The organism is Lacticaseibacillus sp. 866-1 (assembly GCF_016861825.1).
Classification (GTDB): domain Bacteria; phylum Bacillota; class Bacilli; order Lactobacillales; family Lactobacillaceae; genus Lacticaseibacillus.
Genome location: NZ_BOLU01000022.1, coordinates 1 through 46,566 on the forward strand (window position 1 = coordinate 1; position 46,566 = coordinate 46,566).

Here is a 46,566-nt window from a genome sequence, read left to right on the forward strand (position 1 = left end):
CGGCGTTGATTCTCTTCCAATTTGATGCGAACAATCTCTGGCTTCTCATCCAATAAAAATCACCTCACCATATTTGATGAGGCAATCATATCGCCCAGAAGCTGGCATTCATATCCGGTCTGTTATTAGGTGCTTACCGCGCGTCTCCGCGCGAGCCCGGCTAAAGCCTCTATAAAAAAAAGTCACGCGGCTGACGTTGCCGCATGACTGCCCCCGTGTCCCCAGACACGAAGTGAGGTTTTGGTTGCTCAAGCTTCTACAATTAGCGCTTTGTGCTTAGGCATTAAGCCAGGAAAAAACAAACACTCCCTAAACATGTTCGAAGGAGCGGCCCTATCAACCCATAAATTTGATTATAATCCTAACGGAAATAAATGGCTGAGTAAATCGCTCAGCCCCACGATTTTTTCCAAAATAAAAGCGGCAAAACCCTGTCAGGTTCTTCCGCACCAGTCACTTACTCTTCTTTGTGGTCCAGCTTTTCGGCGTCGCGTTCCTTCATCTTCGACTCCGGGTCGATGATGACGTCGCCGGCTGCAATTTCCTCAAGCGCCTGGCCGACCTTTTTCAAGGACTTGTAATTCGGCAGCATCTTGATGCCGCCTTGCTCCAATTCGTGGGCCCGCTTGGCGGCCAGAACTGCCAGCGAATAACGGGATGGAATCTTGTCGAGCAACGTATCAATCGATGGGTAAATAATCATGTTTGTCTTCTCCTTAATTACGTCAGGGATGAATCTGGGAATTTTGGCGGGTGCGTCGTAAACGTGCTTCGCCAGCTATGCACTGTCTGCTAAACGTGCTCCGCTGGCCAACGCCCGAACGCTTAGCTGCTCCGCATGCACCATAAACGTACTCCGCTGGCCAACGCCTGAGCGCTTAGCTACGCTGCCAGCCTCGCCGCCAAAACCAGCGGCAATGCTGGCAGCTAGGCTAATCGTCGGGCTAAAACCGGCCAGCTCCGCACTTTCCTCTCTACTGTACCATATTCCGGTACTTATCGATAACGCGTGGGACGCGCAAATGCTCGCTTTCGATGATGCGCTCGATGCGCTTGCAGGCCTTCGGGACCTCGTCGTTGACCACCGCGTAGTCGTAGCTTTCCATCATTTTGATTTCTTCAGCAGCCTGTTTGACCCGCTTGTTGATGACGTCGGCGGAATCGGTGCCGCGCCCGATCAAGCGGTGCTTCAGCTCCATCAGATCCGGCGGGGTGAGAAAAATGAACACGCCATCTGGGCACTTTTCGCGGACTTGCATCGCGCCTTTGACCTCGATTTCAAGCAGCACATCGCGGCCGCTGTCCAAGGTTTTATTCACATACTTTAACGGGGTGCCGTAGTAGTTGTCGACGTATTTCGCGTACTCGAGCATTTGGCCGGCCGCGATCTCGGCCTCAAATTGTTCCTTCGTGCGAAAATAATAATCGACCCCGTCTTGTTCGCCAGGCCGCGGTTTTCTGGTCGTCATCGAGACCGAGTACTGAAAATCGCGGAAATCATCAGCGAGCATGGCCTGCCGAACCGTCCCCTTGCCGACCCCACTTGGTCCCGACAAAACGATCAGCATTCCCCGTTCATGCATGATTTAACCTCTTTCATCATTAGTGTTAAAAACATTATGCAGTTTGCCCTGTGAAATATCAAGCCCGACTGGCGGTCAAAGCCTTAAATTCAGGCGTTTTCATCACTTGCTGCGCCATTTGCCAGCCGGCCTGCATCAGACGCGGCCGGGGCTTTTGCCGAAAATCCAAAATGTGCGGGGCCCACTTGGGGACATCCAGGTCCAGCCGAGTCGCGACTTTCGGCTTGGGGCCGAGCCCGCCGGCGCCGATGCTGATGATATGCGTCGCGCCCAGATCATGCGCCACGTCGACGGGCAGGTCATTGACCATGCCGCCATCGACGTAATGCGTGTCTGCGATGTTCACCTTGGGATAAACGCGCGGGATCGCCGAGCTGGCAAGCAGCCACTGCAGCTGCGTTGCGGCGGGCTTGCCTGTGATGGTCACCACGTGCTGGCGCATTTTCGGCAGTGCCGCAGTCAAAATGAGCACCGGCCAAGGGTGAATAGTCGGCCGTGCCACCAGCTCGCGCAGCAGCGTCGCGTAAGGCACCTCGCCTTGCCGCCGAAAAAACATGTTCCGCGGGATTTTCGTCAGCCACCACTGCACCAGCTCCGCCGGGGGCAGCTTGGTCGTCCCCAGCGCGTTGATCGCGCCAATCGACGTCCCCAGCACAAAGTCGGGCACGAGCCCGCCGGCCCCAAGCGCGGCCAAAGCCCCCGCCTGAAACGCCCCGCGCGCGCCGCCGCCACCAAGCACTAAGCCTACTGTCATGATCATTACCCCTTTCCGCGAAAAAGTTTTTTGCCAAACCAGTTGACAAGCCGAACGATTGTTTGCATAATGAAGTCATCAAATAGAACGAGTGTTCGGAGGCGCCATTATGGAAAATAAAACGAGTGCACTGCAGTCTGTTTCTCACCAGTTAATCAAATCAACGCGCGAGTTCTTCGCGCTGACAGAGCCAGCCGTAGTGATGCCGGCGGCCCAAGTCAGTCAGTTTGCAGACCAGGCGTTCTCCCGGCACTACCGCGTCGCCTTGAACTTTGAAGGCGAAGAAGACGCGCTGGTCGGCCACCTCACCCGCCGGCTCAGCAATGATCGGTATCTACTTCAAGCATACCGCAGTAACCTCTACCGTGTCGTCGATCTCGCCCAGGTGACTTACCTGCAGCGGGCCTGACCCAAGCAGCAGCGCCGCCATCAGTATTGATGGCGGCGCTTTTTTTGTTCTATGATTACTTTGCCTTCGCAGCATCTGCCAGTTTAAGCATCTCTGAGGCGTGTGCCACCGAGAGCTTGGTGACCTGCTCGCCGGCCAGCATCCGCGCGATTTCCTGCACCCGGCCAGCGTGGTCAAGCTTGGTGACGCTGGTCGTGGTGCGGCCCTTCGCGACCTGCTTTTGAATCAGAAATTCGTGGTCGGACATTGCGGCGACTTGCGGCAGGTGGCTGATGCACAGCACCTGCGAGTGCCGGGCGATGGCCGAGATCTTATTGGCGATGGCCTGCGCAACGCGGCCGGAGACGCCGGTGTCGACTTCATCGAAAATGATCGAGGTGACGCCATCAGTCTCGGCAAAAATGGTCTTCAGCGCCAACATGATCCGCGACAGCTCCCCGCCACTGGCAATTTTCGCCAGCGGCTTGGCGGCTTCACCGGGGTTGGTTTGAATGTAGAACTCCACATTGTCAATGCCATCCGGCCGCAAGGTGTCCGCCGGCAACTTGCTGAAGCGCACCGAGAAGACCGTTTTTTCCATGTACAGGGCTTTGAGCTGCCCGTGAATGGCATCGATCAGCTTCGTGGCCGCGTGCTTGCGGGCCGTGCGCAGCTGCGCCCCCAGTTTAAGCAGCGCCTGATGCTCGGTCGCCACGCGCTTTTCCAAGCCCTCTTCGTCCGCGTCGTTCGCAGTCATCGAGGCCAGTTCATCCGCGGCCTTTTCCCCATAGGCAATAACCGCTTTCAGGTCGGCGCCGTACTTGCGTTCCAGCTGGGAAATGAGCTCCAGGCGCTTTTCGACCTCGTCCAGCCTGCCGTCATCGTACTCAAGGGTGTCCACCTGCCGCGACAAATCGCCTTGCACATCCTGCAGCCCGTAGTAAACCGACTGAATCGAATCCGCCAGCTTGGCGTAGGCCGGGTCGAGGTCGGCGATGCTTTGCAGGTTGCCCATGATCTCCCCGATTTGATCCAGCGGACTGACTTCCGATTCCGTCAGCAGCTCGTAGCTTTGCTTCAAGGCGTCAGAAATCTTTTGAAAATTGGCCAACCGGTCGCGCTCGGCGATCAGCTCATCTTCTTCGGTCGGTTTGAGCTCGGCGCTTTGAATCTCGTTGACCTGAAATTTCAACATGTCCAGGCGCTGAGCCCACTCCCGCTCATTTTGATGCTTCTTGGTGAGCGCCGCCTGATCCTTTTGATAGGTCGCGTACTGCGTTTGATAGTCGGCCAGCAAGTCTCCCACCGAAGCGCCGGCAAACTGATCCAGCAGCCCCAGGTGGGTATCTGGATGGACCAGCTGCTGGTGCTCGTTCTGGCCGTGAATGTCGACCAGCGTCTCGCCAATTGCGCGCAGCGTGGCCGTGTTGACCAGCTCACCGTTGACGCGGCATAAGTTGCGCCCAGAGGCGTAAAGTTCGCGCTGCAGCAGCACCATGCCATCGTCTGGCGCCAGGCCAAACTGCGCCATCACCTCTGGGGTCTTCGGGTTGGCCGTCGCGTCAAATAAGCCTTGCAGCGTGGCCTTATTGGCGCCGGTGCGCACAAAATCAGCCGAGCCGCGGCTGCCTGCCAGCAGGCCCACCGCGTCGATGATGATCGACTTGCCGGCCCCGGTTTCGCCGGTCAAAGTCGTCATGCCGGCCTCAAAGCTCAGCTCAAGGTCTTCGATAATGGCAAAGTCATGAATCACTAATTCTTGTAGCATCCGCTCACACCATTTCGTCCAGCATCCGCAGCACCTGATTGGCTTCTTCCGCCCCACGGCAGACTAACAGGATCGAGGCATCCCCAGCCACCGTGGCAAAAATGCGCTGATCGTCCAGGTGCTCAATCAAATTACCAACGGCCGGGGCCGTGCCGGGTGACATCACCAGGTACACAAACTGATCCATCACGTCCCCGCGCAGGTACGCGGCCTGCAAGGTGCGCCGCAGCTTATCTTGCGGAGCCAGCTGGCGCTCCGGCGGCAGCGAATAGCGGTAATGGCCATTGACCATTGGCACCTTGACCAGCTGCATCTCCTTGATGTCCCGCGAAATCGTCGCTTGCGTCACGGTGATGCCGCGCGCGGCCAGCGCAGCGACAAAATCTCCCTGCCGCTCGATCGGCGTGCTTTCTACAAGCGCTCTGATCTGCGCCTGACGCTCATTTTTTTGCATCTGCTCACCTGCTTTCACCGTTAATTATACAACAGCTTGCATAAAATCTAAAACAAGTGAATAGATATTCACTAAGCCTTCGGGTGGCCTGGCTTAAGCTCGGCGTATGCGGCAGCTAAAGTGTTGTCCACATCAACGTCTGGCGCTTTAGTGCCCGGAACGGTCGAATTTTGCAGGTGGATCAAAAACTCGATGTTGCCTTCGCCGCCAGTGATCGGGGAAAAGTCCAGCCCCAGCACGTTGTAGCCGGCGCTCAGTGAAAAGTCGACAATCGTTTGAAGCACGGCCTTGTGAACCGCCGGATCGCGGATGATGCCTTTTTTGCCGACGTGCTCCCGACCCGCCTCAAACTGGGGCTTGATCAGCGCGACGGCGTGGCCGCCTGGCTGCAAAATCGCGTGCAGCGGCGGCAGGATCAGCTTCAACGAGATGAAGGACACATCGGTCATCGCAAACTCGACCGGGCCGCGCGTGAAGTCCTCGGGCTTGCTGTAACGGAAGTTGGTTTGTTCCATCACCACGACCCGGGGGTCTTCCCGAATTTTCCAGGCCAGCTGGTTGGTGCCGACGTCCAAGGCGTACCCGAGCTTGGCGCCATTTTGCAGGGCCACGTCAGTAAAGCCGCCAGTGGACGAGCCGATGTCGAGCACCGTCTTGCCTTTGAGATCAATGTCGAAGACCTTGAGCGCCTTGGCCAGCTTCAGGCCGCCGCGGCTGACGTAAGGCATCTTCTTGCCTTTCACGTGCAGCACCGAATCGCCGGCGATTTTCACCCCCGGCTTGTCCAGTCGCTCGTTATTTTGATCATAGACTTCCCCCGCCATGACGGCGCGTTTAGCCTGCTCACGTGACTCAAACAGCCCTTGCTCGACCAGCAGGACATCGACTCGTTCTTTACTCATTGCTTCTCCGTTTCAAAGTAATCCAGCAGGGCTAACAGTTGCGGCGCCGGCACACTCAACTGGCTCGCCGCGCGCTTGGCTTTGGCGACCTCGTCACCTAACGCCTTGCGGGCACCGGCCAGCCCGACCAGACTGGGATAGGTGGCCTTGCCTTCCGCCACGTCCTTGTTAGGCGTTTTGCCCAGCTGGGCCGCGGTTTCCGTGACGTCATTGATGTCGTCTTGAATCTGAAAAGCGCGGCCAAACGCGGTGGCAAACGCATGCACCTGAGCCGCATCGTCGGCGCTGGCCTGGGCCAACACGGCGCCCATGTCAGCCGCGGCAGCCAGCAGCGCCCCGGTTTTCTCCGCCTGCAGCTGCTGCAAAGTGCTCAGGTCGATTTGGTGCCCCTGCGCATCCATGTCCATCACCTGACCGCCGACCATGCCGTTCGGGCCGACCGCACGGGCAAACAGCTGCACCAGGCGGACGATCGTCTCAGGCCTCACGTTGGTTTGCGCCAGCAGGTCAAACGCGGCACTTTGCAGCGCATCCCCGGCAAGAATCGCCGTGGCTTCATCGAACTGCTTGTGACTGGTTTTCTTGCCGCGGCGCAGGTCATCGTTGTCCATGGCCGGCAGGTCGTCGTGAATCAAGGAGTACGTGTGAAGCAGCTCCAGTGCGGCCGCCGCGGGTAACGCCTGCTGCCCGTCGCCGCCAAACGTCGTCACCACCGCCAAGAGCAGCAGTGGCCGCAGCCGTTTGCCGCCGGCATCCACCGAGTACGCCATGGCGGCCTCAAGGTGCGGATTTTTCACCGTGGCCAAGTATTGATCCAGCGTCTGCTGAACCGGTTGCCGCCACGCCGCCGTTTCCTCAAGCATTCTTGTCTGCTGCCTTTGGGTCAAACGCTTCAACGGTCCCGTCGTCCTTGACCATCTGAGTAACTGTCTGCTCAGCGTTCTTGAGGGTCGCCTCCAGCTCACTGGAAAGCTTGATGCCGGCCTTGTACTGCTTCAGCGCTTCTTCGAGCGGGACTTGGCCCTGCTCCAGCTGATTAACGATGGTTTCCAGCTGCTGCAACTTTTCCTCAAATGTCGGTTCCTGTGATTCAGCCATTGGTTTGCTTCCTTTCTTCGACCACCACTGGTACGGTGCCGTCTTCAACGTGAATCAGCGCCTTGGCGCCGGGTTTGAAATCTTTGACCTTGGTCAGCGCTTTGCCGCGCGGCCCGGTGACATAGCTGTACCCGCGGCCCAGGATTTGGTCCGGTCCGAGGTGATCCAGCGCCTCATTGGCCAGCGCGAACGCCTGCCGCTTGCTTTGGACAATCGCCTGCGCGGCGCTTTGCAGACGCCGCCGGTCGTTAGCCACGGTTTGCCGCGTATTTTCAACGCGCACGGTCAGCTGGCGAGGGTTCAAACTCGTCCGGGCCAGCCGAACGCGCTGAGCAAGCGCCGTGACCTGTACCTGCGTCGCACTGGTCAGCCGGTTAGTCAGCTGATCGACCTGCTGCAGATACTGATCGTAAAGCCGTCCGGGTTGGGTCAAAACCACTGACTGCGCTGAGCGGTTCAGCCGCTCACGCGCCGCCTGAATCCGATTCTGCATCGCTTGCCGGATACGGAGCTGATCCTCCTGAATGCGAGTGAGGCCATCAGTCAGCTTGACCGGCGTCACCAGCTCAGCCGCGGCCGTCGGGGTCGCGGCGCGATGATCCGCCACAAAGTCTGTGATGGTGGTGTCGGTTTCGTGCCCGACCGAGCTGACGATCGGCATCGGCATGTCAGCCAAGGCGCGGGCGACACTTTCCTCGTTGAACGGCCACAGGTCTTCGATCGACCCGCCGCCGCGCCCGATGATCAGCGCGTCAAAGCCGCCCATCGCCTTCACCCGGCGCAGCTGTGTGACGATGGTCGGCGCGGCCTGGTCACCTTGAACTTGGGCCGGAAACAGAACAATCTGCAGGATCGGGTAGCGTCGGGCCACCGTGGTCATGATGTCTTGAATCACGGCGCCGCTGGGGCTGGTGATCACCGCAACGCGCCGCGGGAACTGCCGCAGCGGCCGCTGGTTCTTGGCGAACAGGCCTTCCGCCTCGAGCTTCTTTTTCAGCTGCTCGTATTGCAGGTAAAGTTCGCCGATGCCCTCAGGCGCCATTTGCTCAATGACGATTTGGTACTGACCGCTGGCCGGATACAGCGTCACGCGCCCGACCACCCGGACGGTGTCGCCTTCCTTGGGCTCAAACTTGAGCCGCGCAAACGCACTTTTGAACATCACAACGTTGATCTTGGCGTGCTCGTCCTTGAGCGAAAAATACTGATGGCCGGGCCGCTTGCGAAAATTCGTGATTTCGCCCGTCAAATAGACCTTGCTCAGGTACGGGTCAAGGTCGAATTTGCGGCGCAGGTATTCGGTCAGCAAACTGACCGTGAGATAATCGGGTTCAGCCATGATGATGCCTCTTTGCTAGTTCTACCGTCTGAATCATCAGCGCGGCGATGGTCATGGGACCCACGCCCCCGGGCACCGGCGTGATCGCCGATGCCACTTTGGCCACACTGTCAAAATCCACGTCGCCGACCAGCTTGCCAGCGGCATTGCGATCCATCCCCACGTCGATCACCACGGCGCCGGGTTTAACGGCTTCCGCAGTGACAAACTGCGCCCGGCCAATCGCGACGACCAGAATATCGGCTTCGCGGGTGACCGCAAATAAGTCCGGGGTCTTGCTGTGCGTGACCGTCACCGTCGCATCGGCGTTCAACAGCAGTGCCGCCATCGGCCGCCCGACAATGTTGGAGCGGCCAATGATCACGGCGCGCTTGCCGGCAACGGTGATGCCGTAATGCTTCAGCAGCGCCATGATGCCAAACGGCGTCGAGGCGACCACGCCCGGATTATTTTCCCACAACCGGCCGACGTTGTAGGCATGGAACCCGTCAACGTCCTTGTCCGGGTCGATTGCCGCGATCACCGCGTCCGGGTCGACCTGTTCAGGCAGCGGCAGCTGGACCAAAATCCCGTCGATGGTGGCATCGTGATTCAACTCGTCCACTACTGCAAGGACCTCAGCCTGGGTCGCCGTTTTCGGCAGGTTCCGCATGATCGAGTGAATGCCAAGCTGGTCGGCGCGGCGCTGCTTATTGCGCACGTAAATGGCGCTGGCCGGATCATCGCCGACGAGGACCACCGCCAGGCCCGGCACGATGCCACGGGCCTTCAGTGCCGTCACTTCAGTTTGCAGGTCAGCCATTAAAGCGTTAGATGTTTGTTTGCCGTCAAGAATCGTTGTCATGGTTGTTCCCCCTTGTGTATCGTGCCAGTGCTCGTCGAACTTCATTACATTCTACCTAGATTACGCAAGGGCCGTCCATGGTTCTCATCAGAATGACGCCTGATTACTAAAAAAGGCCACCGCGGTCGCGGCAGCCAGCGTTCATTCAGGCCTGCACAAAATGGCCCAAGATGCCGTTGATAAACTTGGCGTCTGTTTCGTCGCTGTAGGTTTTAGCGAGCTCGAGCGCCTCGTTCACCGCGACCTTGTCCGGGACGTCTGGGACCTGTTGAATCTCAAACAGCCCAAGGCGCAACAAAATGAGGTCCGTTTTGCTCAACCGCTGCAGGGTCCAACCCTTTTTTAACTTGGCGCTAATTTGCGCGTCCAGTTCGTCCTGGTGAGCAAGCACGCCGTCAACCAGCGTGGTGAGGTAAGCGGGCGCTTCTTCATCCTTGGGCAGAGCCTCTTCGTAAACCGCGCTGCGGTCGGCATCAGCGTTGCTCGCAATGGCAAACAGCGCCTTAAACGCTGCTGCTCGGGTATCATGTCTATCTAGCATTACTTGTCTTCCTCTGGATTGGCATCATCCGCGTCATCCGCGAATAAGTTGTCAGGATCGAGCTTCGGGGCCTTTTCCGGCACCACGCCGACCACGTGAACGTTGACCTCATCCAGCGTCAAATCGGTCATGTAAAGCAGCTGCTCGCGTAATGTCGACTGCATCGCCATCGCAACCTTCGGCACTGAAACGCCGTAGTCGAGATAGACATACACGTCGGCGGTCAACCGCTTGCCGTCCACGGTCAGGTCAACCCCTTTGCCGTGGTTGGCCCGGCCGAACCAGGAATTGATCGTGCTGGCCATCGTGCCGCGCATTTGATAGACGCCGTCCACCGAAACCGCCGCGATTCCCAGAATCACTTCAAGGACTTCCGGCACGATTTCGATCGTGCCTTGCGCATCAGTGCGATTTGCCAGAATGATATTCGAATCTTCAGCCATGAGCTGCCTCCTAAAAATTACGCGCGGGAGATGTATGTCCCATCTTGCGTGTTGATAGTCAAAACGTCGCCTTCATTGATAAAGAACGGCACCTGAACAACCAAGCCAGTTTCCAGCGTCGCCGGCTTCGAGCCGCCTGAACTGGTGTTGCCGCGGACGCCAGGCTCGGTGGCTGTGACGGTCAGATCAACGGTGTTCGGCACTTCAACGCCCAGCGTTTCGTTGCCGTGCATCATGATCTTGACTTCCATGTTTTCCTTCATGTACTTCAGCGCATCCGTCAGCTCTTCGGCGGGCAGTGTCAGCTGTTCGTACGTGGTGGTGTCCATGAAGACGTAAGAATCCCCGTCGGCATACAAGTACTGCATGGTTTTCGTATCGATCTGCGCCTTCTCGACTTTTTCGGTCGAACGGAAGGTCTTTTCTTGAACGGCACCGGTGCGCAGGTTCTTCAAAGTCGAGCGCACGAACGCGGAGCCCTTACCAGGCTTAACGTGCTGGAACTCGACGATGCGCCAGAGGTCACCATCGACTTCGATGGTCAGACCGTTTTTAAAATCGTTAACAGAAATCATGTAATTCCTCCACTTATCTTCTTTAGCTAACACTAACTATATCAATCGCCAAAAGCCCTTGCAAGGAAAAGGCGGCCGCTTACTTGCGGACCGGGACCACCAGCAGCTCGCTTGGCGCCGGCGTCGTCAGGTACTTGGCCCCGCTCTTGGTGATCAAGAGGTCGTCTTCGACCCGCACGCCGCCGAGGTCAGGAATATAGATGCCAGGCTCATCGGTTTCGACGTTGCCTTCTGCCTGCGGCGTGTTGGCGTATGGGCCCCAGGCCCCTGGGCCTTCATGAATCGACAGGCCGATGCCGTGCCCGGTGCCGTGGCCGAAGTACTGGCCATAACCCTTGTCTTCGATGTACTGGTGCGCAAAGCCGTTGATGGCCTTGCCCAAAACGCCTGGTGCCATCATAGCCGCGGTCGCCTTGTTGCAATCATAAACAATCTTGTAAACCGCTTTGAGCTTCTCGTCTGGCTCACCCACCGCAAAGGTCCGCGTGATGTCGGAGACATAGCCTTGGTAGATGCAGCCCCAGTCCAGGGTGATCACGTCGCCGTCTTCGATTTTTTTGTCGGTAGCGGCACCGTGCGGCATCGCGGCGCGCTTGCCGGAAGCCACAATCGTTTCAAATGACGTGCCACTGGCACCCAGCGAGCGCATGTAAAAGTCCAAGTCGGTGGCCACCTGCAGCTCGGTCATGCCAGGCTTGATGGTGTCCAGAACGTGCTGATAGCCGGCCTCAGCGATTTGAATCGCCTTTTCGATCAGCTTTAGCTCATCTTCGTCCTTGACCTCGCGCAGCGCAGGCACCACGTTGGTCGTCGCTTGCCAGGTCACATTGGCCGGCAGCTTCTGGAAGTCTGCGTAAGTCATCACGTCGGCTTCAAAACCCAATGTCTTCAAACCGTTGGCGTCGGCAATCACGCCCGCTTCGCCCAACAGGCCGTGCGAGTGAAGCACCAATTCCGCATTGTGGACCTCGACTTTGACCTGCTCAGTGAACCGCGAATCGGTAATAAACCAGGCGTAGTCCTGGGCGACCAGCAGTGCACTTTCGTTGCCGGTAAAACCGGTCAGGTACGTGACGTTGACCGGATCCGTAACCAGCAGTGCGTCAACTTTCAGTGCAGGCAGCTCGGCCTGCAGGTTTTGTAAACGGGACATGTGATGAACCTCCTTGGAAGAAATGAAGTGCGGGTGGGGACTTGTAATCGGGCTACGTGCGCCGTTTCTCGCACCTTGACTAATCGGGCTACGGGTTCGCAACGGGGAAGTGGGTAGCTACGCTCGAGGCCTCGCCGCCAAAGAACGGCGGCAATGCCTCGAGCTAGGCTACCCATTCCCCTAAGTGCGCGAACCCTTCGCACCTTGGGTATAAAAAAGCACCCCGTCACCGGAGCGCTCTTGATTATTCAGCTTTTGCTTCTGCTGGATAAACGGATACTTGCTTCTTGTCGCGGCCAAGGCGTTCGAACTTAACAACGCCATCAGCTGTTGCAAAGAGCGTATCGTCGCCGCCACGGCCGACGTTTACACCTGGGTGGATCTTGGTGCCGCGCTGGCGGTACAAGATGTTCCCAGCCAAAACGAATTGGCCATCAGCGCGCTTGCTGCCAAGACGCCGACCTGCAGAGTTACGGCCGTTAGAAGTCGAGCCGCCCCCCTTATGGTGAGAGAAGAACTGAAGATTCATTTTCAACATTGTGTACACCTCCGAAATTGAATTAGGCTGTTTTGGTTGAAATCGAGAGATAATCGCCGTAGCTTTCTTGGATGCTTTGCAGGGACAGCAGCAAATTCTCTAGGAGAATCTGTGCGATGTGCGCCTGCTCCCCATCCTGGGGTTGATCCAAGGTCAGTTCCAAGTGGCCGCCGTTGACTTCATCAGCCTTGACGTTGGGTTCAAACCCAGCCAAGGCCTCAATGCCGTTGACGGCGCCGATCGAGACTGCAGAGACCGCTGCGCAGACAATGTCATGGCCATATTCCCCTGAGTCGGCATGGCCGGTCAGGTTAAAATGAACAATGTCACCACTGGCATCCCGCTGAAAGCGTGCTTTGATCATGCGTTCACCTCATTAGGCGTTAATCGCGTCGATAACAACCTTTGTGTATGGCTGACGGTGACCCTTTTTCTGGTGTTGATGCTTCTTAGGCTTGTACTTGTAGGTAACAACCTTCTTTTCGCGCCCTTGCTTCTCAACTTTACCAGTAACGGTGGCACCAGCAATCGTTGGCGTGCCGATTTTGGCATCGCCCTCACCGCCGACCAAGATCACCTGGTCAAACGTGACAGTTGCGCCTTCTTCAACATCGAGCTTTTCGACGTAAAGTGCTTCCCCGACTTCGGCTTTGTACTGCTTGCCGCCGGTTTTGATAATTGCGTACATCTTGTGCACCTCCTGTTGCCCGTAGGCTTTTTCCCCTGAGGACTCGCCAAGCCAGGTGCTAGGCTTTGATACCTGACGTTGTGCGGTTGCAGATGAGGGGTGACAAATACAACGTAACGAGTTTATCAGATTAAACCCCTTGACGCAAGCAGAATCTGCGGCTTTGTCAAGGAAAAATCCTTGCCACTTGCGATGAAAGATGATTGTTGCCGACTGGCCGCTCGACTATACTGGTCTCAAGGAGTGTGGCGCTATGACGATTACCCTGAACATCCTCATTTTTCTCATCACCGGCGGGCTGCTCGCGACCACCCTCGCGCGGCTGAAGCAGCCGGTTGACTACGTGGTGACCGGGCTGGTCGCCCTGATCCTGCTGCTTCTCGCCAGCAAGTTCTTCGGCTGGGGCTGGTTTACCATTCTCTACCTGCTCTGGATGGTCGCCATCGTTGCCGGCTTGCTGGTATTGCGAACCTACCTGCGGGCAGAGAAAAAGGCCCGCTAAATGCGCGGACCCGCCCCTGCCAAGGACCTTAAGTATAGCATGATCCCGCAGGCAAAAAAATAACCCGAGACAATTTTGTCTCAGGTTAAGCTTGATTACCGATTAAGTTGCGCAACGGCTTGCTCGATCGTGGCACCGCGGCCAATGTGGTTTTGGTTGCTTGGGTCGATGGCAATGAACTGCTGCGTCTGGGTATCTAACTGAATCCGATATTTCATATATATTACCTCCATTCGTATCGCACATGAATGGGTTGTTTCAATTGCGACTGTCTATTACTTTACTATATTTATGTAAGCATGTCAAGCGCTGTCATTTTTAGTACGACAAAATCAGTCTTAAGTCTGAGAAGAGAATACTTTGGTGAAAACGCGTGTCTATCACCCATCGTTGTGCGAAGATATAATTATCATACCGAAACCGAGGTTGACTATGGAAACAAAACGCACTGCTAAAAAATTTGTCGATGTTCGCGGCGCCATCATCACCGGTGTCGTCGTCTTGATCCTCGGCGGGCTGTTGTTTGTCGCCCACCAGTGGCTCTGGGGGGCCCTCACCCTGGTGCTCGGCGGGTGGGTTAGCTGGCACATCCTGACGCACATCCCCACCAAGGACGGTCACCCCACCAACCGCTCGGACATCTCCCGGGCAGAAACAGATAACCACTTCCAGCCGCTGGACTGGGAACCGGTCAAGTCCGCACAGGACGCTGAAGCGCTGCTGACCAGCAAGCTGGGCGACCAGGACTGGCATACAGTCAGCGGCACCGTCGCGATTTCGGCGCCGATCCAGTTCGTCGTGGCAGCTTCTGACGGCACCACGAAAATCGTGACGGCGGCCGGGCAGATCATCGCCGATGACGGGAGTGATACCAATGAAGAAGGAAAATAAATTGGGCTGCGGCGGCGCCATCGTCCTGATTATTCTGTTCTCGTTTCTGGTTACCTACTGGTACGTGTTCGTGGCCATCGGCCTGATCGGGTTTGCCGTGTGGTACTACTATCACCGCAAGCAAACCGAAGCAAAGGCGGCGGCCGAGGCTAAGGCCAAGCAAGAACAAGCCGAGGCAGACGTCGCCGATCGGATCAGGCAGTTCAAGCAGCTGCTGGACGAAGGCGCCATCACCCAAGAAGAATTTGACCGCCAAAAAGCCAAGATCCTGGGCGAGCACGACGATTTGAACTTTTAGCGCATGACCTGTCGCCTACTGGGCGGCTTTTTTCTTTTCAAAGCTTCAAGGAGGCTTTTGACAATGGCACGTCATCCGGAAACGCCACAAGAAATGGCAAATAAGGCAATCATCAGCAAGCACCTCAACGCCTTGCTGCTGGCCCGAGGCACGACCCAGGCCAAGGTCAGCGACGCGACGCACATCCCTCGCAGCACCCTGACCGGCTACTTCAAAGGCACCACGACCCCGAGCGCGGTCAACGCCAGCAAGCTCGCCGCCTTTTTCGACGTGTCTCGCGACCAGATCGATCCGCGCTACGGTACGCCGGCCGGCGTTGGCGTCGTCGATTTGGCGGCTGACACCAACACCATTTTGTATCAAGGCAAGCCCTTGTCGCACCGCGAGCTGCTCCTGATCCGCCATACGCTAGACATAGCCAGACACAGCCAACCACATTAAAATAGCCGCATTCCTCGTTTGGAATGCAGCTTTGCTGTGCCAGCCGGGATTCGAACCCGGGACAAATGGTTTAGAAGACCATTGCTCTATCCAACTGAGCTACTGGCACATTGAACCTGTTTATTATACGGATGCGCCGCTGGCCCTGTCAACGCGCCCCGGCTTGAATGACAGGCGCCGCTCGGCTACACTGGTGCTATTAATGAAAAAGAAATGAGGAATCAATTTGAAACTCAACCAAAACGGCCGGATTCAAGCCGACCATGCCACTCAGCTCAAGGAACTGCAGGCCATCGGCTTTGCCCCTGACCTGGTGCAATCGCTGGCAGACGCTGCCAACGGCGCCTTTCGCAAACTTTTCCCAGAAGCTTTTAGTGAAACTGCCAAACAGCAAGCCTTAGCCGCCATCGCGGTAACCGACTCCCAGGACCTGGCACAGCTGCTGGCCAGCAAACCAAACCAGATTTCTCGCACCGACTTTTACGCTGTCGCCCTTCAGCTCCTGGGCTTTGAGGCAGGCACTGATTACCAGCTGAAAGATAGCCTCGCATTCATGGCTGAGACCAAACTGCCCGTAGTCGCCAGTGACATCACCACCACCGCTGACTTCTGGGCTGCCTTGTACCTGCTGCTGTGCACCCGCACCAAACACCTGGTGACGCTGATCGACGCGCTGGCCGCACGGGGCTTTTACCGCGATTTTCAGACTGGCAAGGCCACGCCCGAGTTCCTGTTCTTCAATGGTAAAGCGCAGGACGTATTTGACGCCCGCAAAGTATACCGCGAGGTGGTCTGGGTCGAATCCGACATGGACACCGACCACGACGGCAAGCGCGACATGCTGGAAACCACGATTTTTCGGCCGAAGGAAACTGACCAAGGGGTCAAAATGCCTGTATTATTTACCGCTAACCCCTACTTTCACGGCACCAACGATGTCGACTGGATCACCCACAAACCGGATCCTAAGCTGGCGGTGAAGACGCATTCCTACACCAAGGATGAAGTCACGTACCAGCCGGTGGCCCTCGCCGAGCTGCCGCACCAGCAAGTGAACGGTGAAAGCAAAACCGCCGAGGTCTACTCCGACCAAGGCGGCAGTTACATGTTCAATGACTACATGCTGGGCCGCGGCTTTGTCACTGTTTACTCTGGCGGGGTCGGTACGCGCGGCTCCGACGGCATGCGGTCGACCGGTGGCACCAGCGAGACCGACTCAGCCGTGGCCGTCATCCAGTGGCTCACCGGCAAGCGCCGTGCCTTCACGAACCGCACCGACGGTATCGAGATCAAGGCCTGGTGGTGCAATGGCAAAGTCGCGATGACCGGCAAGTCCTACCTGGGCACCCTGTCGATTGCGGCCGCGACCAGCGGCGTTGAGGGGCTCAAGACGGTCATCTCCGAATCCGCCATTTCCAGCTGGTACGACTACTACCGCGAAAATGGCCTGGTGGTCGCGCCCGGAGGGTTCCAAGGCGAAGATGCCGATGTTTTGGCCGTGGACACCTTTTCCCGGCAAAAGCAGGCCGGCGATCTGCTTAAAATCAAGGCAGAGTGGGACAAGACCCTGGCGGCCATCACGAAGGATCAGGACCGTGAATTCGGCGACTACACCAAATGGTGGGACGAACGCAACTACCGCAACAATCTGAAAAACATCAAGGCTGACGTCATCATCGAACACGGCCTGAACGACTGGAACGTCAAGCCAGCCAACGCGATTCGGTACTGGAACGGCATCCAGGACCTGCCCATCAACAAGAAGCTGTTTCTTCATCAAGGTCAGCACACTTACCTCGACAACATTCGCTCGCTGGATTTTGCCGACCAGCTGAACCTGTGGCTGTCCTACGAGCTGCTTGACGTTGATAACGGCGCCCCTTCAGCCCTGCCAAACGTCACGGTTCAAGACAACGTGGCACCCGAGACCTGGCACACCTACGACGAATTCGGCACCGCAGATGCGAAGCACGAAGACAAAACTTACAACCTGCAAGACAACATGGCCAGCAAGCGCGCCGGGTTCCCGGACAACGCCACCGCGATTTTCAATGAGGATAAGGAAGACTCAGACGGCTTTGAGGCTGAGATCATTAAGCCAGACTCTAAGTACAACGGTGCGCGGCTCTGGCTGGACCTGCCGGCCGACACTCACGATGTCACGCTTGAAGGCGTCCCGCATCTGAAACTGCGCCTGTGGATCGATCAGCCGACCGCGATTTTGTCCGCGCGGCTGGTCGACGTCGGTGAAGCCAAGCGCTTCGCCCCTGTAGCCGGGGTCGTTGATCCCGCTGGTTGGGACCTGGGCTACGACTACAAGGCCGTCAGCATCCAGGAGTTCAAGCCGGCCAAGGAAACGGATAGCAAACTGGTCTCCTTCGGCCACGTCAACGTTCAAAACCAACAGAACGCTTACGAGAACGTCCCGGTTAAGCCGGGTGAACCATTCACCGTAGACTTCGATTTGCAGCCGACTCACCTGCATCTGCCAGCCGGCCGCCACCTCGCCCTGATCATCCATGGTGCCGATATGGCCCAGACCCAGCGCACGGAAACGGTGGTCAACTTCCACATCGATCTGGCAAACAGCACGCTGACACTGCGGTACCGGAAGTAATACAAAAGCAGACCCAGCTGAGAATTTTCTCAGCTGGGTCTGTTTTTATTCATGGAAAGATTTTGGGCGGGGTACCTAATCGGGCCCCGGGTTCGCAGCTAACGCATGTCAGCCTGTAACTCGCTGCGCTCGGACAGGCTGATCAACGGGGGAGCAGCTAGCTACGCTGAAGGCCTCCCCGCCAAAAACCAGCGGTAATGCCTTCAGCTAGGCTACCTGTCCCCCTAAAGCCGCGAACCCTGCGCACCTTTTAGTACAGCTCCAAATATTGATCCCGTTCCCATTCGGAAACGCTCTGGCGGTAAGCTGCCCATTCGAGATCCTTGGAATCCACGAAGCTGTGGTACAAGTGGTCGCCTAAAGCACCACTGACGATTGGGTCGGCTTCCAGCGCCTTCAGTGCGTTGTGCAAGGTAGACGGCAAGTCTTGGATGTGGTTGGCCTTGCGCTCGGTGTCCTGCATCTTGTAGATGTTGCGATCGACCGCTTCCTCTGGATCAAGCTGGTTGCGCACGCCGTCGAGGCCGGCCTCGAGGACCGCCGCGATGGCCAAGTATGGGTTGGCAGTCGCATCAACCGAGCGCATCTCCAGGCGCGTCCCGAGCTTGCGGGACTGTGGCACGCGGATCAGCGGGCTGCGGTTGGTGCCGGACCAGGCGATGTAAACCGGGGCTTCAAAGCCTGGGACCAAACGCTTGTAGGAGTTGACCGTCGGGTTGTTGATGGCGGTCAAGCCGCGGGCATGGGCCAAGAGACCCGCCAAGAAGTGCATCGCGGTGCTTGAAAGCTGATCATCCGTGCTGGCGTCGTAAAAGGCGTTGCCGTCCTTGTCGAACAGGGACATGTTGATATGCATCCCCGACCCGTTGATGCCGTGGATTGGTTTTGGCATGAAGGTCGCGTACAGGCCGTGCTTGCGGGCAATGGTCTTCACGACCAGCTTGAAGGTTTGGATGTTATCGGCGGCGTCCACCGCATCGGCGTACTTGAAGTCGATTTCGTGCTGGCCAGGCGCAACTTCGTGGTGAGAGGCCTCAACTTCAAAGTTCATCTTTTCCAGTTCGAGCACAATGTCGCGGCGGCAATTTTCGCCCATGTCCAGCGGCGCAAAGTCGAAGTAGGACCCCTTGTCGTTAAGCTTCAGGGACGGGTCCCCGTTTTCATCCAGCTTGAAGAGGAAAAATTCCGGCTCTGGGCCGATGTTGAAGGCGGTGTAGCCGGCCTTGTGGGCGTCTTCCATCACGCGAATCAAGTTGTTGCGCGGATCGCCCATGAACGGCTTGCCGTCCGGCGTGTGGACACTGCAGATCAGCCGGGCGATCTTGCCGCCGTCGTTTTCCCACGGAAAAAGCAGCCAGGTGTCCAGGTCCGGGTACAGCAGCATATCCGATTCCTCGATGCGGACAAAGCCGTCGATCGAGCTGCCGTCGAAGGTGATTTTGTTGGCCAAGACCTTCTCCAGCTGGGAGACCGGCACTTCGACATTCTTGTTGATGCCGTTAATGTCGGTAAACATCAGGCGCAAAAATTCAACGTTTTGATCCTTAACACTCTGCCGGATCATGTCGGCAGTAATCGGTTCTTTAGCCATGAGCCACTCCTTTGCGTTTATCCTACAGTCTGAACCCAAATCCCTGCGTTGGACTATCCCCACGCGGGTTCAGCCGTCCCTGATTCAACAACTCCGAGCGAAGCGCCGCCCGGACTTCCTCGTCGGAAAGCTTTGTCTTCGGCTTTGGCTGCTTTTGGGCATCCCTCAGCTCGGCCAACGAAAACCCTGCCGCCAGCTGACTGTGGATCTCAACCAAGTCGTCAACGTCCTTCAAGGAGTACATGCGGTGATTACCAGGCGTGCGAAGCGGATGCAGCAACCCCTGCGCCTCGTAATAACGGATCTGCCGCGCCGTGAGGTCGGTGAGCGCGATCACTGTGCTGATCGGCAGCACCGCCCGCGTGCGAATATCACTGAGTTCCGGCATGGCAGTCCCTCCTTCACGCAGACAACCATACCAATAGACGAAAAAGGCGTCAACTGTTGATGTCAGATAACCTGACAAACAAATAAATTTTTATCTTCAAAGGCCTAGCTTAACCAGTTTGCGACCAAGGTATCGGCCTCCCGCAGCCCCTGGTCGGGCTCTGCAATCAGGTCCAACCAGTGCGTCGGCAGCTGGTGGCGAAAATACGTCAACTGGCGCTTGGCGTAATGCCGCGAATTCTTTTTGATCAGCGCGATTGTGTCTGCTAGGCTCGCCGCCCCGGCAAAATACGGCAGCCACTCCTTATAGCCAATGGCTTTGAGCGCCTGCGCATCCGACGCGCTGGTTTGAAGCACCCGCCGCACCTCGGCTTCAAGCCCTTCTGCCACCATCTGGTCGACCCGCTGATCGATGCGAGCGTAAAGCACGGCGCGGTCGGTCGTCAGGCCAAGCACCAGCGCGTCAAAAGCAGGCTCTGGAATAATCTGCGCAGAAAACTTGTGCCCGGTGGTTTCGATCACCTCGAGCGCCCGGATCACCCGCCGGCTGTTGCCCACCGGGATTTTTCGCGCGGCCTCAGGGTCTTGCGCGTTCAGCTGCGCCCACAGCCAGTCCTCGCCGCGGTCAGCCAAGGCCTGCTGCCACTTGCTGCGGGCGGGGCTTTCGGCGTGCTCCCCCAGCGGCAGCGCCAGGCGCAGCGCATTGAGGTAAAAGCCGGTGCCGCCAACGATGATCGGCAGCTTGCCGCGCCCTTTGATGTCGGCAATCGCCGCCTCTGCCCTTTTTTGAAATTGCGCGGCGGAAAACGGCTCGCCAGGCGCCACGATGTCAATGAGGTGATGCGGCACGCCTTCCATATCTTCCGGCGTGACCTTGGCGGTGCCAATGTCCATCCCTCGATAAATCTGAAAGGCGTCCCCGTTGATCACTTCGCCGTTAAACTGTTGGGCCAGTCTCACGCCGAGTGCACTTTTACCGGTGGCAGTCGGGCCGCCGATCATCAACACTTGAGTTTTCAATGGATTTTGCTCACTTTCTGTCATGTCATCTAGTATAATGAAATTAGCACCTAAAGTTCCAGAGAGGGAGGGATTTTCGTGAAGCACAAATTTTTGAAGGGGTTCCTGGTTGGCGTCGTCGCTTCGGCCGGCGCAGTGGCCAGCTCCGTGTTTGCATTCAAGAAGTCTTACATCGAGCCCGTAGAAACCAAAGTCGACGAGATCAATGAGAATCGGCGCAAGGCCAACCGCAAGCAGCACGCATCACACCAAGGCTAAGCACAATAAAACCCCTGCCAAAGCGCAGGGGTTTTATTTAGTCTTCAAATTCTTTGGCTTTTTTCGTTTTACCAGACCAGTTATCGTAGCCGCCCTTGAGGAAGTACAGGTGCTCGAACCCGGCCTTTTTCATGCGGCGCGCCGCCTTGACGGAAACGGCGCCAGTCAGATCGTACATGTAAACCGGCAGGTCCTTGCGCAGCTCGATCATCCGCTGCTTCAGCTGGGTGTACGGCAGGTCCCGTGCGCCCAGAATGTGGCCGGCGTCAAAGTCCTTTTTTTCACGCAGGTCAATGATCTGCGCCTTGCGCATGTTCTGCTCAAACTCTTCCGGCGTGATCTCGCCGCCGACTGACTTCAGGCGCGATTTCTGCCACTGTGTCAGCAGCCAATTTGCCGCCCAGACCAAAAGGCCCAGACCAATCAACACCAGCAAAAAATTCCCCATAACCAAAAACGTCCTTTCAATCGCCGTCTGCAGGCGGCACAAGTTAATTCTAGTGTATCACAAAAGCCTCAGGTATAGACCCGAGGCCGAAGGTTTTGCGTAAATTGTCCTATGGGCGCGCCAGACTGGCCGCACCGACCACGCCGGCCGTGTTGCCCAGCGTTGCCAGGCGCAGGTGGGTCGTGTTGCGGACGTTCGGGAACGTGAACTGGTCGAAGTACTTCTGCACCCGCGTGAGCAGGAAGTCGCCGGCTGCGGAAACGCCGCCGCCGATCAGCAGGTACTCTGGGTTCAGCACGTTGCCCAGGTTGCCCAGGCCAAGCCCCAGGTAGTAGCAAACCTTGTCAACAATCATCAGCGCCAGCTTGTCACCGGCCTGTGCGCAGTCGAAGACGATCTTGGAGGAAATGTCATCCCCGTCGTCGAGAATCTGCTTCAGCTTGGAGTCCCCGGCGTATTCTTCTGCCATGTCGCGGGCCACGTGCACGATACCCGTGGCCGACGCAACGGTTTCCAGGCAGCCGCGCTTGCCGCAGGTGCACATGTAGCCGTTCGGCTCAACGGTGACGTGGCCGACCTCACCGGCCGACCCCGCCACGCCGTGCAGCAGAATGCCGTCAGAGACAATGCCGGCGCCGATTCCGGTGCCCAAAGCAACCAGCGTGACGTTATCCGACTTGTCGCCGGCGCCCTTCCACTGCTCGCCCATCGCGGCGACGTTGACGTCGTTGTCGATGGCAAACGGGATGCCAGTGGCGGCTTCAATCTCGCGCTTCGGGTACTGCATGGTCTTCCAGTTCAGGTTGTAGGCGCCAATGACGGTGCCCTGGACCGAGTCGACTGTGCCCGGGGTCCCCATGCCGATGCCAACAAAATCATCGGCTGTCATATTGTACAGTTTCAGGTGATCTTGAATCGAGGCAATAATGTCCGGGATAATGTGACTACCCTCGTCCAGAATGTTGGTGTCAATGCTCCAGCGCTGCTGGATCTCGCCGTCCTCGGTGAGAATTGCGAACTTGCAGGTCGTACCGCCAAGGTCGACCCCCATCAATTTTTTGTCAGCCATTGCTTTTTCCTCCATCATCATTAATCAAGGGATGCTTTTCTTCCTGTTCGTGCTCGTGGCGCAAAATGATCTTGGCCGACGCATAGGTGCGGTCATCGATCAGGCTTGATTCGTGCAGGCGGTCCACTTCCACGGCGGCCAGCTCAATGTCCCAGAGCCGCTTACCGACGTGAATGTAAGTCCCGTAACGCTTAAGCAGTTGCAGTACATCGTAGAAAGTCTTCATAGCGCACTTCCAAAGGCGAAAATCAGCAGTGCCGCGCTGGCCGCGACCAGTGCGAACAGCGACCCGACTCGGCGCGGCATCGAGGTTTCCCCAAGGTTCGGGGCCCCCAGCGCGTAGGCGATCAGGAAGCCGCCGATGAAGCCGCCGATGTGACCGTAAATATCGACGCCGGTCATAAACAGATCGAAGACAATGTTCAGCGCCGCCAGCATCACGAACTGCCGCGAAATCGCGCGGATCCCGGCATTGTCGCGGTACCCGTCGTAAAGCATCAGATAGGCGCCCATCATGCCAAACAGCGCCGTCGACGCCCCTGCCGCCAGCCCCGTGGGGTTGAACGCCGCACTGGCGAGGTTACCGGTGAAGCCGGACACCAGATACAGCACTAAGAACCGCCAGTGCCCAAAAATCCGCTCGGTCAGACTGCCCAGGTAAAACAGCGTGACGCCGTTGACCAGAATGTGCATGAGCCCGATGTGAACAAAAATCGGCGTGATCAGCCGCCACCATTGGCCGGCCTCGATCAGCGGATTCCACCGCGCACCAAAGCGCACCAGCACGTAATTGTTCGTGGACCCGCCGTTCACGGTTTCAAGCAGGAACACCAACACCGTCAGGGCAAACAGTACGTACGTCATATACGGCTGATTCTTCAATCGTCTAAGTGAATATTGCAACCGCTTGGCTCCTTCCTGAGACTTCAGACAACAAACCGGCACCGGGTGGACCCGCTGCCGGCTGCCACAAGTGACCAGGGAAAAACGCTCCCAAGCTCACTAAATAGTTTAGCATCTTTGCCTGGCTTTTCCTAGCCAAGGCGCGGTGAACCCGGTCATTAACCGGGATTGGCGGCCTTTTGGTTATAGTTCTTCTCCGCCGGCACCTTGTACAGATCGTAGTAGTCCTGGAACATCAGCTTGGCGATGTCGTACGCGTAACTGGACATCTTCCCCAGGTTAGGGACGACGACCGCGACGGCGACTTGCGGATTCTTCGCGGGCGCGTAGCCGATGAAGCTCTGCGTGATGGCCTCGATCGGCTCACCATTGGGATTGGTCGGATTCGGCGTGAAGGTCTGCGCGGTCCCGGTCTTGCCGGCAACGCCCGGATTCAGGGAGCCCAGCGCCGTCCCGGTCGCGTAACCGGAGGTCCCATGAACGACCTGCCACATGCCCTGCTTGACCAAATTGATCTGGTCCTGGGTGTTCTTGACCTTAGACAGGACAGTCGGGGTGGTGGTGTCGAGCACTGGGCCTTCGCTGCCGTTGCTGAGGGTCTGGCTGACGCTCTTGACGATGTACGGCTTCATCCGGTACCCGTTGTTGGCCAGCGTGCTGACGTACTGAATCGCCTGGATCAGCGTGTAAGTATCAAAGTTCCCGTAGGATAAGTCCAGTGCCGAACCCACTTGGAACAGCCCGTCCATGGTCGTGGGCCCTTCCTGGCCGCTGATCTCTCCTGGCAGGTCGATGCCGGTTTTCTGACCAAGGCCGAACTGATTAAAGTACCCACGCATCTTGGTGAAGATGTCCTTGTCCATGAACAAATGAGAATTAGGTGCGTAATTAGCGTGCCCCTCCTTCATCGCCAAGTGCATCATGTACGTGTTTGAGGACACCTCAAGGGCCTTGGTCGCGTTCAGGGAACTAAAGGTGTTGATCCCATAGTCGGATTTTTTGACCGGGGTGTTCTTCAGGTAAATGGCGGTGTCGGCCTGGGTGTTGTTGTTGACCGTGATGACGCCGTCTTGTAGCGCCCCCAGCACCATGGCCGGCTTGACGATGGACCCCATCGCAAACGAGCGGTTCAACACGCCCAGCGAGTCGCTGGTGACTTCATGCGTCTTAGCGTCTTGGTGCAGCCCCGAAATGGCGAGAATTGCGCCGGTTTTGGGATTCATCGCGACGGCGTAAGCCCCGTCGGAGACGCTGGTCATACCGGCCGACTTCGCCTGGTTGAAGACGTTTTGGACGTCGGCATCCACCTTTTGCTGGTAGGCCGAGTTGATGGTGAGGTTCAGGTTGGCGCCTTGCTCGCCCTTGAACTCGGTGGTTTGGCTGACAATGTTGTTATTGCTGCCGATGCCGACCTCAGTCCGCGACTTGGCACCCTTCAACACGTTTTCGTATTCTTTTTCCAGGTAGGACGTGCCGACGCGGTCGTTGCGCGCGTACCCGTTGGCCAAATACTCGTTGACGGTTTCGGCAGGCAAGCCGGTTTTTTCCGAGGACACGGTGCCGATGATACTCAGCATGGACTTGCCGTTCGGATACGAGCGGTCCCAGTCGGTGCCCAGGTTAATGCCCGGCATGGCCGTCAGGTGCTCGCCGACTTGCGCGACCTCGTCCTGGGTCACGTCACGGTCCTTCAGGTAAACGGTCGTCAGCTGGGCAGCACCGTTCATCTTCTTATAAAACGCCGCGGCCGTTTTCTCCCGGTCGGAGTAGTCTGGCAGGTGCTTCATCGCGTAGGCCACTTCCGCCTTGTACTGCTTGCTGGTGTCGGTCGTAGTTTGAAGCGCCTTGGGCAGCTGGGCGATCACCGCTTTTTCGTTGGTCTTATCCGCCAGGTAGTAGTCCGCGTAGTCGCGCTTGCGCATACCAGATTCATCAATGGTCACGTACTTGGCCAGCTCATCGGCGGTTTGACGCATTTTTTCCGCCGCGACGCCGACGCTTTTGGTGTAGACGATGGCGCTGTTGGCCGCATTTGCCACCAGCAGCCGCCCTTCGGAGTCATAGATCTGACCGCGCGGCACGGCAGAGGTGACCACGGCGGAATCCGTCGAGTCTACATCCGCGCGAAACTTCGACCCGTTCATGATCTGCAGGTACGCTAACTGCGCCACCAGCGCGGCCAGCAGCAGAAACACGAAGAAGAATAAAATGTTGAGCCGAGCGGGAATGTGCGAGCGCTCGCGCTTCGGCTTGGGGGTACGAATGTATTTCACGGTCTCTCTCCTTTTGTAACCCTTCAAGTGTAGCAAAAACCGACCGGCTCCGCCACGCCTTGCTGGCTTTCATGTTACTATGGAACAAGCAAATTCGTGCGCTGGAAGCCTGAATGTTTACTCTTTTGTAAGCGCGCTGGAAAGGAGCCTGCCATGCGGTTGGTTCACTGGCTCAAACACCATCCCCTCGTCTTGGCCGCGTGCGTCCCGGCCCTGATCATGGCCGGCTACTACATCGCCACCAAAGTCTGGCCATTCGGGAACAATTCGATCATGACCGTCGACATGGGGCAGCAGTACATCGATTACTACAGCTACTACCGGCAAACCCTCTTCGGTCATCCGGGGCAGTTTTTCTACGCCTTCAACAAAGCCCTGGGCGGGGATGCCCTGGGGATCTGGGCCTACTATCTGATGAGCCCCTTCAACCTGATCCTGCTGCTGTTTCCGCAAAGCGCGCTGGATCTCGCCATCACGGTGATGACCCTCGCCAAGTATGCGGCCGCCGGGGCGGCCATGGGCCTGTACGTCAAGCGCCACGGCGGCGACTGGCCATGGGTCGTGGGGTTTGCCACCGCCTACGCCCTCTCCGGCTGGGCGCTGGCCAATCAGCTCAACTTGATGTGGCTGGACGCCGCAGTGTTCCTGCCAATGATTGCACTGGGCGTGGACACTTTGATCAAAAGGCTGCGGCCGTGGCCGTTTCTGGGCTGGCTGACTTTGGCCATCATCACCAATTACTACATGGCCTACATGACCGTGCTGTTCATTGTGGGCTACTTCGGCCTGCGTCTGATTGAAGCGCGACTGTCATTGCGCCAAAGCCTGCGGGCATGCGGCCGCTTCGCTGGCGCCGGGCTCTTAGCCGGCGGGCTGTCAGCGTGGCTGCTGCTGCCGACCGTTTTCCAGCTCGGCCAAAGCAAAGGCACCTACACCGAGACCCACATTCGCTGGACGCACTTTGACACCACGCCGCTGCAACAGCTGGGCAAGTTTTTCGCCGGCTCGTTTTCCTACGGCCAAATGCCGTCGGGGCAGGCCAACATTTTCATCGGCAGCATTGCGCTAATCGGCTTTTTGCTTTACTTCTTCACCAAGGAGATCCGCTGGCAGGAAAAAGTCTACGCGTTCCTGTTCACCGCCTTCCTCGCCGTGTCGCTCAGCTGGTCGCCGCTTGACCTGCTGTGGCACGGGATGCAGTATCCGGTCTGGTACCCATACCGCTTCTCGTTCGTGGTGTGCTTCTGGATGATGGCGCTGGCCTGGCGTGCGCTGCGCCTGCGGCCAAACGGGATCACCGTGCCCCAGCTGCTGCTCAGCCTAGTGGTCTTCACCGCACTTGACCTGACGGTGTTCCTGCGCCGGGCCCAGTACCCTTACCTCACCACTAATACCATCTGGCTGACCATCATTTTGGACGCGCTGGCCCTGGTGGGGCTGGCCATGCTGTCGGACCGGCGGCCGGCTTTTGCCATTGGCGTCTGCTTGCTGATGCTGGTCGATGCCGGCAGCAATGCGGTGCTCACCTTGAACCAGCTGTCTTATATCAGCCACTCGGATTATCACACCTACACTGAAGCGCTACGCAGCGGCATCGCGGCCGCGAAGGCGCATGTCGGCGATGACGATCGCATTGGCAAAACCACCTTGCGCTCGAAAAATGACCCGATGCAGGTGGGTTACCTGGGGACCGATCAGTTCACGTCCATGATGGAACCGGCCGCCCCTAAGTTCTTCGGGGCCATCGGTCAAAGCGCCGGCGATGGGTTTGTCGCTTACACCGACGGCACAGTGATCACGGATGCTTTACTGGACCTCAAAGGGTTTATCACCCCGCGCCTCGACGCACCGCTAAGCATCTTTCTCCCCCAGGTCTCTGCCCGGCCTGACCTGTTCGACTACAATCAGGTCGCCCAAACCACCGCCTTCACGGTTTACGAGAACCCGTACGCGCCAGGGCTGGGGTTTGTCGCTTCAAACCGGATCCTGAAGACCACCCTCATGGCGTCTGAACCGGTGATCAATCAGGAGCGCATTTTGGCCGCGCTGAGCGGCGGCCAAACGGTTCCTGATTTGTTCACCGCTCAACCCCTCAGTCCGATGGCAGTCCATGGCGGCACCGTCAGTGCTAACAACGTCACCAAAAAGCCGGTGGCCAAGCAGACCACCGTCACGTACACCTTCACCGCCAGCACCACCGACCCTTACTACTTGCAAATTGGGGCTAACTTCACCGACAACTTGGTGAGCCTGACGCAAAACGGCCGCAGCGTGCCGATTTACGACACCTTCCGCGACCGCGAGCTGCTGAATGTGACCCCGAGTGCCCCAGGCAAGAAGCAGACCCTGGTCTTTACGCTGAGCAAAGACAGCGCGGACTTCGGCGATCTCCGCCTGTTCAGCTTAGACATGTCAAAAACGGCAGTGCAACTGAACGCCCTGAAAGACCAGGCCTGGCAGCTCACAAACCGCACCGACCGCGGTCTGACCGCAACGGCCACCGCCACTTCAAAGCACCAGGTCCTCATGACCTCGATTCCTTACGCGGCCGGCTGGCGAGTCAAAGTCGATGGTCAGCCGGTCAAGGTGAAAAAAGTCCTCGGCTATTTGATGGCGATCCCGCTGACCAAGGGCCAACATGACATCACCATGACCTACACCCCGCCGTACTTCTGGCCAGGGGTCCTGATCAGTTTGGTGGCGATTGGGCTGCTGCTGCTCTGGCTGCGGTTCCCGCCGCGCGGTACGCCAGTCGCCCCAGGTCGGCTCCGCTCACGCCATTAAAAATGCGTTGCTCTTCGTTTGAGCAACGCATTTTTTATCTGGTGACCCGGACTGCCCAAATCACTGATTGGCTTCCCCGTTCTGCTTGACCAGCCCGTGCTTGAACGCATAAATCGCCGCCTGGGTGCGGTCTTCAACTTCCAGCTTGGCCAGGATGTTTGACACGTGGGTCTTCACCGTTTTAAGCGTAATGAACAGCTCATCGGCAATTTCCTGATTCGACTTGCCCTGCGCGATCAGCATCAGGACCTCGCGTTCGCGGTTGGTTAGCTCATCGGCCAGCTCCGGCGCCTGCTTTTTGGTCAGGCGGTTCATCATCTTGGTGGTGACCTGCGGATCAAGCGCGGAATCCCCGGCCGCGGTCTTACGGATCGCGGCGGCGATTTCCTCCGCGGTGGCGGTTTTCAGGATGTAACTGGCCGCCCCGGCTTCGATGGCCGGATAGACTTTTTCGTCATCGATAAACGAAGTCAGGATGATGATTCGCGCCTCGGGCCAAGCCGCCAGGATCCGCTTGGTCGACTCGATGCCATCCATGTTCGGCATCACCAGGTCCATCAAAATCACGTCAGGCCGCAGCGCCAACGCCTTGTCGAGGCCCTCTTTGCCATCGGCCGCTTCGCCGACAACGGTGATGTCATCTTGCACCCCCAGGTACGTCGACACGCCCAAGCGCACCATTTCGTGGTCATCAACGATCAATACTTTAATCATGTGCTTCTTCCTTTGTTAACGGCACGCGGATCTCGACGCTCGTCCCTTGCTTGGGAAAGCTGATCACCTTCGCGGTGCCACCAATGGCCGCCGCACGCTCCGAGATGTTCGACAGCCCGTAGCTGCCGGTGGTATTTTCTGTTTTGGGATCAAAGCCGACCCCATCATCGACCACGCGCAGCACCACCGTGGCCTCGACCTGTTTCAGGTAAACCTCCAAGTGTTTGGCCTTAGCGTGGCGCAGGGTGTTCGAGAGCAGCTCCTGAACGATGCGAAACAGGTTGTCCTCACTGCCATGGGACAGGTGGATATCCTGCAAGTCCCAGGAAATCGCGATTTTGATTTTGGTCTGCAACTCCTGAAGCAGGCTGATAATGCCGTCTTTCAGGGACTTGCCGGCCAGATTGGTCGGCCGCAGGTGGAGCAGCAACGCCCGCATCTCCGACTGGGCCTCGTTGATCACGCCTTCGATGGTTTCAATCTGCTTGGCCTCTGGCGCGTCTGGGTTATCCCGGTCGACCACGCTGCGCAGCGCCGACAGCATCATCATCGCCGCAAACAACTGCTGCGAAACGGAATCGTGCAACTCGCGGGCCAGGCGGTGGCGCTCCTCGGTGAGGATCTGCTCTTTGGTCTGGCCATCCAGGACCACCGGGGTGTTGGAATACCGCTCGATTTCCTGCTGCAAGCGTATCATTTTTTGCCGCAGGGCTTCAAGCTCCGCCGCCACGTCCTGGCCGAGCGCGGCCTTCGCCTGACTTTGCCTGGCGAGTACCAGTGCGTCGGTTTGGCCGGCGACCAGCTGCGTCAAGCGGCGAGTCAGCTGCCGGTGCTGGTACTGGTCAAACGCCGACTGCAGGGTGGTGGCGATTAGGCCGATCAACACTGCGCCGGTGATCAAGTACGCAGCCAGTGGCATCCCCAGCACTTGCGTCATCAGCAGCGCCAAGAACTGTCCCCCCGCTGCGACACTCACCAGGAACACCAGCCCAAGTTCCAGCGCGGCCGTCGCCAGCGTGACCGTCGCGAAAGTCCAACTTATTTGCTTCAGCCTCATACCGACAGCACCTCCAAATCACCAATCAACACGTTGGTGAGGATGTGCACGCGGCGCTTGGCCGTGTCGTAATCATCGCTGTATTGCCGCACGGTTTGGTTATGCAGGCCACATTCGGCGCCGTCGACCGACAAGGTGCCGGCCAGCGCGGAGTGATCGACCATGACGCCGACACCGACTGGCACTAAGATGCGCGTCTTACCGATGCCTTTGCGGACCACGATTGTGGCATCGCCCTGTGGCACCAAGGTGTTGCCCAAGTCAATAATGGTATCACCAGCCGCCACGGTGATGTTGATGTCATCCCATTCATACGTTGAGCTGCCAATCGTTTCATCACCAAACCAGGGATGGCGCGTGGTGGTGCCGCCCTTGGCAGTCGGCGCCACCACGTGAACGGCCGCGTAGTGTTTCTGCTGCCAAGGCAGCCGTCTGCCATGCTTGCCAGACAAGCCGAACAAGGCGCCGACCAGCCCCACAAACAGAATGACCCAAATCATCGGGTTGATAAAAATACCCACCGCCAGGAGGACGCCGCCAAGCAGCAGCCAGAACGTGCGCCAGAAATGACCCTTGATGCCGATCACCAAGGCAATCAGCCCGCTGGCGACGCCGATCCAACTGGCGGGATTGGTGACGATCTGGTAGCCGAGTACCATGGTCAGTGCGATTTCAATGATCCAAAATAGTTGCCATCGCCGCTTCACGCTGCCGCCTCCTCCGTTTCCTCCAGTATACCCAAAAATCGGCATGGGACCGTCCGCCCAGAGGCCGATTTTGGGAATAAAGCTTGGTTGCACCTAATTGGCCTAAAACCGTCGGTCCTGCGCACCTTGAGTAATCGGGCTCGGAACGGCAACGCCCGAGCGTCTAGCTACGCATACGCCCTCACCGGCAAAAAACGCCGGCAATGACGTATGCTAGGCTAGCCGTCGGGCTAAGTGCGCCGTTCCTCGCACCTTTGTTTAATCGGGCTACGGGTTCGCATCGGGGAAGTGGTTAGCTACGCTCGAGGCCTCGCCGCCAAAGACCAGCGGCAATGCCTCGAGCTAGGCTACCCATTCCCCTAAGTGCGCGAACCCTGCGCACCATACAAAAAAAGTGCGTCACCGCACTTGGTTTGATGATTAAGCTTCGACTTTGACGATTTTAACGTTCATCGCGCCACCCGGCGTTGCGATCGAGACGTTTTCGCCAACTTTCTTGCCAATCAGGGCCTTGGCAATTGGGCTGTCGTTTGAGATTTTGCCATTGAATGCGTCCGCCTCAGCCGCACCGACGATTTCGTAAGTTTCTTCCTCGTCGTCGCCGTCCTCCACAAAGGTGACCTTCTTGCCAAGTGAAACCTCGTCCTGAGGCACTTCGTTGGAGTCGATGATCTCGGCGTAGTGGAGCATGGTCTGAACCTGCACAATGCGGGTCTCGAGCGTCGCCTGTTCGTCCTTGGCGGCGCTGTATTCAGAGTTTTCAGACAAGTCGCCAAAGCCGCGGGCAACCTTGATGCGCTCAACCACCTTGGGGCGCTCGACGGTCTTTAACCGTTCCAGTTCGTCCTCAAGCTTTTTTTTACCTTCTGCGGTCATTGGATATGTTTTATCTGCCATAATTTTTCCTCAATTCTTTTGTCTAAGCTGATAGTAACGGATTTAGCGAATTTGTCAATTCACTCGCTCAGCCCGCGGGCCGCTAAAATCGCCCGGATCTTGGTCGTGAGCAAATCGATGGCGACCATGTTGTGGCCCCCTTCTGGCACCACGATGTCGGCGTAGCGCTTCGTCGGCTCAATAAACTGATGGTACGACGGCTTCACCGTTTTCAGGTACTGGTCGATGATGTCGTCCAAAGACCGCCCGCGCTCGCGCATGTCGCGGCGAATGCGACGGATGACCCGAATGTCGTCATCGGTGTCAACGTAAACCTTGATGTCCATCAGGTTGCGCAGCTCCTCATCGGCGAGGATCAAGATGCCCTCGACGATGATCACGTCTTTTGGTTCCATGTGCACGACCTCGGTCGATCGGTTGTGAATGGTGTAGTCGTACACCGGCCGGTCGATCGCGCGGCCAGCGATAAGCGCCTCGAGCTGGTCATGCAGGAGCGGTGTGTCGAAGGCTAGCGGGTTGTCGTAGTTGATCTTGCGGCGCTCTTCAAACGGCAGGTCGCTTTTCTTATAGTAAGCGTCCTGCGCCAAAAGCAGCAGCGAGTGGCCTGAGAACTGGTTGAAAATGGCGCGAGACACACTGGTTTTGCCGCTGGCGGAGCCGCCGGTGACGCCGATCACGATCGGTTTTTGTTTCATCAGTTAGCCCCCTGACCGTTGTCGGCGGCAAACGCTGCTGTGTTCACATTCTGCTCGGCCAGCGTGTGAGCGTAGCGGATCTCACCCGTCTTCAGGTTGGCCACGAAGTACAAGTACCCGGCGGAACGCTGCAGCGGTGTCAGAACGGCTTTAATGGCCGACTCTGACGGCGAGTTAAATGGTCCCGGCCCGTATCCCTTGTTGCGATACAAGTTATAAGGAGAATCAACGCTCGTGTCCTTGTTCGTCAGGTGGGTCGAATGTTTGTTCAATGCGTACATCACTGCCACGTCTGACTGAAGCGGCATCCCCGCGTCAAGGCGGTTGAAGAAGACGCCGGCAATCTTGCCACGGTCCAAGTCATTGACACCTTCACGCTCAACCAGGCTGGCCAGGGTGAGCACTTCTTGCACACTCAGCTTTTGTTTTTGGATGTTGGCCATGTACGGCGTCAGCACCGCGTTAGTCTTGTTGACCATCTGAGCGATCAGGGCCTGCGCGGATTCATTTTCCGTCACGGTGTAAGTCGCCGGGAACAGGTAGCCCTCGAGTCGGTAGCGCACGCCCTTGGCCTTGCCGGCACTTTCCAGCAGCTGCGGATAGGCTTTTTGCAGGCGCTTGAAGAAAGCCTCATCCTTCAGCGCAGCGATGAAGTTGGCGCGCGTCAGCTTGGGGTCTTTCTTGTGCAGCTTGGCCGCCGCGTCCGCGATGGTCTCCGCGTCCACCCCTTCTTTGACCAGCACCGTGCCGATGCCGGTCGTGCTGCTGCCGCCGCGCAGCGTGTCCAGCATTTCCTGCATGGTATTGGCCTTGGTGAAGCTGTACTGGCCGGCCTCATAGCTGGGCACATTATGGAATTTGACGTAGAACTTAAACACCAGCGCCGACTTGATCAGCCCTTTTTGCTGAAGCTTGGTCCCGATCTCGTCGGTCGACTCGCCGGTTTTGACCGTCACGAGGATTGGTGCCTTCGCCGCTTTATCCGCCGGCTGAAGCGCCGAGTGGACAAAGACCCCGGCCATCAGCACGACCAGCACCAGCACCGTCAGTCCGATCCCGATCACCCAGCGAACCACGTGCCTTGACGCTTGGTCGACTTGGTGGTCGCGCCTGCGTCTCTGATTGGAACTTGGTTGTTGCTCCACGTTTCTCCTCCCATCCCGGCGCAATGTACAAAAAGGCAGCCCAGAAGCGGGCTGCCTCATGCAGCGGATTACGCCCGAAAACCTACGTGAATTATACAAAAGCCCGCCGCAAAATGCGACAGGTTTTCGCCACCACCACGCGATTGTAACCGGGATTTAACGAATGACTGCGCCTAACTCTGACTTCAAGGCGGCCTCGACCCGGTCGTTCGCCTTGGTGACCTCATCGTCAGTCAAGGTCGCATCCTTGCGGCGGTAGGTCAGCGTGTACGCCAGACTCTTCAGCCCTGGTGCCAGCTTCTTGCCGCTGTAGACATCAAACAGGTGCGCATCCTGCAGGAACTTGCCGCCATTTTTGGCGATCACGGCCTGGATCTCCGCATTGGTGATATTCGCGGTGACCTGCACGGCGATGTCGCGGGTGACCGACGGGAACTTCGGTGCCGCAACAGCGGTCATCTCCGTGCGACTAGCCGCCAGCAGCGCATCCAGATTCAACTCGAACACATAGGTCTCGTTGATCTTTTGCGCGCGCTCAAACTGCGGGTGGAGCCGGCCAATCAGCCCAATCACTTCACCATCCAGCACCAGCTTGGCACTTTGCCCTGGGTGCAGCGACGGGTCGTCAACCAGCGCCTGGTACTCGACTGGCCCGGCGAGCCGGTAGTCTGCCAGCAGACTGTCGACAATCCCCTTCACATAGTAAAAATCAACTGGCTTAGCGGCCTGATGCCACCCCGCCTGAATCACATTACCGCTGAGTGCCCCGGCGATGTACTCGACCTCTTGCGGCCGGGTATGCCCGGCACTGCGAGGGAAGATCCGGCCTTGCTCATAAAGGGCCAAGTCGGTTTGCTTGCGGGCGACATTATAAGCCACCGCATCGATCAACCCGGAGACCAGGTTGCACCGCAGCGTCTGGTGGTCTTCGGTCATCGGGAAGGCCACATGGGTCTCCTCACTGTCGTCGATGGCAAAGGCGGCGGCCTTTGCCGGCGTCGTCAGCGCGTAAGAAATGATTTGGGTGAGGCCGAGGCCTTCCAGCAGCTTGCGGCTGCGCTTGCGGCGGGCCTGACTGGCCGTGAACTCGCCGACGGTCATGGTCGTCGTCGGCAGTGTGCTCGGCAGGTTGTCAAAGCCGTACAAGCGCGCCACTTCCTCAATCAGGTCAGCTTCGATGTGAATGTCCCAGCGGCGCGTGGGCACCAGCACGGAGAACAAGCCGTCTGCTTCGGTCACCTCAAAGCCCAGGCGGTCGAACAAGCCCGTCACGGTCTTGGCATCCAGCTGCGTGCCTAAAATGTGGTTGATGCGATCCAGCGAAATGTCCACTTCGACCGGCTCTGGGTCCACATGGCTGGCGCTGATGGTGCCAGTCGCCACTTCCCCGTCGCCGAGCGCGGCCATCAGCCGGGCCGCCTCGTCCAAAGCCTTGTTGATGCTGCCCACATCGATGCCTTTTTCAAAGCGCGACGAGGCTTCAGAGCGCAGGTTGTACCGCAGCGCCGTTTTGCGGATCGGCGTGCCGGCAAACATGGCTGCCTCGATGGTGACGGTGGTTGTTCCTGCGGTGATTTCCGAGTTCAGCCCGCCCATGACCCCGGCCAGCGCGATGGGCTTTTCGCCGTTAGTGATGACGATGTCGTCTGGGGTTAGCTCATGATCATTGCCATCAAGCGTGGTGAGCGGCTCGCCTGGCGTTGCCCGACGGACCAAGATCTGTTTGCTGCCGAGTTTATCGTAGTCAAACGCGTGAAGCGGCTGGCCATAGCCGAGCATGATCAGGTTGGTCACGTCAACGATGTTGCTGATCGGCCGAATGCCCGCGTTCCAAAGGCGGCGCTGCAGCCACAGCGGGCTGTCTTTGATCGTGATATTGTCGACCACGCGCATCTGATAGGAAGGCGCATCCTTTTCATCAGCGACTTTGACGCTCAGGTAGTCGGCCACTGGCTTGCCGGTTTCAACGACCGGCTTGTCCTCGAAGTGCGGCTTGTTGCCGTAAGTGGCGCCGACTTCCCAGGCCACCCCGCGCATGCCCAAAGCATCAGCGCGGTTCGGCGTGATTTCAAAGTCCAGCACGGCATCTTCCATCCCCAGGGCCTTGAGGGCATCGCTGCCGGGTTCAAGCGGCTCGTCAAAGACATAGATGCCGGCATCGTAGGCTTTAGGTGCAATGTCGTTGGAAAAACCGAGCTCCTGCAAGGCGCAGATCATGCCGTCAGATTCAACGCCGCGCATTTTGCCGCGCTTGATCTTGACGTTATCACCGATACGGGCGCCTGGCAGCGCCACAATGACCGTCTGGCCTTCCTCGATGTTTGGCGCACCGCACACGATCTGGCGCGGCTCGTCTTCACCGGTGTCGACCATGGCCACATGCAAATGGTCGGAATCAGGGTGCATTTTCAAGCTGACCACGCGGCCGACCACAACCTTCTTCAGACCGTCAGCCATGCGCGACACCGAATCGACCTCAATGCCGGTACGCGAGACCTTGTCCAGCAGTTCTTCGGGAGTGGCAGGAAAATCGACCAGTTCTTTTAACCAATCATATGAAACCTTCATCGCTTAACCCTCCTCCTTGAACTGTGACAGGAACCGCACGTCCCCTTGGTAAAAGCTGCGGATGTCGTCAATGCCGTATTTCAGCATGGCAAACCGGTCTGGGCCCAGGCCAAACGCAAAACCGCCGTACACGTCGGCGTCCACGCCGGCGTTGGTCAGCACGTTCGGGTGGACCATGCCGGCCCCGAGAACCTCGATCCAGCCGCTGTACTTGCAAATCGCGCAGCCCTTGCCGTTGCAGTGGAAACAGGACACATCGACCTCAACGCTTGGTTCAGTGAACGGGAAGTAACTTGGCCGCAACCGAATCTGCCGGTCCTTGCCGAAGACATGCTGCGCCAGGGCCAGCAGGGTCCCCTTTAAATCAGCCATCGTGATATGTTTATCAATCACCAGGCCTTCGATTTGGTGGAACTGGTGAGAATGAGTCGCATCATCGGTGTCACGGCGGTACACGCGCCCGGGGCTAATCATTTTCAGCGGGCCTTTGCTAAAGTCGTGCACTTCCAGCGTGCGCGCCTGAACTGGGCTGGTCTGGGACCGCATCAGCAGCTGATCATCGATGTAAAAAGTATCCTGCATGTCGCGGGCCGGGTGGTCCTTGGGGATGTTCATCATCTCAAAGTTGTAGTGATCCTCTTCAACTTCAGGGCCGTCAACGACTTGGTAGCCCTGGCCAATGAAGAACTCCTCGATGTCATCCATGATCTGGTCGATGATGTGCGGGGTTCCTTGGACCACCTGGTCGCCAGGCAGCGTGACATCGATGGTCTCCGTCGCCAGCTTGGCCGTCAGTGCGGCCTGTTCAAGGGCCTCCTTGCGGTTTTGCAGATTCTCCTGCAAATCAGCCTTAATCTGGTTGGCAAACGCGCCCACCTTTGGCCGCTCTTCCGGCTGCAGATCCTTCATGCCGCGCAACACTTCTGTGATCGGGCCTTTTTTCCCGAGCAGATTGACGCGGATCTGGTTCAGCGCATCGAGATCTTCGGTTTCCTTGATGCGTTTCTTGTTTTCTTCCCGAAGCTGTTCCAGCTTGGTTTTAAGATCCATGATTGTCCTCCTTTTAGGGCTGAAAAACTGGATTAGTGATGCTTTGAAAGGCGCAGTCGTGCTAAGGCGGGCAACGGGTGAGCATCCAGCTAGGCTCAAAGCCTCGCCGGCAAAAAACGCCGGCAATGCCTTGAGCTAGGCTAGCCGTCGAGCTAAGTGCGCCTCGCTTCGCAGCCTGCACAAAAAAAACGCCCCGCCCCTCTAAAAGGGACGAAGCGTCGCGGTACCACCCTTGTTCACGCCAAATAGGCATGCACTCAACTTCATAACGGCAGGACCGGAGCAGCCTTTCGACTGTCTACTCAAGAAGTGAAAACAGATACTTGAATATATAGGCGGTTCCCAGTCTATGGCCGCCATTCCCTAACTAATTCGCCTATCTGAGCTTCTATCACTGTATTTAAGAGATATATAACTGTCTGGTAGTAGACTATCACAACACCTATGAAAATGCCAAGGGTCAACTTTTTGGCTCATGTTTTCTCTATGTTTTCTCGCCTTGTTCTGAGCCTTACAGCGCCAAGGTATACCACGCCTCACTTTTTCAAGTTTTTGGACAGAGTAAAAATTATTTAATTGGCTTATTTTTGTCGTCGTCATCCTTAAGGTAGTCAGCTAGGGTCTTAGCGGCGTCTACTTCCTGTTCCTGATGGACCTGAGCATATATCCTAAGGGTAATTGTTGGGTCAGCATGCCCTACTAGCTTCTGTACAACTGAGACAGGCACCCCAGCTATAAGTAAGTTAGAGACATATGACTTACGTAGCTTGTGCAGACTAATAGAAGGTGTAAGACCATTATGCTGAATAATCTCTCTCAGCCAATTAGCGGGAACCTTAGAGCGTATTCGTTCGTTAGTCCTTGTGGTAAATAGCAACTGATGGGAAGGCTTGAGATAGTACCCAACGCCTAAATATAAGTGCTGTTCCTCACGCCACCGCTTCAATATCGCTACTGTGCCATCATCAATAGGAACAATACGCCTACTGGTCTTTGTCTTTGGTGGATTAACTGTAGTGCGGCCATTAAGCCCCTGAGATTGAGTCTTATTGACGTTTATAGTTTGCTTGCTTAAGTCCACATCCTCCCACTCTAAGGCTATGCACTCGCCAGAGCGTAGCCCCGCATAAGCTAATATCCGAAAGTATGCCAGCTTCTTTAGGTTTCGGTCAGGATTGAAGCATGCAAAGAATTTATTTAGCTGGTCCTTATCCCAAAACTCAGCATGACTACCGGGCCGGTCTTGTGGGGTTGGCAATATGATATTCTCACACGGCACCTCAGACAGATAGCCCTTCATCTTTGCATATTTCAGCACCCGCTTAGCATGCCTGTAATAGCGCTTATAGAAGGTTGTCTGACCATACCAAGCTTCTACAGCCTTCTGCATATCGTCCTCAGTTATCTCATCTACTAGCATGTCTCCTAGGATGGGTAATATGTGCAGATTGAAACAGTTCAATGTGTTTTGTAGTGAGGAAGTGCGAACAGTAAATTTGTAATGAGTTAGCCAATCCTCATAGACAGCCTTAAATGTTGGAGCCTTAGGTTTTGGCGGCTTAATCGTGATAGAGCCATTAGCTACTTGCTTTTCCAGCTCTCTACCAGCTCTAACCGCCGCTGTCTTTGTCTTATTGCCACCCTTGACTGTATATCGCTTCTTACCCGTTTTAGGGTCCTCGCCTATGTATACCTGAGCTTTCCAGCGGATACCTGAACCTGTCTTGTAACTGCTAATACTTGCCATTGATTTTCCTTCCCACACCGACAGGAAAGAAAGTTAATGCTTCTTACGTTGTTCCACCATAGTCTTAGCAAGGACCTGTAATAGCTCAACTTCTGTAGGTCTTAGGTGTGTTCCTTGCCATTGCAGAGTGGTGTTAGTGTCTGACAATTCAGCTAAGTGTGTTGGTAATGGTCCCTGTTCACTTAGGGGCTTAATACGCTTAAAAGCTAGAGATAGTTTAGTCTCAGCTTCCTTTGTGATACTTCTGATACCATGCTCATAGGAATTTATAGAGCCTACAGATAGCCCTACCTCTGTTGCCAGCTCTCTTTGAGTCAGCCCCCGCGCTATTCGGCCCTCATGTACTTCACGCGCCGTCATACTCATGTGTCTCACCTTCTTTCTAGCCTTGTTGTGAACATCGCAAACAAAATGTTGTTGACATCAGCACACAGAAGAGACTATACTCTGTCTGTAGTTAAATAATAACACTTTGTTTGTTGTCAATCCACACAATTGAGGAAGTGAGAACAATGGCCGAAATAGTCTCTTGGGTAATCACTCATGAAGTTACAATAGTTGTCCTATGTATGGTTGGTCTTATCAGCTTTATAGCTGGTGAAGCTTGCCAGTTCTGTGAAGACGACAAAAAAGCCACTAAGCGCGCCAACGCCTAGTAGCTCCCAGATAAACATCTGTAAGCAACCAACAACACGCCAATGCTGTTAGTCACCTAGCCTTCCCCGGCCGGTGACTATTGTACCATGGTTGCTATGTTTCCTACCAATGCACTGAGTAGGAGTTAAATAAAGTCAGTTGGGCCGCCTACCCGTCGCAAAACTTAGGCCGTCACTCATTACTAGTCATGGTGAGGGCGTGACCTTGGTGGTGACCACCAGCCAGACTAAAAAGGCAAAGGGTCAGGGTGGACCGACTTGGGGGCAATACCTCAGGAACATTCAGCCATACACATTACAGCGGTGTTTACACGGGTTAGACCGCAATGCCCAAAGCTAAATAAATCTCAAACCTATCTGTATGGTCTCTTGGGCAAGTCTGAGAGCGGAAGTGAGTGCCATAGGCCAGTGAGCTTAGCGCCACTAGTCAGATTGGGCTGTGTATGCAATAGGCAAATAGCCTTACAGAGCAGTTTCTTAGCTTTGCTAGGGAAGCTATCAGCAATTTACAACAGCCCAGAGCATTAGTTCTTAATCCTATAGCTTCTTGAGAATCTTCATTCGGCGCTTAAGAACATCTATGTAATCTATAACGTCTTCACTTGGTGAAAAGACTTGTAATGCTTCATCAGCAAGAGCTAGTTCCTTCTTGTATTCCCCCAGCTTGTGATAAATCTTGAAATAACTATTATATAGCCTTACATACAGCATTCCAGCGGCGCGAGCTTGGTCCAATAGCTTAAGGGCTGTGTCATAGTCACCAGTTCTGCTTGCTTTATTGGCCTCTTGAATTACCTTATCTTGCTCCCAATATTCATCATCACTTGTCGAAAGTCGTGTAATGCCTGCAAGTGGTACTCGTGTATTGTCAACAACAGGAACACTTGTACTATCTGATAACTGTATGCCATTGTCTTTAGCCCAGTTCAGTAGAAAATGGTGCACATCCACTAAGTGATATGCAGGTATGGTACGCCCTAAATCATTCTGTGCCTTGTCTTTGCGATATTGGACATTAATTAGCTGTTGGCTCTCCATGAATATCCAGCCAGTCACTGACTTTGCATATCTTGAGGACACGACTTTAGTGCCAAAAGCATCCAGCAATTCTAGTGTCTCCTGAATAACCTGACCAAAGTTATCACCATATACAGCTTTTAACTCTTTTTGGTCTACCGGGGTCTCTAATGTGACACCTCTCAGACCATCAGCAGTTACAGGGTCAAAAGGTTTAGCCGCGTCATGAAAATAATGCTCAGAGTTTTCGTCAACCCAAAGCATAGGTGCTGTGTCAAGCTTGAATGGTGGTGTATCTGGCGCTCTGTCATAGCCATTAAAGCGGTCAGTACCAAATGGAATTTGTCTGTTGGTCAACCTGTAATTGGTTTCGTTGAGAATGCGCGTCATCTCTTCACTCTCAAGCTCAACAGCTTCTTGCTCAGTCAACCCTTTCTTAACAAACCTATTAGCTGTCTTATACTGCTTCTTAATGTCCTCTGCCACATAGGCACTATCATGGAAGGCTTTATAACGGTTTCCCCGTCCCTTACCGACATAGAATATCTCTCCTGTATCTACGATATACCACTCGTATACATAGAAGTCATTGCCACTCTTCCCTGTATTATCGCCAACTGGTGCACTCTTAATCCCGTCCAGCCCAATACTGAACATAGCTTTAAAATCATTATCTTCAGCCATTAAATTTCCCCCTTAAATTTCAGGGTGATTATATCATAGAAGCGCTGTCATTCTGGCACAAAAAAAGGACCCCAGCAATTGAGCCAAGGTCCATAAGGTTAATAGACTGTACGGGTGCCATAAGACTGGCCGCCCATCTTTCCCATAGCTACATAGCGTAAGCCGGAGTATGAGTGATACTGAGCCCAGACTAAGCCACCTTTGATATAGACATGGACATAGAGCACCTGAGCGCCATAGCCAATGTGTCCAGTGATACGGTAATTAGTACCCATACCAGTTCTAACGTTGACAGTATAGCGGGGCTTGAATACACCTCTCTGAGCGTAGTTAGTGACGTAAGAGACAGTTACCGGGGTCTTAACGCCTAATAGCTCTACATCAGACTTATTAGCCCAGCTCATGACACCAGAGAGCAATACTCTATTCCCTGATACTTGCTTAATGGTGTAGGTGTGACCCTTAACAAAGCTAGGCATAGCCTGACCAGTAGCCCACTTCTTAGCTGACAGATTGACCTTAACAGTCATACCAGCCTTAAGTGCTGATTTAGGCGTGCTGTTGGCCTTCTGACCAGCCTTAATTGAGCTGGTAGAAGTCTTAGGCTTAACTACTACCTTGCCTGTAGCAGTCTTATAAGAGCCGTCATAGCCCTTGTGAGTGATACCAGTAAGGTCTACAGAGCCATCTAGGCCAGTAGTGCCATAGTTGTCTGTAAATTGCCACAGAGCTACCCCATCCATGCTAGGAAAGTACCGGAATGGTGCCAGAGTTTGGATACCTCGCATAGGATAGCCAGCTAGCCAAAGACTAGTAGGATAGGCTGAGTTAATCTGATTATAGTAAGTGTGCTCAGCCAGATAGTACTTACCAGAGTATAGGACTGGTGTATAGCCAGCGGCCTTAATCCGGTTCATACCATACAGAATAGCATTGGTATTAGCTTGCTTAGAGCTAGAAGCACCCGCCTCATAGTCCAGCGCTACAATACTACCTTTAGGAGTCTGTACCCTAGGAAGGAACCTGCTCAGAGCCGCATTAGCTAGGCTAGTTGAGCCCCCTACCTGATACCAGATATAGGTATGAGCCCGCTTACCAGCCGCAATAGCTGAAGCTACCTGAGTCCTATAGGTTGGCTGGTCCACATAATATCCGCCATAGGTCCCGCCTACCTGAGCAATGACAAACTGGTCTTTACTAGTGCCATACTTGCCATAGCTTCCTTGATACTTAGACCAGTCAGGACCATAGCTCTGAGTGGAAGCGCTTACATAAGTGCCTACACTAAAGGACAGAGCCATTACAGCGCCTGCTAGTACCGTCAATAGTTTACTTACTGTCTTCATTCTTGCTCCCTTCTGTCGTGGTCGTGGTAGAAGTAGGCTGATAGACTGCATGTAACTGGTCCTTAGAGTCGGCAAAGGCTTTCTCTACTGCATCAGCTACAGTCTGCTCATCAGTCTTGTTAAAGCCTAGCTTCTTAAGGCCACTCACAACGCTCTGGACAGCCTTAGACTTCTTAGCCGCACCATCTAACCCCTTAGTAACTCCAAGGGCCTCAGCCGCCGCTACAGCCGCCTTAGCTAGTGGTCCAATAGTCTGAATCAAAGCCATAGCGTTCTTATTGGCTACAATCTCCTTAGAGACATAAGCGGCAATAATCGGAATCACAGCCACCGCAATACTGACAATCAAATTACTCAGATTGTTCATCATTTTCAACTCCCTTAACGGCCTTAGTCAGTTGAGTCATACGCTTATTCAATTCCTCAATCTGTGAAGTCTGTTCTTCAACCTTGGCCTGTAGTTCTATCACCTGAGCCTTAAGGTCATCACGCTCTGTAGTGATTTTATCCAGCCGCTTAAATAAGTCGTCCGTATGCTCTGCATATACATCTTCATGGTCGTTGTGCTTAATCTGCTCTACAAAAATAGTGCTAACAGCCCCAGCCGCCGCACTAATCGCCGCTATTAGTCCTGTCATCTTGTCCCCCGCCTTTGAGTATTTCTGCTACTTCTGCCCTAATCAGCTCAGGGACTCCATCAATAGTTCTTTCTCCATCCTTAACAGAATCGGCATAAATCTCAGCCAGCGCTGGTAGTTGTGGTCGTGCTTGTGGCATCCGTGTCACCTCCTAAGCTAATATCTGCCAGCTCCATAATGGCCGCTTGAGCCTCCTGAAGTTGGCTCTCTAGGTCAGCAACCTTAGCAGACAGGTCAGGCTGAGTAGTTTCCTGAGTCTGTGCATCAGCTAATGCTTTTTGCTTAGCTGTATCCAAGACTAGCTTGCCATCAGTGTACTTAGTCGCTCCTAGCACAATCGTCTGGACATCAGCCGGGGCTAGGTCCACTGCCTTACTAGTATCAAAGGGTGCTTGCCACTGCCGGCCGTCCCAGAACTCTTGCTGGTAGCCGGTGATGTACCCGTCCGCGTCAGTCTCGAACAGCACCTTGATTTTATCCTTATCCATATCGCACCCCCTATATCGCGACAACTTCAACAAGTGCAGACCCGCCATTGTTTTGTGCCGTGCCCCCAATTTGCTGCGTAGACACGTAAAAGAACTTATCGCCGTTGACTAGCCTGATCTTGTGCTGGTGGCCGGGATGAGCTGTGACGAATGCGCGCGAGATCAACGTGTAGTTGAAAAAGTCATTTAGCGGCGTACCCGCATTAGCCCAGCACAGTAGCCACCCGGAGAAGCAGTCAGTGATTGGAATGGTAGGTGTAATCGTCGTCGTGTTAAGTAGGTATGTGCTCCCGGTCCAAATCACCGTTCCACTGTTGTCTATCTGTGACGCAATCTGAGCATTTATAAACCCAAACAATAATTCGTTGTTGCTGGTATCGTAGCCGGATAAAGCTAATTCACCTTCAGTTAATCCGGCCTCACTGTCCATCAACCCATTAATTAAAACACGGCTGAGTATACCAGATGGACTAATTTCGGTTTGTAGTGACTCCTTCGTTATTTGGTCTACACTGGCATCCACAAGGTAGTTACCATTCTTTATATCGACGGTACCGGAGCCCGTCAGATTGCTTCCGCCAGCCTCAAAATGCAGTGGTACCTTAGAAAACGTGGACTTAATTTCAGAACCAGATATTGATGCCCCTGTGATGTTCCCACCAGTATCAATGCTAAAGGTCCCCGAGGCGTTGCCAAAAGTGGAGCCAGTAATATTTTTGCCGACAATGTTCTCCGCGATTAGGCTTGACTCGATTGCCGTGTCTTGCCAAGCTGTTCCGTCCCAAGTCTTTGCAGATGCGGCTATCGCTTTGCCATTGCTGTCAGTCGTTGCTGGTTTAACCCACACTGCATTTACGGGCAAATTAGTTGTGGAAGGCGGAGTTGCAGACTTGGTGAAGGTTCTAGAGCCAGAGTCACCTTTTGTTCCCTGTGGTCCCTGTGGTCCTTGAGCGCCTTGAGGTCCTTTTGGCCCTTGTACACCTTGTGCGCCGGTTGCACCTGTACTACCTGTTTCCCCTTTTTCACCGATTTTGCCAACGGAATAACCAGTCTCTGTTGTGTTATCGGTGTAAGTCCAGATTGTCCGAGTCCAGATAAATTGACCGGCTGTAGCGATTGGTGGCGTAGACACCCAGCCGCTCGTGGGTGCTGACGTGCCTGATGTGGAGGTTGCATACGTGATAGTAGTCGAACGGATGCTGACACCATCTTTACCAGCAATACCATCCTTACCAGTGTTACCATCTTTAGCATTGTAGCTGACAGTGTAACCAGCTTCACCGGTATTATCCGTATAAACCCAAGTAGTCTGCGTCCACAGATACTGTCCCTTGATTAGTGTTGGAACTTGTGCAGTCCAACCAGTGGTAGGTGCTGTGGTACCAGAAGTGCTCTGCGCATACATAATCTGCGTGGACTTAATGCCGACGCCGTCCTTACCTGCTACACCATCCTTACCGTCAGCACCTTTAATTTGTGACCATTGGTAAGCTGTTGGGTCTAAACTATCGGCTTGTGTGTAATCAGTGTAGGTCCCCATATAGGATTTATTTGCACTTTTCTCAACAGAAAAATCACTAACTACTTCAGCAACTTTAACTACCCCTTGATAAGGGTCCCTGCCAAACGTAGCACTATTGGCTGTATAAGTACCAGCATCAAATGTCTTATATACCCAGTTATCATCTTTCCCAAAACGGACAACAGCCCTTCCCGACAATGTAAAGCTAGTATTTTCATTGGCAACATGCGTCATATTTGCATAGGCAATGTGGAGATATGGTGTTCTACCATCAGCACCAGCTTTACCCGGTGTACCATCATTACCATTTGCACCTTTAATCAACGTCCACTTGTACCTAGTGGGGTCATTAGAATCAGTTACTGTTTGGTCAACGTACATGCCAATGTAGGTAGTAGAAGCACTTGGTGTCTGTGTAAATCCTGCACCTGTGTTTGAACTGCCATAGGCGATATGAGTATATGAACTCTTACCGTCTACGCCTTTTGGTCCTTGAATACCGTCCTTGCCGTTAGCACCTTGCAACCCTTGAAGTCCTTGGTCGCCTTTATCGCCTTTGTCGCCTTTTTCACCGGCTTTAGCAACAGAATAGCCAGTTTCGCTACTCCCATCTGTATAACTCCAGACGGTTCGCGTCCACAAATAGTTGCCAGCATCAACGCTAGGAATAGATGTCGACCATGTGCCTGTTGGTGGTGTCACGCCAGATGTTGACGATTGATAAGTAACTGCTGTTGACTTAATGCCGACGCCATCCTTGCCTTTATTCTGCTTGGCGAGTTCTTGTGCCAGTTTCACCGCAGATGATTTGAGGGCTGCTGAAACCTTATCTGCTTCTATTTTGTAATCGCCTAGTGTAGCAGTGCTTGAACTTGGCAAGGAATAGCAGCGAGAAAGCTCAAGCACTCGTGCTGAAACATACAAATTTCGCTTTTCATCTACCACATGAATCGTATCGCCAATGCTTATGTTGTCCGGAATGAATGCGAAGTCTACTGTATAGTTGGTAACTGGTGCTGCATAATGCTTTAAGTCGCTCAGTGCCGACTGTAATAGGTCTGCTTGCGTAGTAGCTTCATAATCAC

The 46,566-nt window shown here is 55.5% G+C and carries 50 protein-coding genes, 1 tRNA gene and 1 pseudogene; 8 read left to right on the top strand and 44 right to left on the bottom strand.

Annotation, left to right across the window (positions count from 1 at the left end):
- Positions 1-457: 457 nt before the first annotated feature.
- From rpoZ to JUE30_RS07785, 3 genes are all read right to left on the bottom strand, one after another.
- A complete protein-coding gene (gene rpoZ, locus JUE30_RS07775; protein ID WP_203624369.1) occupies positions 458-703 on the bottom strand; it encodes a DNA-directed RNA polymerase subunit omega in 246 nt (81 codons plus the stop codon).
- Between the two features lie 271 nt (positions 704-974).
- Positions 975-1,583 carry a guanylate kinase gene (gene gmk, locus JUE30_RS07780; protein ID WP_203624370.1) on the bottom strand — a complete coding sequence of 203 codons (609 nt, stop codon included), beginning with the start codon at positions 1,581-1,583 and terminating at the stop codon, positions 975-977.
- 58 nt (positions 1,584-1,641) lie between these two features.
- Positions 1,642-2,337 (bottom strand): patatin-like phospholipase family protein, encoded by a 696-nt coding sequence (locus JUE30_RS07785; RefSeq protein WP_203624371.1) that lies wholly within the window; start codon positions 2,335-2,337, stop codon positions 1,642-1,644.
- Positions 2,338-2,446: 109 nt separating this feature from the next.
- On the opposite strand from JUE30_RS07785, the gene JUE30_RS07790 reads away from it, so the two are divergent.
- The gene (locus tag JUE30_RS07790; RefSeq protein WP_239061383.1) at positions 2,447-2,746 is read left to right on the top strand and encodes a hypothetical protein; all 300 of its coding nucleotides are present in this window, start codon (positions 2,447-2,449) and stop codon (positions 2,744-2,746) included.
- 55 nt (positions 2,747-2,801) lie between these two features.
- On the opposite strand, the gene recN is transcribed toward JUE30_RS07790, so the two are convergent.
- The 14 genes from recN to rplU form a co-directional block, all read right to left on the bottom strand.
- Positions 2,802-4,493, bottom strand: coding sequence for a DNA repair protein RecN (recN, locus tag JUE30_RS07795; protein ID WP_203624373.1), 1,692 nt, complete (start codon positions 4,491-4,493; stop codon positions 2,802-2,804).
- Between the two features lie 4 nt (positions 4,494-4,497).
- Positions 4,498-4,947: an arginine repressor gene (locus JUE30_RS07800; RefSeq protein ID WP_125756305.1), complete on the bottom strand. Its 450-nt coding sequence runs from the start codon at positions 4,945-4,947 to the stop codon at positions 4,498-4,500.
- A gap of 71 nt (positions 4,948-5,018) precedes the next feature.
- The gene (locus JUE30_RS07805) at positions 5,019-5,849 is read right to left on the bottom strand and encodes a TlyA family RNA methyltransferase (RefSeq protein WP_203624374.1); all 831 of its coding nucleotides are present in this window, start codon (positions 5,847-5,849) and stop codon (positions 5,019-5,021) included.
- Positions 5,846-6,712 carry a polyprenyl synthetase family protein gene (locus JUE30_RS07810; protein ID WP_203624375.1) on the bottom strand — a complete coding sequence of 289 codons (867 nt, stop codon included), beginning with the start codon at positions 6,710-6,712 and terminating at the stop codon, positions 5,846-5,848. The genes JUE30_RS07805 and JUE30_RS07810 overlap by 4 nt, the downstream gene beginning before the upstream one ends.
- The gene (locus JUE30_RS07815) at positions 6,705-6,947 is read right to left on the bottom strand and encodes an exodeoxyribonuclease VII small subunit (protein ID WP_203624376.1); all 243 of its coding nucleotides are present in this window, start codon (positions 6,945-6,947) and stop codon (positions 6,705-6,707) included. Before JUE30_RS07815 ends, JUE30_RS07810 begins: the two co-directional genes overlap by 8 nt.
- The gene (xseA, locus tag JUE30_RS07820; RefSeq protein WP_374706449.1) at positions 6,940-8,289 is read right to left on the bottom strand and encodes an exodeoxyribonuclease VII large subunit; all 1,350 of its coding nucleotides are present in this window, start codon (positions 8,287-8,289) and stop codon (positions 6,940-6,942) included. The genes JUE30_RS07815 and xseA overlap by 8 nt, the downstream gene beginning before the upstream one ends.
- Complete coding sequence (folD, locus tag JUE30_RS07825; protein ID WP_203624378.1) at positions 8,279-9,130, bottom strand: bifunctional methylenetetrahydrofolate dehydrogenase/methenyltetrahydrofolate cyclohydrolase FolD; 852 nt, start codon at positions 9,128-9,130, stop codon at positions 8,279-8,281. The genes xseA and folD overlap by 11 nt, the downstream gene beginning before the upstream one ends.
- A 145-nt stretch (positions 9,131-9,275) precedes the next feature.
- The gene (nusB, locus tag JUE30_RS07830) at positions 9,276-9,671 is read right to left on the bottom strand and encodes a transcription antitermination factor NusB (protein WP_203624379.1); all 396 of its coding nucleotides are present in this window, start codon (positions 9,669-9,671) and stop codon (positions 9,276-9,278) included.
- Positions 9,671-10,114 (bottom strand): Asp23/Gls24 family envelope stress response protein, encoded by a 444-nt coding sequence (locus JUE30_RS07835; RefSeq protein WP_125756319.1) that lies wholly within the window; start codon positions 10,112-10,114, stop codon positions 9,671-9,673. The genes nusB and JUE30_RS07835 overlap by 1 nt, the downstream gene beginning before the upstream one ends.
- A 17-nt stretch (positions 10,115-10,131) precedes the next feature.
- Positions 10,132-10,689, bottom strand: a complete 558-nt coding sequence (gene efp, locus JUE30_RS07840) for an elongation factor P (protein WP_125756321.1) — start codon at positions 10,687-10,689, stop codon at positions 10,132-10,134.
- Between the two features lie 79 nt (positions 10,690-10,768).
- Positions 10,769-11,842, bottom strand: coding sequence for a Xaa-Pro peptidase family protein (locus tag JUE30_RS07845; protein WP_203624380.1), 1,074 nt, complete (start codon positions 11,840-11,842; stop codon positions 10,769-10,771).
- A gap of 244 nt (positions 11,843-12,086) precedes the next feature.
- Entirely contained in the window at positions 12,087-12,380 is a 294-nt protein-coding gene (gene rpmA / locus JUE30_RS07850) for a 50S ribosomal protein L27 (RefSeq protein WP_054663471.1), read from the bottom strand.
- A gap of 22 nt (positions 12,381-12,402) precedes the next feature.
- Positions 12,403-12,744 carry a ribosomal-processing cysteine protease Prp gene (locus tag JUE30_RS07855; RefSeq protein WP_125756325.1) on the bottom strand — a complete coding sequence of 114 codons (342 nt, stop codon included), beginning with the start codon at positions 12,742-12,744 and terminating at the stop codon, positions 12,403-12,405.
- Between the two features lie 12 nt (positions 12,745-12,756).
- Positions 12,757-13,068: a 50S ribosomal protein L21 gene (gene rplU / locus JUE30_RS07860; RefSeq protein WP_203624381.1), complete on the bottom strand. Its 312-nt coding sequence runs from the start codon at positions 13,066-13,068 to the stop codon at positions 12,757-12,759.
- 253 nt (positions 13,069-13,321) lie between these two features.
- Between rplU and JUE30_RS07865 the strand changes: the two genes are divergently transcribed.
- Positions 13,322-13,570, top strand: coding sequence for a hypothetical protein (locus JUE30_RS07865; RefSeq protein WP_203624382.1), 249 nt, complete (start codon positions 13,322-13,324; stop codon positions 13,568-13,570).
- A 95-nt stretch (positions 13,571-13,665) separates the two neighbouring features.
- Here JUE30_RS07865 and JUE30_RS11320 read toward each other — a convergent pair whose 3' ends face one another.
- Positions 13,666-13,788, bottom strand: a complete 123-nt coding sequence (locus tag JUE30_RS11320; RefSeq protein WP_255533311.1) for a hypothetical protein — start codon at positions 13,786-13,788, stop codon at positions 13,666-13,668.
- Between the two features lie 214 nt (positions 13,789-14,002).
- Here JUE30_RS11320 and JUE30_RS07870 point away from each other — a divergent pair, with 214 nt between their 5' ends.
- From JUE30_RS07870 to JUE30_RS07880, 3 genes are all read left to right on the top strand, one after another.
- A complete protein-coding gene (locus tag JUE30_RS07870) occupies positions 14,003-14,461 on the top strand; it encodes a hypothetical protein (protein WP_203624383.1) in 459 nt (152 codons plus the stop codon).
- Complete coding sequence (locus JUE30_RS07875; protein WP_239061384.1) at positions 14,445-14,759, top strand: SHOCT domain-containing protein; 315 nt, start codon at positions 14,445-14,447, stop codon at positions 14,757-14,759. Before JUE30_RS07870 ends, JUE30_RS07875 begins: the two co-directional genes overlap by 17 nt.
- Positions 14,760-14,822: 63 nt before the next feature.
- Positions 14,823-15,200 (top strand): helix-turn-helix transcriptional regulator, encoded by a 378-nt coding sequence (locus JUE30_RS07880; RefSeq protein ID WP_203624385.1) that lies wholly within the window; start codon positions 14,823-14,825, stop codon positions 15,198-15,200.
- Positions 15,201-15,235: 35 nt separating this feature from the next.
- Here the strand turns inward: JUE30_RS07880 and JUE30_RS07885 are convergent.
- A tRNA-Arg gene (locus JUE30_RS07885) sits at positions 15,236-15,309 on the bottom strand.
- A 117-nt stretch (positions 15,310-15,426) separates the two neighbouring features.
- Here JUE30_RS07885 and JUE30_RS07890 point away from each other — a divergent pair.
- On the top strand, positions 15,427-17,817 hold the full coding sequence (locus tag JUE30_RS07890) for a Xaa-Pro dipeptidyl-peptidase (RefSeq protein WP_203624386.1): 2,391 nt from the start codon (positions 15,427-15,429) through the stop codon (positions 17,815-17,817).
- Between the two features lie 250 nt (positions 17,818-18,067).
- On the opposite strand, the gene glnA is transcribed toward JUE30_RS07890, so the two are convergent.
- From glnA to miaA, 3 genes are all read right to left on the bottom strand, one after another.
- Positions 18,068-19,408: a type I glutamate--ammonia ligase gene (glnA, locus tag JUE30_RS07895; RefSeq protein WP_125756338.1), complete on the bottom strand. Its 1,341-nt coding sequence runs from the start codon at positions 19,406-19,408 to the stop codon at positions 18,068-18,070.
- 22 nt (positions 19,409-19,430) lie between these two features.
- Complete coding sequence (locus JUE30_RS07900; RefSeq protein ID WP_203624387.1) at positions 19,431-19,796, bottom strand: MerR family transcriptional regulator; 366 nt, start codon at positions 19,794-19,796, stop codon at positions 19,431-19,433.
- A 104-nt stretch (positions 19,797-19,900) separates the two neighbouring features.
- Positions 19,901-20,839, bottom strand: coding sequence for a tRNA (adenosine(37)-N6)-dimethylallyltransferase MiaA (miaA, locus tag JUE30_RS07905; RefSeq protein WP_203624388.1), 939 nt, complete (start codon positions 20,837-20,839; stop codon positions 19,901-19,903).
- Positions 20,840-20,893: 54 nt separating this feature from the next.
- Here miaA and JUE30_RS07910 point away from each other — a divergent pair, with 54 nt between their 5' ends.
- Positions 20,894-21,073 (top strand): DUF3042 family protein, encoded by a 180-nt coding sequence (locus tag JUE30_RS07910; protein WP_056989194.1) that lies wholly within the window; start codon positions 20,894-20,896, stop codon positions 21,071-21,073.
- A gap of 37 nt (positions 21,074-21,110) precedes the next feature.
- Here the strand turns inward: JUE30_RS07910 and JUE30_RS07915 are convergent, their stop codons facing one another.
- The 5 genes from JUE30_RS07915 to JUE30_RS07935 form a co-directional block, all read right to left on the bottom strand.
- Positions 21,111-21,521, bottom strand: a complete 411-nt coding sequence (locus tag JUE30_RS07915) for a rhodanese-like domain-containing protein (protein ID WP_203624389.1) — start codon at positions 21,519-21,521, stop codon at positions 21,111-21,113.
- A gap of 109 nt (positions 21,522-21,630) precedes the next feature.
- The gene (locus JUE30_RS07920; protein WP_203624390.1) at positions 21,631-22,590 is read right to left on the bottom strand and encodes an ROK family glucokinase; all 960 of its coding nucleotides are present in this window, start codon (positions 22,588-22,590) and stop codon (positions 21,631-21,633) included.
- Entirely contained in the window at positions 22,583-22,816 is a 234-nt protein-coding gene (locus JUE30_RS07925) for a YqgQ family protein (RefSeq protein WP_125756348.1), read from the bottom strand. The genes JUE30_RS07920 and JUE30_RS07925 overlap by 8 nt, the downstream gene beginning before the upstream one ends.
- Positions 22,813-23,493 carry a rhomboid family intramembrane serine protease gene (locus tag JUE30_RS07930; protein ID WP_374706448.1) on the bottom strand — a complete coding sequence of 227 codons (681 nt, stop codon included), beginning with the start codon at positions 23,491-23,493 and terminating at the stop codon, positions 22,813-22,815. Before JUE30_RS07930 ends, JUE30_RS07925 begins: the two co-directional genes overlap by 4 nt.
- 158 nt (positions 23,494-23,651) lie before the next feature.
- Complete coding sequence (locus tag JUE30_RS07935) at positions 23,652-25,766, bottom strand: penicillin-binding protein 2 (protein WP_203624391.1); 2,115 nt, start codon at positions 25,764-25,766, stop codon at positions 23,652-23,654.
- A 153-nt stretch (positions 25,767-25,919) separates the two neighbouring features.
- On the opposite strand from JUE30_RS07935, the gene JUE30_RS07940 reads away from it, so the two are divergent.
- Positions 25,920-28,550, top strand: coding sequence for a YfhO family protein (locus JUE30_RS07940; RefSeq protein WP_203624392.1), 2,631 nt, complete (start codon positions 25,920-25,922; stop codon positions 28,548-28,550).
- A gap of 60 nt (positions 28,551-28,610) precedes the next feature.
- On the opposite strand, the gene JUE30_RS07945 is transcribed toward JUE30_RS07940, so the two are convergent.
- The 17 genes and pseudogenes from JUE30_RS07945 to JUE30_RS08020 form a co-directional block, all read right to left on the bottom strand.
- Complete coding sequence (locus JUE30_RS07945; RefSeq protein ID WP_203624393.1) at positions 28,611-29,264, bottom strand: response regulator transcription factor; 654 nt, start codon at positions 29,262-29,264, stop codon at positions 28,611-28,613.
- The gene (locus tag JUE30_RS07950) at positions 29,257-30,321 is read right to left on the bottom strand and encodes a sensor histidine kinase (protein WP_203624394.1); all 1,065 of its coding nucleotides are present in this window, start codon (positions 30,319-30,321) and stop codon (positions 29,257-29,259) included. Before JUE30_RS07950 ends, JUE30_RS07945 begins: the two co-directional genes overlap by 8 nt.
- Entirely contained in the window at positions 30,318-31,028 is a 711-nt protein-coding gene (liaF, locus tag JUE30_RS07955; protein ID WP_203624395.1) for a cell wall-active antibiotics response protein LiaF, read from the bottom strand. The genes JUE30_RS07950 and liaF overlap by 4 nt, the downstream gene beginning before the upstream one ends.
- A 420-nt stretch (positions 31,029-31,448) precedes the next feature.
- Positions 31,449-31,925: a transcription elongation factor GreA gene (gene greA, locus JUE30_RS07960; RefSeq protein WP_125756360.1), complete on the bottom strand. Its 477-nt coding sequence runs from the start codon at positions 31,923-31,925 to the stop codon at positions 31,449-31,451.
- A 59-nt stretch (positions 31,926-31,984) separates the two neighbouring features.
- Positions 31,985-32,623, bottom strand: a complete 639-nt coding sequence (udk, locus tag JUE30_RS07965; RefSeq protein ID WP_203624406.1) for a uridine kinase — start codon at positions 32,621-32,623, stop codon at positions 31,985-31,987.
- Entirely contained in the window at positions 32,620-33,765 is a 1,146-nt protein-coding gene (gene mltG, locus JUE30_RS07970; protein WP_239061385.1) for an endolytic transglycosylase MltG, read from the bottom strand. Before mltG ends, udk begins: the two co-directional genes overlap by 4 nt.
- Positions 33,766-33,921: 156 nt before the next feature.
- On the bottom strand, positions 33,922-36,333 hold the full coding sequence (pheT, locus tag JUE30_RS07975; RefSeq protein ID WP_203624397.1) for a phenylalanine--tRNA ligase subunit beta: 2,412 nt from the start codon (positions 36,331-36,333) through the stop codon (positions 33,922-33,924).
- 3 nt (positions 36,334-36,336) lie between these two features.
- Positions 36,337-37,383: a phenylalanine--tRNA ligase subunit alpha gene (pheS, locus tag JUE30_RS07980; RefSeq protein ID WP_203624398.1), complete on the bottom strand. Its 1,047-nt coding sequence runs from the start codon at positions 37,381-37,383 to the stop codon at positions 36,337-36,339.
- 568 nt (positions 37,384-37,951) lie between these two features.
- The gene (locus JUE30_RS07985) at positions 37,952-39,130 is read right to left on the bottom strand and encodes a site-specific integrase (protein ID WP_203624399.1); all 1,179 of its coding nucleotides are present in this window, start codon (positions 39,128-39,130) and stop codon (positions 37,952-37,954) included.
- Positions 39,131-39,163: 33 nt separating this feature from the next.
- Positions 39,164-39,496 (bottom strand): helix-turn-helix transcriptional regulator, encoded by a 333-nt coding sequence (locus tag JUE30_RS11380; RefSeq protein ID WP_203624400.1) that lies wholly within the window; start codon positions 39,494-39,496, stop codon positions 39,164-39,166.
- A gap of 827 nt (positions 39,497-40,323) precedes the next feature.
- A complete protein-coding gene (locus JUE30_RS07995) occupies positions 40,324-41,487 on the bottom strand; it encodes a GIY-YIG nuclease family protein (RefSeq protein ID WP_203624401.1) in 1,164 nt (387 codons plus the stop codon).
- A gap of 98 nt (positions 41,488-41,585) precedes the next feature.
- A complete protein-coding gene (locus JUE30_RS08000) occupies positions 41,586-42,833 on the bottom strand; it encodes a GH25 family lysozyme (protein ID WP_203624402.1) in 1,248 nt (415 codons plus the stop codon).
- Positions 42,817-43,203, bottom strand: coding sequence for a phage holin (locus JUE30_RS08005; protein ID WP_374706486.1), 387 nt, complete (start codon positions 43,201-43,203; stop codon positions 42,817-42,819). Before JUE30_RS08005 ends, JUE30_RS08000 begins: the two co-directional genes overlap by 17 nt.
- A complete protein-coding gene (locus tag JUE30_RS08010; RefSeq protein ID WP_203624403.1) occupies positions 43,184-43,471 on the bottom strand; it encodes a hypothetical protein in 288 nt (95 codons plus the stop codon). Before JUE30_RS08010 ends, JUE30_RS08005 begins: the two co-directional genes overlap by 20 nt.
- The gene (locus JUE30_RS11385) at positions 43,446-43,610 is read right to left on the bottom strand and encodes a CD1375 family protein (protein ID WP_374706487.1); all 165 of its coding nucleotides are present in this window, start codon (positions 43,608-43,610) and stop codon (positions 43,446-43,448) included. The genes JUE30_RS08010 and JUE30_RS11385 overlap by 26 nt, the downstream gene beginning before the upstream one ends.
- Positions 43,573-43,959 (bottom strand): phage infection protein, encoded by a 387-nt coding sequence (locus tag JUE30_RS08015; protein WP_239061386.1) that lies wholly within the window; start codon positions 43,957-43,959, stop codon positions 43,573-43,575. Before JUE30_RS08015 ends, JUE30_RS11385 begins: the two co-directional genes overlap by 38 nt.
- A 10-nt stretch (positions 43,960-43,969) precedes the next feature.
- Positions 43,970-46,566: pseudogene (locus tag JUE30_RS08020) on the bottom strand (phage tail protein); the annotation flags it as partial.

Excerpts from the sequence above, each read along its gene's own strand:
- rpoZ (WP_203624369.1), bottom strand. The coding sequence starts at position 703 with ATGATTATTTACCCATCGATTGATACGTTGCTCGACAAGATTCCATCC.
- gmk (WP_203624370.1), bottom strand. The coding sequence starts at position 1,583 with ATGCATGAACGGGGAATGCTGATCGTTTTGTCGGGACCAAGTGGGGTC.
- JUE30_RS07785 (WP_203624371.1), bottom strand. The coding sequence starts at position 2,337 with ATGACAGTAGGCTTAGTGCTTGGTGGCGGCGGCGCGCGCGGGGCGTTT.
- JUE30_RS07790 (WP_239061383.1), top strand. The coding sequence starts at position 2,447 with ATGGAAAATAAAACGAGTGCACTGCAGTCTGTTTCTCACCAGTTAATC.
- recN (WP_203624373.1), bottom strand. The coding sequence starts at position 4,493 with ATGCTACAAGAATTAGTGATTCATGACTTTGCCATTATCGAAGACCTT.
- JUE30_RS07800 (WP_125756305.1), bottom strand. The coding sequence starts at position 4,947 with ATGCAAAAAAATGAGCGTCAGGCGCAGATCAGAGCGCTTGTAGAAAGC.
- JUE30_RS07805 (WP_203624374.1), bottom strand. The coding sequence starts at position 5,849 with ATGAGTAAAGAACGAGTCGATGTCCTGCTGGTCGAGCAAGGGCTGTTT.
- JUE30_RS07810 (WP_203624375.1), bottom strand. The coding sequence starts at position 6,712 with ATGCTTGAGGAAACGGCGGCGTGGCGGCAACCGGTTCAGCAGACGCTG.
- JUE30_RS07815 (WP_203624376.1), bottom strand. The coding sequence starts at position 6,947 with ATGGCTGAATCACAGGAACCGACATTTGAGGAAAAGTTGCAGCAGCTG.
- folD (WP_203624378.1), bottom strand. The coding sequence starts at position 9,130 with ATGACAACGATTCTTGACGGCAAACAAACATCTAACGCTTTAATGGCT.
- nusB (WP_203624379.1), bottom strand. The coding sequence starts at position 9,671 with ATGCTAGATAGACATGATACCCGAGCAGCAGCGTTTAAGGCGCTGTTT.
- JUE30_RS07835 (WP_125756319.1), bottom strand. The coding sequence starts at position 10,114 with ATGGCTGAAGATTCGAATATCATTCTGGCAAATCGCACTGATGCGCAA.
- efp (WP_125756321.1), bottom strand. The coding sequence starts at position 10,689 with ATGATTTCTGTTAACGATTTTAAAAACGGTCTGACCATCGAAGTCGAT.
- JUE30_RS07845 (WP_203624380.1), bottom strand. The coding sequence starts at position 11,842 with ATGTCCCGTTTACAAAACCTGCAGGCCGAGCTGCCTGCACTGAAAGTT.
- rpmA (WP_054663471.1), bottom strand. The coding sequence starts at position 12,380 with ATGTTGAAAATGAATCTTCAGTTCTTCTCTCACCATAAGGGGGGCGGC.
- JUE30_RS07855 (WP_125756325.1), bottom strand. The coding sequence starts at position 12,744 with ATGATCAAAGCACGCTTTCAGCGGGATGCCAGTGGTGACATTGTTCAT.
- rplU (WP_203624381.1), bottom strand. The coding sequence starts at position 13,068 with ATGTACGCAATTATCAAAACCGGCGGCAAGCAGTACAAAGCCGAAGTC.
- JUE30_RS07865 (WP_203624382.1), top strand. The coding sequence starts at position 13,322 with ATGACGATTACCCTGAACATCCTCATTTTTCTCATCACCGGCGGGCTG.
- JUE30_RS11320 (WP_255533311.1), bottom strand. The coding sequence starts at position 13,788 with ATGAAATATCGGATTCAGTTAGATACCCAGACGCAGCAGTTCATTGCC.
- JUE30_RS07870 (WP_203624383.1), top strand. The coding sequence starts at position 14,003 with ATGGAAACAAAACGCACTGCTAAAAAATTTGTCGATGTTCGCGGCGCC.
- JUE30_RS07875 (WP_239061384.1), top strand. The coding sequence starts at position 14,445 with ATGAAGAAGGAAAATAAATTGGGCTGCGGCGGCGCCATCGTCCTGATT.
- JUE30_RS07880 (WP_203624385.1), top strand. The coding sequence starts at position 14,823 with ATGGCACGTCATCCGGAAACGCCACAAGAAATGGCAAATAAGGCAATC.
- glnA (WP_125756338.1), bottom strand. The coding sequence starts at position 19,408 with ATGGCTAAAGAACCGATTACTGCCGACATGATCCGGCAGAGTGTTAAG.
- JUE30_RS07900 (WP_203624387.1), bottom strand. The coding sequence starts at position 19,796 with ATGCCGGAACTCAGTGATATTCGCACGCGGGCGGTGCTGCCGATCAGC.
- miaA (WP_203624388.1), bottom strand. The coding sequence starts at position 20,839 with ATGACAGAAAGTGAGCAAAATCCATTGAAAACTCAAGTGTTGATGATC.
- JUE30_RS07915 (WP_203624389.1), bottom strand. The coding sequence starts at position 21,521 with ATGGGGAATTTTTTGCTGGTGTTGATTGGTCTGGGCCTTTTGGTCTGG.
- JUE30_RS07920 (WP_203624390.1), bottom strand. The coding sequence starts at position 22,590 with ATGGCTGACAAAAAATTGATGGGGGTCGACCTTGGCGGTACGACCTGC.
- JUE30_RS07925 (WP_125756348.1), bottom strand. The coding sequence starts at position 22,816 with ATGAAGACTTTCTACGATGTACTGCAACTGCTTAAGCGTTACGGGACT.
- JUE30_RS07940 (WP_203624392.1), top strand. The coding sequence starts at position 25,920 with ATGCGGTTGGTTCACTGGCTCAAACACCATCCCCTCGTCTTGGCCGCG.
- JUE30_RS07945 (WP_203624393.1), bottom strand. The coding sequence starts at position 29,264 with ATGATTAAAGTATTGATCGTTGATGACCACGAAATGGTGCGCTTGGGC.
- JUE30_RS07950 (WP_203624394.1), bottom strand. The coding sequence starts at position 30,321 with ATGAGGCTGAAGCAAATAAGTTGGACTTTCGCGACGGTCACGCTGGCG.
- greA (WP_125756360.1), bottom strand. The coding sequence starts at position 31,925 with ATGGCAGATAAAACATATCCAATGACCGCAGAAGGTAAAAAAAAGCTT.
- pheT (WP_203624397.1), bottom strand. The coding sequence starts at position 36,333 with ATGAAGGTTTCATATGATTGGTTAAAAGAACTGGTCGATTTTCCTGCC.
- pheS (WP_203624398.1), bottom strand. The coding sequence starts at position 37,383 with ATGGATCTTAAAACCAAGCTGGAACAGCTTCGGGAAGAAAACAAGAAA.
- JUE30_RS07985 (WP_203624399.1), bottom strand. The coding sequence starts at position 39,130 with ATGGCAAGTATTAGCAGTTACAAGACAGGTTCAGGTATCCGCTGGAAA.
- JUE30_RS11380 (WP_203624400.1), bottom strand. The coding sequence starts at position 39,496 with ATGAGTATGACGGCGCGTGAAGTACATGAGGGCCGAATAGCGCGGGGG.
- JUE30_RS07995 (WP_203624401.1), bottom strand. The coding sequence starts at position 41,487 with ATGGCTGAAGATAATGATTTTAAAGCTATGTTCAGTATTGGGCTGGAC.
- JUE30_RS08000 (WP_203624402.1), bottom strand. The coding sequence starts at position 42,833 with ATGAAGACAGTAAGTAAACTATTGACGGTACTAGCAGGCGCTGTAATG.
- JUE30_RS08005 (WP_374706486.1), bottom strand. The coding sequence starts at position 43,203 with ATGATGAACAATCTGAGTAATTTGATTGTCAGTATTGCGGTGGCTGTG.
- JUE30_RS08010 (WP_203624403.1), bottom strand. The coding sequence starts at position 43,471 with ATGACAGGACTAATAGCGGCGATTAGTGCGGCGGCTGGGGCTGTTAGC.
- JUE30_RS11385 (WP_374706487.1), bottom strand. The coding sequence starts at position 43,610 with ATGCCACAAGCACGACCACAACTACCAGCGCTGGCTGAGATTTATGCC.
- JUE30_RS08015 (WP_239061386.1), bottom strand. The coding sequence starts at position 43,959 with ATGGATAAGGATAAAATCAAGGTGCTGTTCGAGACTGACGCGGACGGG.